Source organism: uncultured Aurantimicrobium sp. (assembly GCF_936931525.1).
Classification (GTDB): Bacteria; Actinomycetota; Actinomycetes; order Actinomycetales; family Microbacteriaceae; genus Aurantimicrobium.
On the sequence record NZ_CAKZII010000160.1, the window covers coordinates 1 to 48,398 of the forward strand.

Sequence of the window (48,398 nt, forward strand, 5' to 3'; positions counted from 1 at the left end):
TATGGTGAATGTCGTTGCCAGCTATGGAAGGCGATAAGGCGCAGAAAACAAATAAGGCCCCCACATCAGTGGAGGCCTTATTTATAAAGTGTGCTTAGAGAGCAGCAACCTTTTTGGCAATTGCCGACTTGCGGTTTGCAGCATTGTTCTTGTGAAGAACACCCTTGCTTACTGCCTTGTCTAGCTTCTTACCAGCGGTCTTCAAGGCTGTTTCAGCAGCTGCCTTGTCGCCAGTTGCTACTGCGGTGCGAGCTGCGCGGACAGCGGTCTTAACCTCTGACTTCACAGCCTTGTTGCGCTCAGTTGCCTTTGCGTTGGTGCCAATTCGCTTGATCTGCGACTTAATGTTTGCCACGTTAACCGTGTCTTTCACTCGATGTTTGTACGTTTGGATTGTGTCGCACCAGAGGTAGAGGGCTCTTCGCGACGAATCGTGTAGGTGGGACTACACGTAAGCCAAGAACCAACACTACCAGTAAGAATGCCAGTTGCTAAAACTGTGTCGCAGTTCGTGGGAGACTAGAGGTTCTATGTCTCCTCGCGCCACGAACCCACTGCAGCCTGCGTCAACAGAACCAGCGAAGATCCGTAACTTCTGCATCATCGCTCACATTGACCACGGTAAGTCGACCCTTGCCGACCGTATGCTCCAGATCACGGGAATTGTGGACGATCGCTCTATGCGCGCGCAGTATCTCGACCGTATGGATATTGAGCGCGAGCGCGGTATTACCATCAAGAGCCAGGCAGTACGTATGCCGTGGGAGCTCAATGGTGAAACATTCGCTTTGAACATGATTGACACTCCTGGACACGTTGACTTCACCTATGAGGTCAGCCGTTCGTTGGCTGCATGTGAAGGAGCAATCCTCCTCGTAGACGCAGCTCAGGGTATTGAAGCGCAGACTTTAGCGAATCTTTATCTTGCTATGGAGAATGACCTCACCATCATTCCTGTGCTGAATAAGATTGACCTTCCAGCTGCAGATCCCGACAAATATGCCAAAGAATTGGCTGATCTCATCGGTGGTAAACCTGAAGATGTTCTTCGAGTTTCGGGCAAGACAGGCATGGGTGTTGCAGAACTTCTTGACCTGGTTGTCGACAAGATTCCTGCCCCTGTTGGAAATGCAGATGCTCCCGCTCGCGCCATGATTTTCGACTCTGTCTATGACGCATACCGCGGTGTCATCACCTATGTCAGGGTCATTGATGGTTCCCTCAAGCCACGTCAGCGTATTCAAATGATGAGCACGAAGGCTGCTCACGAACTCATTGAAATTGGTGTGAGCTCACCTGAACCCATTCCTTCGCAAGGTTTGGGTGTTGGTGAGGTGGGTTACCTCATCACTGGTGTGAAAGATGTTCGCCAGTCCAAGGTCGGTGACACGGTTACTGACTTTGCCAAGCCGGCAACAGAAGCCCTTCCTGGCTATACAGATCCCAAAGCAATGGTCTTCTCTGGTCTTTATCCGATTGATGGTTCTGACTATCCAGTCCTTCGTGAAGCACTCGACAAGTTAAAGCTTTCTGATGCTTCGTTGAACTATGAGCCAGAGACCTCAGTTGCTCTTGGATTTGGCTTCCGCTGTGGCTTCCTGGGGCTTCTGCATCTTGAAATCATCACAGAGCGTTTAGAGCGTGAGTTCGGACTAGATCTCATAGCGACTGCTCCCTCCGTGCCCTATGAAGTCACCACTGAGGACAAGAAGACGGTTACCGTCACAAACCCAAGCGAATACCCTTCAGGCAAGATCACACGAGTATCAGAGCCTTTAGTTCGTGCAGGAATTTTGACACCCAAAGATTATGTCGGCACCATCATGGAGCTGTGTCAGAGTCGGCGTGGAAATCTACTCGGCATGGAGTACTTCGGTGAAGACCGTGTTGAGATGAAGTACGAGATTCCTTTGGGCGAGATTGTCTTTGACTTCTTTGACCACCTCAAGAGCCGCACCCAGGGTTACGCCTCTCTTGACTATGAAGAAGCTGGTGAACAAGATTCTGACCTCGTGAAGGTCGACATTCTTCTTCAAGGTGAGCAGGTAGATGCATTCAGCGCCATTGTTCACAAGGACAAGGCATACGCCTACGGTCTGATGATGACGGAACGTCTCAAGAAACTGATTCCTCGCCAACAGTTTGAGGTTCCCATTCAGGCAGCTATTGGTGCTCGCATTATTGCCCGTGAAACTATTTCGGCGATTCGTAAGGATGTTCTGGCCAAGTGCTACGGCGGTGACATCACTCGTAAGCGCAAACTTCTGGAAAAGCAGAAGGAAGGTAAAAAGCGCATGAAGATGGTCGGCCGCGTTGAAGTTCCTCAAGAGGCATTCATCGCCGCGCTTCAGGGTGATGAAGAAGTGAAGAAGAAATAAATGTCTGATTCTCAACGTCGCTCTAACTTCAGTGGCGATCGTGCTGTGAGTTATGGTTCTGTCGGTGCTACCCAAGCAGCAGATGTCTTGGTTTTCCCACCAGCTGGTTTCCGTTCATACCAGGATGAGTTCCGCATTGGCAGCGGGCAAGAGCGTTTTGATACCGCCACCGCAGCGCTGATGACCTGGGGAGTACCTCGTGGTTCACATCTCGAAGTAGTTTCAGTCAACGAAGCGCATTCGGAGGGATATAACGGTCTGATATTTAATGAATTCGGCGCTCCCATTCCACCAACTGCGGATGCCCTTGATCAACTGTTTGCGCCAGATGGCACTCCATATCTTTCAGCAGGTACAACCATCGAATTGGCCAAGTTGTGGACCCCTCAGGAGATCACCACGAGCCATCGTGTGATTTATGTCGTGCGTGAAGAGCGACGCATGGGGTACGCGTTAGGCACACTCGACCTTGCTCCTGTAATCGGAGAAGAGTTCTTTAGTGTCGAATGGCGCGAGGACGATTCGGTGTGGTGCGTTGTTCGAAGCGTTACGTCGATTGCAGAAGGTCGCAAGTACACATATCTGGCTCCTTTCATTCGCCTTCGTCAATGGCTGCAACGTCGCCAGTACGTCCGTTCACTTCTTCCTGCGCGAACCGTCTAGCTCATGGCAGGACCGCTTCCTGAAGGCAATGAGATGCCAGTTGACGGTTCACTTCCTGCTGGCGTGAACCTTGGAGCCGAAAATCGCACAATGAGTGCGTATATCCACATTCCTTTCTGTCGAGTTCGCTGTGGTTACTGTGATTTCAACACCTATACGGCCACCGAGCTACGCGGGTCTTCTCAAGCTACCTACATCGATGATTTAGCTCGAGAGATTGAGCTTTCGGGACACGTATTAGAGCGCGCAGGTGTTCCAAAGCGTCCTCTGTCCTCTGTTTTCTTCGGGGGAGGAACGCCTACTCTCTTACCAGCCCACGATCTCATTCGTGCCCTAGAGCTCGTACAAAGGCAGCACGGAATTGTTCCCGGAGCAGAAATCACTACCGAAGCTAACCCAGACACGATTACACCTGAATATGTCAATGCACTAGCTCAAGCAGGTTTCACCCGGATAAGCCTTGGTATGCAATCTGCTGTTCCTTCAGTTTTGGCCACTCTTGATCGCACCCATAACCCTGCTTCTGTAGCAACATCAGTACAGGCAGCCCATGATGCAGGACTGGAAGTCAGCATTGACTTGATTTATGGCACGCCTGGAGAGTCTGTGGAACAGTGGCGCGAATCTCTAGAAACAGCTATTTCTTTGAATACTGGCCATATCTCCGCTTACGCCCTCATCGTTGAGGAAGGCACTGCCCTTGAGCGACGTATTCGACGAGGCGAGCTCCCTGAGCCAGATGACGATCTCGAAGCCGATATGTATGAACTTGCAGAAGACTTGCTCTCAAAAGCCGGATTCAACTGGTACGAGGTGAGTAACTGGTCAAAATCAGAAGCACAAAGATCCGAACACAACCTCACCTATTGGCAGGGAAATGACTGGTGGGGGTATGGGCCAGGAGCTCATTCGCACATCGGTGGAACAAGGTTCTGGAACGTGAAACATCCAGCTGCGTACGCCCAGCGTCTTGCGGAGGGACATTCGCCTGCAGCTGGTTGGGAAACACCCGACAGCCAGTCACGAGAGCTTGAAAGCATTCTCTTGGGTAGCCGTATCCGCGAAGGAATAAGCACTGAAGGGCTTGCACCTGAAGCAGTCGCCGGACTCATTGCTGATGGTCTCATTGACGGTCCACAAGCCATACACTCAAGGCTTGTTTTGACGGTCAAAGGCCGTCTGAGAGCTGATGAAGTAGTGCGACGCCTAACCTTCTTCTAACTGGGCAATGTTGCACTGGTGGCGGTAGTATTAGCACTCAGAATGGTCGAGTGCCAGCGATGAAAGAAGGAGGATTGCATGGTTTCTCAACGCGGTCTAGAAGTCCTTCGAGCTATCGTTCAGGATTATGTTTCTTCGCGAGAACCGGTCGGTTCTAAAGCGATTGTCGATCGCCACCAATTTGGTGTTTCTGCCGCAACTATTCGCAATGACATGGCACTTCTGGAAGAAGAAGAGCTTATTGTTGCTCCACACACCTCGAGTGGTCGTGTTCCAACAGATAAGGGATACCGTCTTTTCGTTGACCATCTCGCAGAGGTCAAGCACATCAGTTCTTCGCAAAAGCAAGCAATTGATCATTTTCTTGATGAATCTGTCGACTTTGATGAACTGCTGGGGCGCACGGTTCGTTTACTTTCACAGCTGACCAATCAGGTCGCCATTGTTCAATACCCCACACTCGGTGCCACGCGCGTTCGCCACATTGAACTTGTTTCGTTAGGCAACCGACGTGCTTTGTGCATTGTGATCACTGACAATGGCCGCGTAGAACAACGACTCCTTGATTTGGACTCAGATCTGTCCGAAGAGGAATTAGCCGAACTCCGAGCCAGCATTAATGCTCAAGTCGCAGGGAAACTTCTTTCTGAACTCGCAGATTCCGTTGGCTCTTTGAGCAAAACGGTTTCTCCTCAGCTTTCTTCGGCTACAAGTCATATTGCCACTGCGCTCAGTGAGAGTATTCAAGCAAACCGTCAACAAAAGCTCGTCATGGCGGGCACAGCAAACCTTGTTCGCACTGAAGACGATTTCCACGGAAGTATCTACCCTGTTCTCGATGCAATTGAAGAACAAGTCATCCTGCTCAAGCTTCTTTCAGAAATGAAGGCAGATGCTCATGAAGTTGCCGTGAGTATTGGCCGTGAACACGGTAACTCGAGTCTCGAGCAAACAAGTTTGCTTGCAACGGGATATACCTCTGCTGGAGAGTCCGCAACCCTGGGTCTTCTTGGACCTACTCGGATGGATTATTCCAACAACATAGCTTCTATCCGGGCAGTTGCCCGGTACCTCACCCGCGTCCTGGACGCACAGTAATTTTTCGACCCAAAGGAGATGGCCTTCGTGGCTGATCATTACGACGTACTCGGTGTCTCACGTGAAGCGAGCCCTGAAGAAATCAAGAAGGCTTATCGACGCCTCGCACGAGAACTTCACCCCGATGTTAATCCTGATGCAACTGCTCAGGAAAAGTTCAAGCTAGTCACACATGCCTATGAAGTGCTGAGTGACCCAGTTCAGCGTCAGCAATACGACCTAGGCCCACAAGCTGGCTTCGGTGGTGGCGGTTTTAGCGACTTCGGAGATATTTTCTCCACCTTCTTTGGTGGTGGACAACAACGTGGTCCCCGTTCCCGTATGGAGCGCGGTCAGGACGCGTTGCTGCGTGTTGAAGTTGACCTTGCTGATGTCATCTTTGGCGTCCACAAAGACATCGATATCGATACTGCAGTCGTCTGTGAAACCTGCTCAGGATCTTGCTGTCAGCCAGGCACTTCACTTGCTACCTGCGATATCTGTGGCGGTTCCGGAACAATCCAGCGTGCTGTTCGTTCTCTTCTCGGTAACGTCATGACGTCAAACCCATGTGGGAGCTGCCGTGGATATGGAACAACTATTCCTGCGCCGTGCAGTTCATGCCAGGGACAGGGGCGTGTTCGCGCAACCCGCTCCATCCCTCTTGATATTCCTGCTGGTGTGGACACGGGTGTCCGTCTTCACATGACTCAAGCTGGTGAAGCAGGACAAGCCGGTGGCGTCAATGGTGACCTCTACTTCGAAATTAAGGTCAACAACAACGAAATCTTTAGCCGCGATAACGATGATTTGTTGTGCACTCTAGAAATTCAGATGACGGATGCCATTCTTGGGACCAAGGTCATTGTTCCTGCGCTCGATGGTGATGTATCTGTAGAGATCAAGCCAGGTACTCAAGGCTCAGAAGTTCTCACTGTCAAGGACAGAGGAATTACTCGACTGCGCGGAAATGGCCGTGGAGACCTCAAGGTGGGTATCCATATCGTTACGCCAACAAAACTCAGTGGCAAAGAAAAAGAACTGATTGAAAACTTCGCCAAGGGACGTAAACAGCCTTCTCCACAGTTGGCACACTTCCAGCAGGGTATGTTCTCCAAACTTCGAGACCGTTTCTTCAACGTATAAACATGGCTCACTTTTATCTTCTTGAATCTTTGGAATCCACTTCTGTGGGTTCTGTTGTCGTGCTCGACGGTTCAGAAGGAAGGCACGCCGCCACCGTTTCACGGGTGAGAGTGGGGGAGAGCTTTGCTTTAGGCAATGGGCGAGGATTGATGGTCACTGCTGAAGTAACTGCGACAACCAAAGACACTGTTGAGCTCCGAGTTGTATCAGTTGAGCAACATCAAGAATCATCCCCAAAGATCTATCTTGTTCAAGCTTTGGCGAAAACAGACCGTGATGAACGAGCTGTTGAGGCGGCAACGGAACTTGGTATTGATGTCGTCATCCCGTGGGCAGCAGACCGCAGCATTTCTAAATGGGAAGGTCCCAAAATTGAAAAGGGACTCTCGCGCTGGAGTGCCATAGTTCGTGAAGCGTCAAAACAATCCATCCGTGCCTTTGTTCCTCAGGTCGACCAGCACCTCAAAACTACACAGCTCATTTCTGAACTCTCGGGGGTTCACCTTCTTGTTCTTGATCCCACGGGTTCAGTACCCCTGAGCGCGGTTGTCTTAGATTCTCGTGACATTGCTCTTGTTGTGGGACCTGAAGGCGGACTTTCTGAATCTGAGCTTCTACGCTTTTCTGAATCAGGAGCGACAATCGTGTCGTTGGGGCATAACATTCTTCGCACGTCTACCGCAGGACCAGCAGCACTGGCCATTCTCAACTCCAAGCTAGGCCGTTGTTAAGCTAGTCATATGACAAACGCAGCAGAATCTATCTTCACCAAGATCATCAACAGGGATATTCCTGCAGAGATCTTGTTTGAAAACGACCGCGTTATTGCCATTAGGGATATTGCACCCCAAGCACCAGTTCATTTGCTTGTCATCCCCAAGGTCTCTGACTACTCAAACGTGACTGAGCTTGCTGCGGGAGATCCCGAATTGCTTGCAGAAATTGTGGCTACTGCGCACAACCTGGCAACCCTGCATGCGAACGGTGAATACCGTCTTGTGTTCAACACCGGTGAAACTGTAGGGCAAACCGTCTTCCACGTTCACGCCCACGTTCTATCTGGTGGTCTACTGGAGAGCTCACTTGCCTAATTCTGCGGCGAATAATGACGTCATCATTATCGACGGAATTGAAATGGTGCGTTTGCTTGGTGCCCAGGATCGTCTCTTAACCAATCTGGAACATCAGTATCCACTCGTGGACGTTCATGTTCGCGGAAATGAAATTCGTTTGCTTCCCAAAGTCGCTTCAGAAGAAGCGCAAGCGCAAGTTATCGGTGCAAAAGCATTGATGGAAGAACTACTTGCGATGGTGCGTAACGGACAGGATTTGGCTCCAGCAGATGTAGCAGAGTCCAAGCACATTCAAGATGCTCATCCTCACACCTCACCTTCTGCCGTTCTTGGAGAGGACATTCTTTCTACGCGCGGAAAGACACTCCGCCCCAAAACAGTTGGCCAACAGGAATACGTTCGTGCCATTGACGACCACACCATTACTTTCGGTATTGGACCAGCTGGTACTGGTAAAACCTATTTAGCAATGGCAAAGGCCGTTCAGGCATTGCAACGCAAAGAAGTTGAACGCATCATCCTCACGAGGCCTGCTGTCGAGGCGGGCGAACGTCTTGGCTTCTTACCTGGAACACTCACAGACAAGATTGATCCCTACTTACGGCCCCTTTTCGACGCGCTGAACGAAATGTTAGACCCAGAAGTCGTACCCAAATTGATGGCAGTAGGAACGATAGAAGTAGCTCCTTTGGCCTATATGCGTGGTCGTACCCTGAACAATTCCTTCATCATCTTGGACGAAGCTCAGAACACAACTCCAGAGCAAATGAAAATGTTCCTGACTAGATTGGGTTTTGATTCCAAGATGGTCATTACCGGTGACATAACTCAGGTCGATTTGCCCTCTACCGCAAGTGGTTTACGCCTTGTCACTGGGATCTTGGACGACATTGAAGACATCCATTTTGCTCGACTAACAAGTGCAGACGTAGTGCGTCATTCCCTAGTTGGACGCATCGTTGATGCTTACAGTGAATACGATGAAAAAACTCTGGCAGCACGTCACCGCCGTGAGAACGCCAAGGAGAATTCCCGATGAGTATTGAAGTAAATAACGAATCCACCTATGACATCGACGAAGCTGCGCTTCAGCGTCTAGCTACGTATTGCTTAGATGCCATGCGGGTTCATCCTGATGCTGAGATCGCACTGGTTCTGGTGGATGAGGCAGCCATGGAGCAACTTCACGTTCAGTGGATGGGGGAGCCTGGCCCTACTGATGTGTTGAGTTTCCCCATGGACGAACTTCGTCCTGGAAACGACGACATCATCACTCCTCCAGGAGTCTTAGGTGATGTTGTTCTGTGTCCTCAAGTGGCAGAAGTTCAAGCTGAAGGTGCTGGCCACTCCACCATGGATGAATTGCTCTATTTGACTGCTCACGGCATTCTTCACTTGTTGGGCTTTGATCATGCAGAACCTGAAGAAGAAAAAGAAATGTTCAGTCTTCAAAGAGACCTCATCGTTGGTTACACCATGAGCGAAAAGCAGCGCGATACACAGTGACCATTTTCCTCACCGTCGTCGGACTTCTCCTACTGATTAGTTTCGGTGGTCTGATGGCTGCCAGCGAGTCAGCCATGGGTGTGCTTTCCACTGACGACATACGCGACCAAGCTCAAGGCAAACGGTCACAGCGATCACTTATTGCCCTCGCTAATGATTTGGGACCGCACCGAACAGTTACCACCTTTGTCCGAATTCTTGCGGAAACAGCAGCTGCAGTTCTTGTGACTTTGCAACTTGTTACTGCGGGACTGCCTTACTGGGCCGCCCTTCTGCTCGCAATATTCATCATGTCCGTGGCGAGCTTTGTTCTTGCTGGCTCAAGTCCTCGCTCTGTGGGTCGCGCGCACCCGGAAGCAGTCTTGAACATCTCTGCACCGCTCATCCACTTATTCCGTGTCATCCTTGGCCCTTTGGCAAACTTTCTTGTCACCATGGGCGACAAAGTCACCCCAGGTCGTCCGGGTAACACCTCGTTTGCTTCAGAAGATCAACTGCTGAGTATGGTGGACGAAGCTGTGAAGCATGACGTCATTGAGAGCGAAGAGCGAGAACTGATTCACTCCATTTTTGAATGGGGAGAGACGATCGCACGTGAAGTTATGGTTCCCCGAACAGACATGGTGACCGTTGATGCGGATGCGTCACTTGATGTTGCTACCAAAATCTTCCTGGATTCTGGCTATTCCCGTATACCCGTCATCGCTGATGACGTCGATGAAATCGTGGGCGTGCTCAATCTCCGTGATGTGTCGAGAAAGTCTTTTGAAAACCCTGCTGAGTTTTCAACTCTGTCTGCTCAAGATCTTGCTCGACCAGCCATGTTCGTTCCGGAGTCGAAGAAAGCTGATGACACTCTGAAACAAATGCAGGCACAACATACGCATCTAGCCCTTGTTGTTGACGAACACGGTGGTATTGCGGGGCTCGTCACTCTGGAAGATCTCATTGAAGAACTTGTTGGAGATATTGCTGACGAACATGATCGTGGTGCGCCAGAAGTAGAAATGCTGAGTGACCAGCGATATCGCGTCGCCACTCGTTTGCCTCTGGATGAACTCGGCGAACTATTTGGCCTTGAACTCGATGATGAAGATGTTGATTCGGTTGGCGGATTATTAGCTAAAGAACTTGGTCGATTGCCCGAAGTGGGGGACAAAGTGACAGTCAGTGGCTTGATTATCGAAGCTGACCGAAGCGGGTCCCATCGGAAACGTGTCACTCGTGCAATTGTGGAAGCAGATCAAGACTTGATTGATGCTCGTCAGGCTTTTACGGAAGAGGAAAACTAATGGCCCGTCCGTCTAAAGCTGAAAAGCGTGGAGATTCGCCTGAGAATCAGCCGCGTTCAGGATTTGTTTCTCTCGTTGGTCGCCCTAACGTTGGCAAGTCCACACTCACCAATGCCTTGGTAGGTGAGAAGGTTGCCATTACCTCCTCGAAGCCACAAACCACTCGTCATGCGATTCGAGGAATCACTAATCGTCCAACTGGTCAATTGATATTGGTGGACACCCCGGGAATTCACCGACCTCGAACGCTGTTGGGCGAACGCTTAAACGCTCTCGTGTCAGCCACATTGGGCGATGTCGATGTAATTGGGATGTGCTTTCCCGCTGATGAACCGGTCGGTCCGGGTGATCGATTTATCAACGAGCAATTAGATAAATATCCTCGTGCTGTGAAGGTAGCTGTCATCACCAAGACAGATGTTTCCTCGAAGAAAGCGATTGCCACTAGGCTCCTGGAAGTCCAAGAACTTCGTGACTGGGCAACAATCATCCCAGTTTCGGCTGTGGGAGATGATCAAATTGATCTTTTGGCTGACGAACTGATCAAGCTCCTTCCCGAAGGTGTAGCTCTTTATCCTCTTGAGCAAAATACAGATGAAGACCTTGAGAAACGTATCTCTGAACTCATTCGTGAAACCATCCTTGAAGGCGTCCACGAGGAACTTCCTCACTCTCTCGCTGTCACACTCGATGACATGATTCAGCGCGAAGACAAAGAACTTCTTGAAATTTATGCCAACGTCTTTGTCGAGCGTGATAGCCAAAAGGGAATCATTATCGGAAATGGCGGCGAGCGTCTCAAGGACATTGGTCAACGCTCTCGTGCAGCAATCGAACCGCTTGTTGGACAAAAGGTGTTCTTGAGCCTTCGTGTGAAGGTTGCAAAAGACTGGCAACGAGACCCCAAACTGCTTCAGCGATTGGGCTTCTAGTAGCTCAGTGCTAGCCTAGAAATATGTCCTTTGGTCTGCTTCTTCTTAGCTGCCGCGACGAGTCCACTAAATAGGCCTCACTCGTCGCGGAGACGCCCGTTGGCTGACCACCACCCGCGAGGAGAAAAAGCATGAAGAACAATCAAGCCCCCAGCACAATGCCAGTGCACAAGTATCGTCCGTATCACGAGAGCCTCGGCATTGACCTGACAGACCGCACATGGCCAGGCAAGCGCATTGAGAAAGCTCCCGTTTGGTGCGCCGTAGACCTACGTGATGGAAACCAGGCTCTCATTGATCCCATGAGCCCAGAGCGTAAGCGCATTATGTTCGACCTTCTGGTCAAGATGGGCTACAAGGAAATTGAAGTAGGTTTCCCTTCTGCTAGCCAGACTGACTTCGATTTTGTTCGCTCTCTTATCGAAGAAAAAGCGATTCCTGACGATGTCACCATCCAGGTACTGACTCAAGCGCGCGATCACCTCATTGAGCGCACATATGAAGCTATTGCTGGTGCCAAGCAAGCAATTGTTCACTTCTATAACTCCACCAGCATCTTGCAGCGTGAAGTTGTCTTCCGCGAAGACCGTCAGGGCATCATGGATATTGCACTCCATGGAGCTCGTTACTGTCGCGAAATGGAAAAGACCATTCCGCAAACTCAGGTCTACTACGAGTACTCTCCTGAGAGTTTCACAGGAACCGAACTCGAATACGCCGTTGAAGTGTGTAATGCCGTTCTTGAGATTCTTGAACCTACGCCCGAACGTAAGGTCATCATCAACCTGCCTGCAACGGTAGAGATGGCTTCACCCAACGTGTATGCAGACTCCATCGAATGGATGGGGCGTCATCTTGCACATCGTGAAAACGTCCTCATTTCATTGCACCCTCACAACGACCGAGGAACTGCAGTAGCTGCTGCTGAACTTGGCTATATGGCAGGTGCAGACCGTATTGAAGGCTGCCTCTTCGGCAACGGAGAACGCACGGGAAACGTTGACCTTGTTGCGCTGGGTATCAACATGTTTACCCAGGGAATCGACCCTCAAATTGATTTCAGTAATCTCGATGAGGTCAAGCGCACTGCGGAATACTGCAACCAGCTCAAAGTACATGAGCGAAGCCCGTGGGCAGGTGACCTGGTTTACACCGCGTTCTCCGGTTCACACCAAGATGCGATTAAAAAGGGTTTTGAGCGCATGGCAGCTGATGCTCAAGCTCAAGGCACACACGTTGACAATCTGGTTTGGGCTGTTCCCTATCTTCCCGTTGACCCCAAAGACCTTGGGCGCAGCTATGAAGCCGTTATTCGTGTTAATTCACAGTCCGGTAAGGGCGGCGTCGCTTACCTGCTGAAGAAGGACCACAACCTCGAGCTTCCTCGTCGTCTCCAAATTGAATTCTCCGGCGTTGTTCAGCACAAGACCGACGCTGAAGGCGGCGAGGTTTCCAGTGATGATCTCTGGGAGATCTTCCAGGATGAATATCTGCCTGCAAAGGATGTTGCCAACAAGTGGGGTCGATTCGAACTCACAGGTAGCCGCACGGAAAGTGACTTTAACGGCACTCTCAAGCTTTCTGTCGATCTCCGTGATGGTGAAACCGTCTCTCGTCAAGACACTGTGGGTAACGGCCCAATTGACGCTTTCTTAAAGTTGATGGCGGCTCAAGGTATTGAGGTGGAGCTCTTTGACTACGTCGAACACACTCTTGCTGCTGGTGGAGATGCCATGGCTGCCGCATATGTTGAGCTCAACGTCAACGGAACGCGACTCTGGGGTGTAGGAATTGACTCGGACATTTCTACTGCTTCCTTGAAAGCGGTCGTGTCCGCAATTAATCGCGCAGTTCGCTAACTACTTTCCGTCGAGAATGGCATCTTCGATGTCTTCCTCTGTGGGCCTTGCCTTGCGTTTCGATGCAGCGGCGGCAAGCTTGGCTTGGCCTGCCTCGGTTTCAGAGTTTCGAATTCGAAGTTCATTTCGAACAGCCCATGCCAGGCCAATGAAGGCCAAAATTCCGAACATGATCCATTGGAATGCATAGCTGAGATGCGCGCCTTCGTCGACTGACGGCTTGAGAGCCGTCAGGGGAGCTTTGTCGATAGGTGCTGGAGTTTCTGTCGCGAGTAAACCATAAGCACCCGTGTAGGTAGGGGAGCCTAAGACTTCTTCAATGAGAGGAAGCTCAATCGTCGCTACTTGTCCTTCAGACATTCCACGGCCAGGAATGCTGGGCTCGCTCGCCTTGAGACGTGCAATAACGGTTACTTCCCCAGTAGGTGGTGCAGGCAATACGTAAGAATCTTCAGGATTTACATTGGCTGGAAGCCAGCCGCGGTCGATGATAAAGATGTTGCCGTCATCGGTGAGTAATGGAGTGAGCACTTCCACTCCGGCTACTTGTTCACGAGGGCGACTGCGGACGATGAGTTGTTCGTCAGCTAAGTACGTACCCGTCACTTCTACTGGAATCCACTTATCGTTCTCATCAAATGAGCCGAGTTGAGGGAGTGCTTGTTCTAAGGGAACGGCAGACGAGTTGTAGTTGGCAAGTACGCGATCAATTTCCTGGCGTGCTTCATCTCTCCGGGCAAACTGCCATGTGGACAGAGCAACACAGGCCCCAGCAAAGATAGCGGTGAGCAGCAAATAGCTCAACCAACGCTTTGTGAACGCAATGCGATACCAGGGAACGTGTTCAGCGTTGTTGTGAGGTTCAGGGGTCAACGCGGAGTCTCTTGATACAAAACGATGGTGGCAGGACGCTCGACTGTTCCCTGCTTAGGAGCCATTTTTACGTTGGCGACAATCATGGCGAAGTAGGGCAAGACAATGGCGCCAGTCGCACAAATAACGAGCCACCAACCAGAGACAAACAGCATGGCAATGATGCACGCCATGCGAATACCCATAGCAATGGAGTATTTGATCATGCGGATACGCCGCTCATCAATTGGTGCGAGCGGAAGCGATGTTGCTGACTGAAGTTGTTTCTTCATTGTCGGCGTTGTCCCAACGGTTGATGTCGTGTTACTAGCCTACGGCTAAGCTAGCTTTCATTGCATCCGACTGGAGGAATTGTGACCGTTCGTACCGTGCTTATCACTGGTGGAAACCGTGGCATTGGTTATGCCCTTGCAGAAGAGTTCATTGCACAGGGCCACCGTGTGGCCGTGACAGCTCGTTCTGGAGAAGGCCCAGCAGGATCTCTCACTGTTCGAGCTGACGTAACAGACGGTGCTTCCCTAGATGCTGCGTATGCAGAAGTTGAGTCACAACTCGGCCCCGTTGAAGTTCTCGTTGCCAATGCAGGCATTACCAAGGACACTCTCGTGATGCGGATGACAGATGAAGAGTTTGATTCTGTTGTTGACACGAATCTTGGCGGAACATTCAAAGTAGTCAAGCGTGCAGTCAAGGGAATGCTGAAAGCTCGCTTCGGACGTATTGTGTTGATTTCTTCAGTTGTCGGCCTTTATGGTTCTGCAGGCCAAGTGAATTACTCTTCTTCAAAGAGTGCCCTTGTGGGAATGGCTCGTTCTCTCACACGTGAACTAGGTGCCCGTGGAATCACAGCGAACGTTGTCGCACCAGGTTTCATCGAAACCGATATGACAGCTGCTCTTCCAGAAGATCAGCAGGAGCAATACCGCAAAAACATTCCTGCAGGTCGATTCGCCCAGCCTTCCGAGGTTGCGAAAGTTTGTGCGTGGCTTGCTTCAGATGATGCTGGATATATTTCCGGTGCTGTTATCCCAGTTGATGGCGGATTGGGCATGGGGCATTAGAGCCCAAACAGCTCCAACGCTTTACTCAGATCCCTCTCATTGAGGGCGATATCTGCTTGTTCTTGAACAATCGGTTTTGCGCAGAATGCGATACCTAAACCAGCAACGCCCATCATGGTGAGATCATTTGCTCCATCTCCAATTGCCACTGTGTGTGACAGGGGAGTGTTAGTGAGGTTTGCCCATTCGATCAAAGTATCTGCTTTGGTTTGGGCATCAACGATGGCACCAAGCACTTTTCCTGTCAGTTGACCGTCTCGAATTTCAAGTCGGTTTGCCTTCCAGAAATCCAAACCCAAAGACTCAGCAAGCGGGTCGAGGAGTTCATGAAAACCACCGCTTACAACTCCCACATGGCCGCCATGTGCTTTGACGGTTGAAATCAACTCTGCTGCCCCAGCAGTAACGGTGATTTGTGAGCGAACTGTATCGAACACGCTCTCAGGCAGACCTGCAAGAGTCGCTACCCGTTCCTTGAGACTTTCGGCGAAGTCAAGTTCACCGCGCATGGCTCGTTCGGTAACTGCGGCAACTAACTCGAGAGAGCCTGCTTGTGCCGCAATAAGTTCTATTGCTTCGTTTTCAATCAGGGTTGAGTCAACGTCGAGTACTACGAGAAAGCGCTTCGAATCCGTATTGGCACTGTCATTACGGATTTCGGTCATGGCGCTACTCGTACTCCCTTACCCACAACAGTGATACCTGATTCAGTCACGGTAAATCCACGTGCGCGGTCTCGATCATGATCAACACCAATTTTGGCGCCATCTTCGACTACTACTTCTTTATCCAGAATAGCCCGGCGAATTTCGACATCAGCGCCAACCGTGACGTGATCAAAAACGATGGAATCGTGAACACTTGCTCCAGAATTCACTTCACACCAGGGGCCAAGAACACTTCGTTCAATATGGGCTCCGGATAGTAGGGAACCTAGAGAAACAACGGAATCAATAGTGGCTCCCACGCGGCCGCGGGCATCCCGAACGAACTTTGCCGGTGGTGAGTTGACCTGCATGGAATAGATAGGCCAGTCGGTGTTGTAGAGGTTGAAGACAGGCAGAGTGGAAATCAGATCCATGTGAGCATCAAAGAAGCTGTCAATACTTCCGACGTCTCTCCAGTAATACTTATCGCGGTCTGTCGAGCCAGGAACATCATTGCGATTGAAGTCATAAACTCCTGCTTCGTCTTTGGCAACGAAGTAAGGAATGATGTCACCGCCCATATCGTGGCTTGAATCAGCTAATTCGCCATCAGCCTCAACGGCAGCAATGAGGGCGTCAGCGTCAAAGACATAGTTACCCATTGAAACCAAGACTTCATCTGGAGTATCAGGCAATCCAACAGCATCCGTTGGCTTTTCGCGGAAGCGGCCAATCTTTGTGACATCTTTGCTGTCGACTTCGATAACGCCGAATTGATCTGCCAGGCGAATGGGTTGGCGGATTGCTGCAACCGTCGCTTTTTTGCCGGATTCAATGTGAGCCTGAATCATCTGGTCAAAGTCCATACGGTAAACGTGATCGGCACCCACCACAACGACGATGTCGGGCTTCTCGTCACGAATGAGGTTCAAGCTTTGAAGGATGGCATCGGCACTGCCGGAGAACCAACGCTTGCCAAGTCTTTGTTGAGCAGGAACAGATGCGACATAGGAGCCTAAAAGGCCAGACATACGCCATGTTTGCGATACGTGACGGTCGAGTGAGTGAGATTTGTACTGAGTGAGGACAACAATCTGACGGAGGCCAGAGTTGATCAAGTTCGATATAGCGAAGTCAACCAAACGGTACTGGCCACCAAAGGGCACAGCAGGTTTTGCGCGGTCTTCTGTCAGGGGCATGAGGCGTTTGCCCTCGCCACCAGCGAGAACAATTCCGAAAACCTTCTTTGGCATGTCTCAACAGTAGGACACTCATGTAACAGATATGCAACGTAATGCAAAAGATTACGTGTGGGCATATGAACTCTGAGTGTTATAGCGTTCTTCACATGCGCGTTGATTTATTGACCAAGGAATATCCGCCTGAGATTTATGGCGGTGCAGGCGTACATGTCGCTGAGCTCGTGAAAGCACTTCGTACTTCTCTCGATGTCCAGGTTCGCTGTTTTGGTGCTCAACGCGAAGAAGCCGATGTCACCAGTTACTCCGTGCCTTCAGATTTGGTTGCCGCAAACCCTGCACTCCAAACCATTGGAGTAAATCTCCTCATGGCCAATGACACAGCTGGGGCTGACCTTGTTCACTCGCACACCTGGTACGCCAATGAAGCTGGGCGAGTTTCGCAACTACTTCACGGTATTCCTCATGTCATCACTGCTCACAGTCTTGAGCCTCTTCGTCCATGGAAAGCGGAACAACTTGGTGGTGGGTATCGACTTTCAAGTCAGATAGAGAAATCCGCTTATGAGGCAGCTGATGCTGTTATTGCTGTGAGTGCCGGCATGCGCCAAGACATTTTGCGCAGCTATCCCGATATCGACCCTGACAAGGTCCATGTCGTTCACAACGGCATTGATGTTGATGCATGGGCTCCTACCTCGAATCCTCAATTGCTGGAGAAATGGGGAATTGACTCTTCCCGCCCCTCTGTTGTCTTTGTCGGACGAATCACACGCCAAAAAGGTTTGCCTTATCTCTTGGAGGCTGCAGGAAGGCTCCCTGACGAGGTTCAGCTGATTCTGTGCGCTGGAGCTCCAGATACTCCTGAAATCAAGGCTGAGGTTGAATCAAAGGTCGCTGAACTTCAGCAACAACGTGACGGTGTTGTGTGGATCTCCGACCACCTCCCTCGCCACGAACTCGCAGCAATTTTGAGCTCAGCCACCACGTTTGTGTGCCCCTCAATTTATGAACCACTTGGAATCGTAAATCTTGAAGCAATGGCATGTGGCATACCTGTTGTGGGTACAGCGACGGGTGGTATTCCTGAAGTTGTAGATGACGGCGTAACGGGTTGGCTCGTTCCCATTGAACAGCTTCAAGATGGCACTGGAACTCCCTTGCACCCTGAACAATATGTCTCAGATCTCGCTGACGCCATGCGAAACGCGGTTTCGGACCCTGAACGAGCGAAACAAATGGGAGTAGCCGCGCGCGAACGTGCACGCATTCACTTCGACTGGATGGCAATTGCAGAGCAAACACGGGCGATTTACAACCTTGTGAAGCGCTAACTCTCGTTAGCATTGAGGAATGGTTCAGGTTCTTCGATTTTCAAACACTTCTCTCGTTCGTGGTGGCAACACTGTCGTGAACAACCTGAACTGGGAGGTAACCAGCGATCAGCGTTGGATTATTCTCGGTGCGAACGGTGCGGGAAAAACTTCTCTGCTTGATATGGCAGCTGGATGGGATATCCCTTCAGCTGGCCAGGTTTCAGTTCTTGACGAAGATCTTGCAACTGCAGATCCAGAGTGGCTTCGTCCTCGAGTTGGTTATGCCTCTTCGAGTATGTCCAAGCGCATTCCTCCCACAGACACAGTTTCAGATGCCGTGATCACTGCAGCTTATGCAGCTGCAGAGCGACGCGGAGAACAATTCGAAGAACTCGATATTCGCCGCGCACGACGTGTTCTTGCCGAATGGCGTCTTGAAGAACTGTCAGATCGCACTGTTGATTCTCTTTCAGAAGGTGAAGCAAAGCGTCTACAAATTGCGCGCTCGATCATGACTGACCCTGAGCTGCTTCTCCTTGATGAGCCCACAGCAGGACTCGATTTAGGTTCCCGTGAAGAAATTATGCAGATGTTGGGATTCTTTGCAGGAAACCCTTCTGCGCCCGCCATTGTGATGGTTACGCACCATGTTGAAGAGATTCCTCGTGGATTCACCCACGTTCTTCTTGTCAAAGACGGGGGAGCGGCGTATGCCGGACCAATCGCGTCAACTTTGACTAGTGAGAACCTGACTGACGTCTTTGGGGTGACGGTCACGGTGTACAACAACGATGGTCGCTACTCTGCACAAGCAACTCTCTAAGTTTCTGATAACATTGTGAGTCGGCCTGGTTCGTAAGGCGAATGGCCGCAAGCTTTTGTTCCTCACACCATGTGTTGAGCAACCTCCCTATTGAAGGAAAACCTGATGAAGTCTGACATTCACCCCGAGTACGCACCCGTCGTCTTTCACGACCTTGCTTCGGGCGAGTCGTTCCTGACCCGTTCCACTCTCACCAGCTCAAAGACCACTACGTGGACTGACGGCAACGAGTACCCCATCATTGACGTTGAAATCTCAAACGCTTCTCACCCGTTCTACACCGGTAAGCAGCGCATCATGGACTCCGCTGGTCGTGTTGAGAAGTTCAACAAGCGCTTTGCTGGTTTCGGTCAGTAAGTTCTCTAGACATCAAGAAAGCCCGGTCATTGACCGGGCTTTCTTCGTTAAGTTGTAGGTTCTAGCGCACAGGCCAAAGACCGTCTCCTGGGTAGACCGGTAGATTCTGACTTCTGCGCCAGGTGGCGTAGCTTTCTGCTTGTTCCTTCGCCCACACCACTTGTAGATCGTGAAGTTCAGAAGCTGGGTATGCAAGGTCAGCAGCATACTTCTTGCCGATAGCTTGAGCTACACGGCCAGCTGCAATCGCATCTGCTGCAGCATCGTGTGCGTCCGTAAGCTCTACACCGTAGTGAGCAGCTGCTGCTTCGAGAGTTCTCTTGCCCTTGCGATACTTATCTACTTGCTTATCAATGATGAGTGGGTCGATCACGGGTGAGGGTAACTCAAGGGGGTCAAAGCCGTAACGCTTTGCTTCTCGATCCAAAATCGTGAAGTCATAAGCTGCGTTGTAAGCAACCACGCCAATTCCTTCACCCAAGAAGCCTTGAAGCTTGGTCAATATTTCGAAGATGCTGTCTGCCGCAGGAGCACCCTCCGCTCTCATCCGCTCAGTCGTGATGCCATGAACAGCTGTTGCTTGCTCGGGAATATCTATCCCACAGTTGATGAGCCAGTTAGTTGTGTCTTCAACTTCGCCATAGGGATTCAACACACTGATGTTCGCAGAGACGATACGAGTAGTCTCGGGAGCAATGCCGGTTGTTTCGGTATCAAAAACAGCAATAACGTTGGCCCATTCGGGCAGTCCTGTGTTGGTCACGTAACTTACTCTAGGTTCTAGCCCCGAGATGAGCCGGGTAGGGACTCGGTGCGCCTACACTTGAGGCAATGCCTGCTCACTCTCCTTATGCTCAGAAACTCTCTGTAATCCCAACAGAAGAGTCATCTGTGGTTGTTGATGGAAAGCGCACACATTATTGGGAATATGGAAACAAGAATTCGCCCCTCCAGCTGGTCATGATTCATGGCTTTAGAGGCGATCATCACGGGTTAGAACCCATCGTGGCTGAATTGGGGTCTGACGTTCACGTGATCATTCCTGACCTGCCAGGCTTTGGTATTTCTCAAGCGCTCCCGTCACCGGCAGACATCAGTTCATATTCCACGTGGCTCAGCCACTTTCTCAGTGCTTTGCACGCTAACGATGCTGTGATTCTTGGACACTCATTTGGCTCCATTGTTGTTGGAGCTGCGCTTTCTGATGGTTTACCCAATAAGAAAGCGATCTTGATTAATCCGATTGCAGCGAATGCACTCAAAGGTCCACGCGGAATAATGACGCGTTTAGCAGTTCTCTACTACAAAGCTGCAGCAGCACTTCCATCAGGTGCGGGCTATGCCTTGCTCAAAAACAAAACTATTGTTCGGGTGATGAGTGAAACTATGGCGAAGACGAAGGACCCCAACCTTCGCCAGTGGATACATGAGCAGCATGATCAGTATTTCTCGCTCTTTGAGTCACGTGATTCTGTTCTTGAAGCCTTTGAGACATCTGTATCTAATGATGTTTCACAGTTCGCTCCCGGAATCCATCAAGAACTCATGATGCTCGTTGCAGACAAAGATGACATCACTGCGTTACCCGAACAAAAACTATTAGCTTCTCGCATTCCTGGAACCCGTTTAGAAATTGTGGAAGGCGTGGGACATCTCGTCCACTACGAAGCTCCTGATTTTGCAGCTCAACACATTAGAGATTTCCTGGGTCTCACGGCAGCAGCATGAAAATAGCTTTCGATTGCCGCTACGTTCGCACTGATCATCACGATGGTATTTCCCGGTTCAGCGCACGTTTGGTTGAACAAATGGCCCCTCTCGTTACAGAACGAGGAGATGAGCTTCTCATGCTGATCAGCGATGAGAAACAACTAGCGTTTCTGCCTGAGCTGCCTTTCACTGTCGTGAGTTCGCCTACGAGCCCGCGCGAACCTTTTGTTGCTAGTCAGATCAATAAATTAGAACCTGACATTGTGTTCAGTCCTATGCAGACCATTGGTGCTCGTGGGAGAAAATACAAGCTTGTCCTCACCGTTCATGACTTGATTTACTACAGCCATCCAACTCCTCCAAGGCAGTTCTCGTGGCCGATCCGTTTGCTCTGGCGGCTCTATCACACCGCGTGGTGGCCTCAGAAGATGCTGTTAGCTCATAGCGATGCAGTAGTCGCGGTTTCAGAAACAACCAAGAAACTCATTGTGGAGAACAAGCTCACGACAAAGCCAGTCTTTGTTGTTCACAACGCTGCAGATCAACCTTCTGCTGAAATCGTGATCAGCTCACCTTCAAAGAGATCTCGTTCCATTGTGTATATGGGTTCCTTTATGCCGTACAAAAATGTTGAAACTTTAGTTAAGGCTGTTGCTCTTCTTCCCGATTTCACTCTTCATCTCACAAGCCGAATCTCAGAACAGGACCGTCAGCGTCTTTCAGCTCTCGCACCTGAAGCTCAGATTCACTTCCATAACGGCACAACGGACGAGGATTATTTCGACCTCTTGTCACATGCAACAGCTTTGGTGAGCGCTTCACGAGATGAAGGTTTTGGAATCCCGCTTGTTGAAGCAATGAGCATTGGAACGCCGATTGTGGTGTCAGATATTTCGATCTTTCACGAAATTGGGGGAGAGGCTGCACTCTTTGCTCCAGCAGATTCCCCTGAAGCTTTTGCGGAAAGAATCACTTCGCTCACTGAGCCACACACGTGGCAAGACATCTCTGAGAAGAGCGTAAAACAGGCAGCCCATTTCAGCTGGAAGAAATCCGCCGGCGAGCTACTCGATGTCCTCGTAAAGGTTTCCCGCACCTAAGCTCAGCGCAAGGGAACTCAACACATCACTTGTGCCGGCTTCCAGCTTGATGGAAGCCTTTTTGTCACCCTTGGTTTCTCCACGATTCACGATGATGATGGGCATACGCTGCCGTTTTGCCTGGTCAAGAAGCCGAATTCCTGAATTTACCGCTAGAGAAGAACCGGCAATGAGCAGAACATTCGCTCTTTTGATCAAACTCGAGGCGGCGGTAAAAACCTTAGGTGGAACAAACTCACCAAAAAAGACCACATCGGGCTTGAGCATTCCACCGCATACGGTGCACTCAGGTACTTGAACTGAACTGTAATCGGTCACATCCACATCACCGTCTGGCGCCAAAACAATATTGCTTAATTCATCAAGCCAAGGATTGAGTTCGCTGAGTTTGGACTCAACGCCGGATCGGTCGAATTGTTGGCCACATTCCAAACAGACCACGCGGTCCAAGCTCCCGTGTAGATCAACTACGTGAGAACTTCCTGCTCGACGGTGGAGCCCATCAACATTCTGGCTGATTACACCTTCGATGATTCCAGCTTGTTCCATCGCAGCGAGGGCAAGGTGGCCTTGATTGGGTTGTGCATCAGAGAATGATTTCCAACCCACGTGGGCACCTGCCCAATAGCGTTGGCGAAAAGAGTGTCCTGAAAGGAAATCTCCAATATTCATTGGAGTACGTTTAGACGCTCCCTTGCCGCGATAGTCAGGGATGCCTGAGTCAGTCGAGACTCCTGCTCCCGTCAATACAGCAACACGGCGACCAGCAATGAGCTCCACCAAGGACTCAATGCCCTCGACATGAGTGTTGTGCTCCAGAATTGCGGCCATGGCCGCAAGCCTAAAACACTTGCGTTTCATTCATGTTTCGAGTTACTGCCAAACTGAGTGCATGGCTTCTGTTGTGCACATCACTGATCTATCCCACAACGGACTCCAAGATTATGTCGGTTTGACTGATGTTGCGCTTCGAAAGGTTTCTGAACCAGAACGTGGCCTCTACATAGCCGAGTCAAGCAAAGTCATTCAACGTGCAATACATGCAGGACATGTGCCACGTTCAGTTTTACTGCAAGAGCAATGGTTAGAAGATATAGAGCCACTCGTTTCATCTTTCGATGACTGTGTCATTTATGTCGGCTCCAGTGAGCTCCTTCAGGCCCTCACCGGCTTTGAGATGCACCGAGGTGCCCTGGCATCCATGCATCGCCCAGAGTTACCTTCCGTCTCGGATCTGTTGGAAGATGCGAAAAGGATTGTTGTCCTCGAGGACATCGTTGATCACACAAATGTAGGTGCGATTTTCCGGGCTGTGGCAGGTCTTGGAGCAGATGCTGTGCTGATAACTCCTCGCTGTGCTGACCCTCTCTATCGCCGTTCAGTGAGAGTTTCCATGGGTACTGTTTTGCAGGTTCCGTGGACACGTTTACCGGAATGGCCAGAAGCCAGAAATCTTCTTCATGAAGCAGGATTCCATATTGCTGCCATGGCTCTGGCGGATGATGCTGTTTCCCTTCGCGACTTTGCACTTCATCAACCAGAGAAGATTGCTCTTGTATTCGGGTCCGAGGGAGATGGGTTAAGTCATCAAGCACTTGAGGCGTGCGACACAGTCGTAACCATTCCCATGCTTCATGGGGTCGACTCTCTCAACGTCGCTTCAGCTAGCGCAGTGGCTTTATATGCACTTACCGACTAGTCGGCACTGCAAGTTCGTAATTCTTTCTTAGTATTGGTTCATCATGACCGGTGAACAGACGCATATTGGCTCGTTCGCCGCAGAACATCTTTCTCCCGCATACCCTGCCCGTGCCCCTTGGGGCACAGCTGAAAACCTCCGAGCCTGGCAAACAGAGGCCCTTGATGCCTATTTCCAGAACGAGCCCAAAGATTTTCTTGCCGCTGCAACTCCAGGTGCTGGCAAGACGACCTTTGCACTTCGTTTAGCTACAGAGCTTTTGCGCCGAAGAACTATTGATCGCATTACCGTAGTCACACCCACTGAGCATCTCAAAACGCAATGGGCAGATGCTGCACACAAAGTTGGTATTCGCCTGAATCCACATTTCAGCAATGCTCACAAACGTCACAGCAAGCAATTCCACGGTGTTGCCGTGACGTATGCGCAAATAGCGATGAAGGCCCACATCCACCAGGAGCTCACGGATTCAGCGCGAACACTGGTGATCATGGATGAAGTACACCATGGAGGCGATGCACTGAGCTGGGGTGACGCATTACGTGTAGCTTTCAGTCGCGCAGAACGACGTCTTTCGCTTACAGGCACACCGTTCCGCAGTGATACTGCTCCCATCCCTTTCGTCAGCTACCTCCCTGACCGTGATGGTGTCTTAGTTTCACAAACAGATTATGACTATGGCTACGGACGAGCTCTTCAAGATGGTGTTGTTCGCCCGGTCATGTTTATGGTTTATGCCGGTTCGATGCGTTGGCGAACCAGGGCCGGCGATGAAATGGAAGCTCGGCTAGGTCAAGACAACACTAAGGACGTCACCTCTCAAGCGTGGCGTGCTGCTCTCGATCCAGGCGGGGACTGGATTCCTCAGGTTATGCAGGCAGCAAATAATCGCCTCACTGAAGTTCGCCAGTCGATTCCTGATGCTGCAGGTCTTGTCATTGCAACCGACCAAGATGACGCCAGAGCATATGCACAAGTGCTGTTAGAGCTCACCGGAGAAGAACCTACGGTTGTGTTGAGCGATGAAGCCGGCGGTGGTCAGAAGATTGACACGTTCTCAGCGGGAACTTCACGCTGGATGGTTGCCGTCCGCATGGTTTCTGAAGGTGTTGATGTTCCACGGCTTGCTGTTGGCGTTTATGCAACCAGTGCAGCAACACCCTTGTATTTCGCTCAAGCTATCGGTCGTTTTGTCCGCGCACGACGTCGCGGCGAGACGGCGACGGTGTTCTTGCCTAACGTTCCTCAACTGATGCAGTTGGCAGGTGAACTTGAACTTCAACGTGATCATGCCCTTGAGCGTCGCGTAAAGCCAGGCGAGAGCGAGTATCCAGAGATGGATGCGTTTGAAGAATCTCAGCGGGCAGAATCTGCTTCCGACACGTTAGAAGCGGATCTGGGGGAGTATGCCTTCCTCGGTTCTGATGCGAACTTCGACATGGTGATGTACCAAGGTGAAGAATTTGGTGGATACGCAGAACCTGGTTCACCAGAAGAACATGACTTCATCGGAATTCCTGGGATTTTGGAACCTGACCAAATTTCAGAACTTCTTCGACACCGGCAACGTCGGCAAACTCAACGTGGTGTTGGTAGATCCAGTGATGTCGCGGTCAACAAAAGCATCCCATTACACAGAAGCTTGAAAGAGCAGCGAGCACTTCTGAATTCCTTAGTTGCTTTATGGAGCAAGCAAACGTCTACACCTCACGGCATCATTCATACTGAACTGCGTCAAACATGTGGTGGTCCAGCCGTTGCTCAGGCCACAGTTGCCCAACTTCAGTCCCGAATTGATCTCATGCGTCGTCGGATTTCATCACCTGTCAAATAGCAATATCTTCTACTTTTTCTTGCGACACACCCAATATGTAGTGGTTCAATAACTACTTGAAGGTTGTGCAGCAGTACTATTTTCTACATGTCTTGCATCAGATTTAACACACCAGCACAACGTGCACAGCTCGATGCTCTCAAAGCAGATAAGAAGCTGAACGAGACTGCTGTGGCTAAATTCCTCGGTCCAGAGTTTGGTGAGAGCAAAATTAATCGTCTCCGCACCATGGCCGTGGACAAAAACCCAAAAATCCGTGAAAGCGTCGCCCTGAGCTATCACGTTCCTGAAGACGTGATGTGGGCTTTAGCCAAGGACAAAAACGAAGGTGTCAGGATCTGCGTTGCGCGAAACGAAACCACTCCGTGTGACATCTTGCGCCACCTTGCTACGGACAAGAGTGAACAAGTTCGAAGCTGGGTAGCAGTGAACTTTTTTGTCCCCCAAGACACAATGGAAATTCTTGCTTCCGACAAAAGCGAATCTGTGCGCAAGCTAGTTGCGTGGAAGGCAGATTTAGCTCAGCAAGAATTAGTCTCGGCCTAGCAAGTCAAACAAAGAAGCCCCGGTCTATTGACCGGGGCTTTTCTCTGTGCGCGAAGGGGGACTTGAACCCCCACGTCCTTACGGACACTAGCACCTCAAGCTAGCGCGTCTGCCATTCCGCCACCCGCGCAGGTGATGGTGTTTTACCACCGAGAGACAACATTAGCACGAAGAAATATGCTCCATGTTCACGTGGCGTTGAGTCGGCTCTCCATTTGCTCGTTAGTGTCATGTTTATGGGATTTTTCGAGGCACTTTTTCTTGGGTTTGTTCAGGGACTAACTGAATTTATTCCCGTTTCAAGCTCGGCACATCTCAGAATCATCGGAGAATTTCTTCCCAACGGGGGAGACCCAGGAGCCACGTTTACGGCTATTACTCAGCTGGGCACAGAAACCGCTGTTGTTGTGTATTTCTGGCGTGACCTTGTTCGAATCGTGAAACATTGGTTCTTAGCATTGGTCAGGAAGTTGCCCCGAAATGATCCGGATGCACGAATGGGCTGGCTCATCATTGTGGGATCGCTCCCCATCGTTGTTCTGGGATTAGTCTTCCAAGACGAAATCGAGACGACGCTTCGTTCGTTGTGGATCGTCGCAACGATGTTGATTGTCTTCGGCATTTTGTTAGGCATTGCAGATGTTGTCGGAAAGAAAACGAAAAACCTGCAACAGCTCACGGTAGGCCGCGGAATAGTCTTTGGTTTCGCACAGGCTTTAGCTTTGATTCCAGGTGTATCTCGCTCCGGTGGCACCATCACAGCCGGACTCTTTATGGGATTCAACAGAACGTCTGCAGCCCGTTATTCGTTCTTACTCGCACTGCCTGCAGTGTTCGGTAGTGGTCTTTACCAACTGGCCAAGAGTTTCAACGAACCACAAGTGTTTACAGGGATAGAGACTCTAGCTGCCACAGTGGTGGCGTTTATCGTTGGCATTGGAGTTATTGCATTCCTAATGAACTGGCTTGGAAAGCACAGTTTTTGGCCATTTGTTGTCTATCGCTTAGCTCTTGGTGGAACTCTGTTGGCTCTCCTGGCAACCGGAGTAATCCAAGGCTAAACGCCTTTAGGGGGTTCTGTACCTTCGCCGGGTTTGTCGGTGGAGCGCAGGAATCTTTCAAACTCTTGTGCCAGTGATTCTCCAGTTGCCTCTGGCGAATCAACCATGTCTCGGGCTTGCTCGAGCTGAGCAATGTAAGACGACATATCTTCGTCTTCAGCCGCGAGCTTATTGATGTTTTCTTCCCACTCCGCTGCTTCGGAGACAAGCTCACCACGTGGAATGACGACGTCCACAATCTCTTCGAGTTTGTCAATGAGCGCAAGAGTTGCTTTAGGGCTCGGTCCTTGGTGGACATAGTGAGGAACAGAAGCCCAGATGGCAACAGTTGGAATATCTGCTTCCTCGGCTGCTGCTGCAATGACACTCAAAATACCTACAGGGCCTTCATAAGTACTTCGCTCGACATCGAGTGCGTGACGAACATCAGCATTTTCGCTAGAAACAAAGGTAGAAATCGGCCTCGTGTGTGGGACGTCAGCCAGCATTGAACCCAACAAGACAATGGCAGAGATGTCTGCAGCCAGTGCGATATCCAGAATTTCGTTCGTAAAAGTCAACCAATTGCGGCTTGGTTCTACTCCCTGAAGGAGATAAATGTTGTTCGCATTGGCACCTGTTACATCGAGTATTAGATCTTCCGAGACACTCTCATCAAGATCGGCTGGAACCATCGGGGCATAGAGAATCGAAGTTGGCCAGGTAAGCGACCTGTTTCCGTCATCATCGAAACCGATCGTAGGTCGATTGAATTGGAAGTCGTAATACGTTTCTGGGTCAACGGTATGAAGCGCAATAACATCAAGCTGTTCCTGAAGAGTCGTTACAGCTGAGCTTGCTGCCTCTCCGGCATCATTCCAGCCTTCAAATGCGACAACAAGAAGTCGTCCTCGGAATGGATTACGTGCTGTGCTCACTGTGGGGAACCCCGTTCTACTTCGCTTTCAAGAATACTCAGGTCTGCCGACAAGTAGTCTTGTTCAGTGAGCAGTAACGAAACCTCTTTATCCATCAAGCCCGAAGCGATTCTCTGGGACATGGACGGCACCATTGTCGATACCGAAGATTATTGGATCGTTGCTGAACTAGAACTGGTCCAACTTTTTGGTGGTTCCTGGACTCACGAAGATGGCATCAAAGTCATTGGACAAGGTTTGCCCGAAACGGCAGCAATCATGCAACAACATGGAGTAAATCTCTCCATCGACGAGATCATTCAGGCTCTCACTAACCGTGTCCTTGAACAACTTGAGGTTGCTGTTCCTTGGCGGCCTGGCGCTGTTGAACTGATGCATCAGTTTCAAGCCATAGGTATTCCTCAAGCAATGGTCACTATGTCTATTGAGAGAATGGCTCGGGCAGTGATCGCGATGATTCCCGGGCAGCCACTGACAGAAGTTGTGGCCGGTGATAATGTCCTCAAATCCAAACCAGATCCAGAGGCATATCTTTTAGGCTCAAGCAAGTTGAATGTAGATATTTCGCGATGTGTAGCGTTCGAGGATTCACCGTCAGGATGCAGGGCAGCCTATAGTTCCGGCGCAGTCACCTTTGGTGTCACAAATCTTGTCTCTCTTGAAGGAATTTCCACAGACATCACACTCGACACACTTGCTGGTGTCTCGGCTGAACAAGTATTTGACATATTCGCAGCAAAACGAGGACTGAATTCATGACACACGCAAACACTCCTCGCTACATGCCTGGACCATTTCGAGCAGGGGATAGGTGCCAACTCACCGACCCCAAGGGCAAAATCAATACAGTTTCACTCAAGCACGGAGACGAATTCCATACACACCGAGGTGTAGTAAAGCACGAAGACATCATTGGTTTGCCTGATGCTTCTGTCGTGCTGAACAGCTCTGGCGTCGAGTATTTGGTCATGCGACCACTTCTGGTCGACTTTGTCATGTCCATGCCTCGTGGTGCTGCAATTATTTATCCCAAAGAAGCTCAGGCGATTTTGGGGCAAGCAGACATATTTCCCGGTGCACGAGTTGTAGAAGCAGGCGTAGGTTCAGGTGCACTTTCCTTGTGGCTGCTTCGCGCTATCGGTCCTCAAGGTTTCTTGTATTCCTTCGAGCGTCGAGAAGAATTTGCGGAGATTGCTCGAGCAAATGTTTCCACTTTCCACGGTTACACTCCTGAAAACTGGTCAGTTACGGTTGGAGACCTTCAAGACGCCTTACCCATGACCGTAAAGCCAGGTGAAGCCGACCGTGTCGTTCTCGACATGCTTGCGCCCTGGGAATGTGTCGACATGGCTGCAGATGCTCTCGTACCTGGTGGAGTAGTGCTGATGTATGTCGCCACAGTCACGCAACTTTCGAGAGTTGTCGAGGCCTTGCGAGAAACCGGTCAGTTCTCTCACCCACAGTCCAGTGAAACCATCGTTCGTGGTTGGCATGTCGAAGGACTAGCAGTTCGTCCTGAACATCGAATGATTGGCCACACCGCCTTTTTGGTGACAGCCCGAAAATTAGCTCCTGGAACAGTTCTTCCCGATCTGAAGAGACGAGCTTCCAAGAGCGATTTCAGCGCGGAAGATCTCGAAGCGTGGACCCCCGGCGTCTTGGGCGGCAGAGAAATAAGCCCAAAGAGCCTCCGTAAGCGTGTGCGATCAGCTACCGAAAGTGCAGAACTTTCACAGGCTTCAGACAGCTCGTCGCCAGCTGAATAACCCCGGGGACACATAGGCTAGAAACTGCGTGAGGAACATTCCTCACAATGATTTTTTGCGAGGAATTGTGCGTCGGAGTTCAGCCCTTATTGTCAGCATCGCTCTGATTGCAGGTTTATCTGCTTGTAGCACTGCGACTTCAGATCCATCATGCACGCCACTTGCTGAATCTGGCTCTGCTGTGGACAAGGTCAAAGTCAGTGGTGGTTTCGGTGAGCTGCCTACCGCTGAGTTCCCCACACCTCTCACTACCTCTAAGACAGAGCGAAAGATTCTCGTCAAAGGTGACGGTGCTCCAGCTTTACCGGGTGGAGCTGTCACTCTTGACTTCACGATTTACAACGGAGAAACCGGTGACATTCTTGGGCAGACCAAGTATGACGGAACAGATCTTCAGACGTCCTCGTTGGACGACAACAGCTTGATCCATGGTTTGGTCGCAACCATTCAATGTGCTCCGGCAGGCAGCCAAATAGTTTCAGTCATTGCGCCCACTGATCTTCTTGACCAAAATGGTGCACCTGTTGGGGACTTGGGCAAAGACACCAGCTTGGTTGTCGTTGCAGATCTTGTTTCTACAAGCCTTGCCCGCGCAAATGGTAAAGATCAACCCGCTCAAGATGGCTTCCCTGCGGTCGTTCTTGACGCTGATGGTGTCCCTGGAATCACAGTTCCTAGCTCTCAAGCTCCTACAGATCTTAAAGTAGAAGTACTCAAGAAGGGCGATGGTCCTGTCGTTCAAGCTGGCTCGTCTGTAACCGTGCATTACACCGGTGTTCTATGGAGTGACGGCACTGTATTCGACTCAAGCTGGTCTCGAAAGACCCCAGCAACGTTCAGCCTCAACGGTGTCGTTCCAGGTTTCGCTCAAGCACTTGAAGGACAAACCGTGGGGTCGCAGATTGTGGCCATAATTCCGCCTGATTTGGGTTACGGAAACCAAGACAATGGAACGATTCCTTCAGGTTCAACTCTTGTCTTTGTTATCGACATCCTTGGTACTACCCCTTAGGTCGAGTAATCATGTCGCGCAGTGAGATCAGAGTTAAGAAAGAAGACCGGTTATTCAGTCTTATTCTTGCTTTGGTGTCCTCTCGTGAAGGATTGACCAAGACAGAAATTTTGAAGACTGTTCGTGGTTACAGCGACATTTTTGACTACAGCGGCAATACGGCTTTGGACAAGATGTTCGAGCGCGATAAAGACGAGATACGTTCCATGGGCGTCATCATCGACACTTTGGAGCTACCTGAAGAAGAGGGTCAAACCCACAACATTCGGTATTCCATTTCACGTCAGAACTATGACTTTCCAGAAGGCCTTACTTTCACTTCTGATGAACTCACACTGCTCAACGTAGCTGCAACGGCATGGCGCGAGGCATCTCTCTCCAATGATTCTCGACACGCACTGACCAAGATCAAGTCGTTAGGTGTTTCTGCCAATGACCCCTTGATTGGTGTTGCTCCTCACATCAGAACAAATGATCGTGCCTTCGCAACAATTGAAGATGCTTTAGAGAATGAGCTCATTCTCACATTCAGCTACCTCAAACCAGGCCAGAGCAAACCTGAACAACGAACAGCATCCCCGCTAGCAGTTCTGAACTGGGGAGGTCTTTGGTACGTCCTAGCTTTCGATATGGACGTACAAGCAGAACGCACTTTCCTTCTCAAGCGCATTATTTCTGCCCCCACTCGAATACCGCAGAAAACACACCCTCGTTCTCCTGAAAACTATGCGCAGCGCCTTCGGAATGAACTTGAAGACATAACTCGAAAGAACCAAGCGTCTATCTCTGTTCGTTCCGGTTCGGATGCTCAACTACGTCTTTCCGCCAAATATGGGCAAGCTCGGCATGAAACAGTTCTGACTTTTGGATATTCAGATCTTGAACTTCTGGCAGACGAGCTCATACTTTTCGGTGACCAAATCACCGTGATTTCACCTCCTGCACTCGTAGATTCTTTACGCTCTCGGTTGGAACTCATCTCTTCTCACCACAGAGGAGATAACTGATGGCTTCTCAACCGCGACTTGAGGCAGCAGATCGCGTCACCCTGTTGATGTCTTTTGTTCCTTACCTCATAGAGCAAGGAGCTATTCCTGTGTCTCAACTGGCTCAACACTTCGACATCACAGCTGGCCAGGTAGAAGAACTTGTTCAACTTTTGGCCATGTCGGGAGTTCCTGGAGATGACGGTTATTACCAACATCAAGATCTTTTCGATATCAATTGGGATCTCTTTGAAGAGCACAAGGTAGTTGAACTCTGGCAGCACGTTGCAGTTGACGCTACTCCTCGATTTTCGGCCCGTGAAGCGGCCGCATTACTTGCTGGTCTTCAATATATTTCTGGAATTGTGCCTGAACGAGACAAGGGCATCATTGACAGACTTGTAGCCAAGATTTCCTCTGGGGCTTCTGCTTTGCCCGAAAATCTGTTGATTACACCAGCAGCTGTTCCTGTGGATCTCGATGTCATTCGTGATGCTGTGTCTTCAGGTTTGAGCGTCCATTTTGTGTATCAAAATGCTTCAGGTGAAAAGAACCCTCGGACGGTAGATCCTCTACGCCTCGATCTTGTGGGGGAGTCCTGGTACCTGCGTGGGTGGTGTCATGATCGTTCGGCTCTGAGAACATTTCGATTAGACCGAATTTCTGAGCTCTCAATTTCACACGATTCGATCGTCACCCAGCTGACTGCTTCAGATTTATCTGATGAACTTTTTGACATCAAAGAAACTGATATCCGTGTTCGGTTCGCTATAGAAGAATCTGCACTCTCTCTTCTTTCGGCCTACCACCCCGTTGTTATTGGTTCTCACGGAACTGAGACGCTGGAAGTTGAAGTAGCTTTTAGCGATCTTGCGAGTGTTCCAATATTCGTTGCACAGATTCCAGGTTCGATTTCTGTACTGTCCCCAGCTGAGGCAATTTCAGCTGTGAGCTTATGGGCTAAGCAGGCACTACAGAGCTATAACGCCTAAACTAAAGACAACACCTTCGCACCAATTCATAAGGAAGTACAGATGCTAGGAAATCTCTCCGGTTGGCACTTGCTCATCATCATTGCCATCATTCTGTTGTTGTTCGGTGCACCCAAACTTCCAGGTCTTGCTCGTTCACTCGGACAGTCCATGCGTATCTTCAAGAGCGAAGTTAAGCAGATGAAGGAAGATGGTCAGACTCCATCTGACTCCAGCTCCACCGACTCAAGCGACTCTTCAAAGTCCGCTTAGTAGCCCATGGCGGCACGGCAGACAAAAGCCTCCCGGCGTGAAGGAAAGATGTCCTTGGGTGGACATCTTGTAGAACTTCGCAAAAGGCTGTATTTCTCTGCCCTTTTCATCGTCATTGGTGCTGTTCTAGGTTGGTTTTCTGCTGATTTCCTTCTCGCTCAGCTACGTGAACCCATTTTTCTCGTTGCCTCTGAACAAGGTCGAGTAGCAACTCTGAACTATGACGGCATAACCAGTGCCTTTGATCTCAAGCTACAGATTGCTTTTACGGTCGGCATTGTTATCTCGAGTCCATTCTGGCTTTACCAAATTTGGGCATTCTTTATGCCTGGCCTGACCAAACGTGAAATCAAATACACATTGGGATTCATGTTCAGTGCAATTCCTTTATTCCTCGCAGGCTGCGCAGCAGGCTGGTATGTCTATCCTCATATCGTTGCCTTGATGACAAGCTTTGCGCCCAGTGATGATGCCACCATCATTACCGCCAAAACGTATTTCGATTTTGTGCTCAAATTAGTTCTCGTCGTGGGTGTGGCATTTGTGTTGCCAGTCTTTCTCGTCTTGTTCAATTTTGCAGGCCTCTTATCTGCACAGAGCATTATCAAGTCCTGGCGAATTGCCGTTCTGGTGATAACTCTCTTTACGGCAATTGCCACTCCCGCGGCAGATGTCCTCTCGATGTTCTTGCTCGCGATTCCTATGGTTCTGCTCTATTTCTTAGCTGCAGGTATTGCCTGGCTCCATGACCGACGTACTGTCAAGAAGTCCAACGTGTATTCAGATAACGAAGCCAGTGTTCTGCCGCCATCAGAAACGTTCTCGGCGTAGCCGATGACTGAGTTATCTGCTGCTGAACGCTTCGCCCTGGCTCAAGCCCGCACGAAGACACCCCTCGTTAACGCATTTCGCGAAAAGCGGTCTTTTGATTTAGATCCCTTCCAGATAGCAGCAGCTAATGTTCTGGAAGCTGGAAATAGCGTTCTCGTTGCAGCGCCAACAGGAGCTGGTAAGACCGTTGTTGCTGAATTCGCTGTCTTCTTGGCGATGAGCACTTCAGCAGACAAGTTGTTTTACACAACGCCCATGAAAGCGTTGTCTAATCAGAAATACAATGAATTTGTTGAAGAGTGGGGTGCCGAAAATGTAGGCATTCTCACGGGTGACACCAATATCAATTCAGGTGCACGCATCGTTGTGATGACCACTGAAGTCCTTCGCAACATGCTTTATGCAGACAGTGACCTACTCAAGGATCTGCGTTTCGTCGTGATGGACGAGATTCACTACCTCGCTGACCGCTTCCGAGGTGCAGTGTGGGAAGAAGTCATCATCCACTTACCTCAGCACGTACGACTGGTTGGCTTGAGCGCCACAGTCTCAAATGCTGAAGAATTTGGTGACTGGCTTCAAGCAGTCCGAGGTGACACTGACATCATTGTTTCTGAGGACAGGCCTGTACCGCTTGATCAGCATGTTTTGGTTGGTAACAAGTTCATAGACCTCTTCGACGGTTCGACAGCTGCAGCAGAACACCGTGTAAATCCAGAGCTCCTCAGACTCGCTCACTCCAATCAACGTGCTCCTCATATGCGTTCAGCCGGACGAAACGCACATCGTGGCGGTCGGAACAACCGTCCGCAATACGCACAAAACCAACCCATGCAAGGACGCATGGAACGAGCAGACATCATTGAACTGCTTTCTGAAAAGAACTTGCTTCCCGCAATTTCCTTCATCTTCAGCCGTGCTGGCTGTGACCAAGCCGTTTCGCAAGTGTTGAGATCTGGCATCAGGCTGACTGATCCTGAAGAGCGCGAAATCATCCGTGAAATCGCTGAAGACAGATGTAGTGCCATCGCCGATGAAGACCTGGGTGTGCTCGGGTATTGGGATTGGCTTGACGGCCTCGAACGTGGAGTGGCCGCTCACCATGCAGGCCTGTTGCCGGCGTTCAAAGAAGTAGTCGAAGAACTGTTCCAAAAGAAGTTAGTCAAGGTTGTTTTCGCAACAGAAACACTTGCGTTGGGCATCAATATGCCGGCACGTACTGTTGTGTTAGAGAAGTTAGAAAAATTCAATGGCGAGGCACGAGTGCCGCTCACACCAGGTGAATACACGCAACTCACGGGAAGAGCTGGGCGTCGCGGCATCGATGTCGAAGGTCATTCACTCATTCAATGGGCGAACAATCTAGACCCACAAACAGTTGCCTCTCTTGCGAGCAGACGAACTTACCCGCTGAATTCAAGTTTCAGGCCGACATACAACATGGCCATCAACTTGATTGAACAATTTGGCCGGAACCGAACCAGAGAAATCTTAGAAAGTAGTTTCGCTCAGTTCCAAGCCGACAGAGCTGTTGTTGATCTTGCTCGCAAAGTCAAACAACAAGAAGAGACTTTGGCAGGTTATGCAGAGCCGATGACCTGTCATCTGGGCGATTTTGCAGATTACGCTACTCTGCGACGCACACTCACAGATGTAGAAAAGCAAACCGAATCTGGCTCACGTGCAGCTAAAGAAAAACGAAGTGCCGAACTGAATTCTTTGCGTAAGCAAATGAAAAGTCATTCCTGTCACCACTGTCCTGACCGAGAGAATCATGCGCGTTGGGCTGAAAGATGGTGGCGTCTCAAGAGAGAAACAGACAAGCTCGTCCAGCAGATCAATACACGTACAGGGGCGGTCGCTCGAATCTTTGACAGGGTCTGTGACGTTCTCGTGGACATGGACTATCTCATGAAAGATCCCCAGGGCACAGAATTCTCTCTCACCCCCAAGGGGGAGTCGCTGGGCAAGATCTACGGTGAGCGTGACCTGTTGATCGCTGAAAGTATTCGTCTTCAATTATGGGACCAACTCGATGCACCAGGACTGGCGGCTATGGCATGTGCCATCGTCTTCGAACCACGTCGAGAAGAAGGTCTCGTGAATGAAAGATACCTTCCACGTGGAAAATTTATTGACGCCCTTCATGAAACTCAAAACCTCTGGTCAGACCTCGAAGAGTTAGAGAATTATCACAAGTTGCCGGGCACTAACCCCCTCGCTACTGGGCTTTCATTGGCTATGTACAAATGGGCAAAGGGGTCTCGTTTGGATGACGTTCTCTTTGATGCAGATATGCCTGCAGGTGATTTTGTTCGGTGGTCAAAGCAGACCATTGATTTACTCGACCAACTAGCTCAGGTCACAACTGGTGAGCTACAGAAGACCGCTCGATTAGCTCTTGATCAGGTACGCCGTGGCATTGTTGCCTATTCGACGGTGATCTAAATGAAGAAACTCACATTCTGGCTTTCACTCCCGCTGGCAGTCATTTCTGGTTTTGCCTTGCAGGGCGCTTTTCCTGCTACCAATTTCTGGCCCTTAGCTTTTGTTGGTGTTTTTCTCCTGTTGTGGGCTTTGCTTGGTCGTGGCTTCTGGACAGGTTTCATCATTGGGACTGTTGCGGGAGCGACGTTCTGGTTGTCGTTGATCAATTGGTTGACCTTGTATCTCGGGCCAGTACCGTGGCTAGCGTTGGGCATTTTGCAGGCCATATTCTTTGGTTTCGGTGCTGCACTCATTGGTTTGGCAATAAATAGAGGGCCCCTGCGATGGCCTTCACGTTGGGGTCGACTTGGCATCCTGAGCATCGTGATTGCGTCCATATGGACTTTGCGTGAAAGCATCACGAGTGTGTGGCCTTATGGGGGGTTCTCGTGGGGCAAATTGGCTCAGTCGCAGTCTGAAAGCCCGCTCTCTCATGACGTAGCGTGGGTCGGTACAGCGGGTTTAAGCTTCATCGTCGCTTTGTCGGCAACCTTGGTTTTCCAAGTTTTGCGTGAAAAGAAGCGGTCACTTCTGGTCGTTCCCATCTTGTTTTTTGTGGTTGCTATTGCTGTTCCCCCTGTTGAAATATCAATCTCAGGAACAACTAATGTCTTGGCCGTCCAAGGGAATTCCAAAGCAGGGTTGTTTGATCACGGGCAACCAGGAGACATTCTTCAAGATCACGTCACTGGCTCGCTACCTTATGCCGGGGAAGACATTGACATGGTTGTCTGGCCAGAAAATGCTAGTGATGTTGACCCACTTCAGTCCGAGCTTGCTGCGTTGATGCTGACGACCGTGTCAAAGAAATTAGACGCTCCGATTGTGGCGGGCACGATTACAAACACGAAGGCTGGGGAATATTTCAATTCCTCTTTAGTGTGGTCGAACGGGCTCGACGCTCAATACGACAAAATTCACCCCGTGCCATTTGCTGAATACATGCCAAATCGAGAGTTGTGGCGGACCTTCCAGCCCGATCTTGTTGATCTCGTTACCCGTGATTATTCCTTTGGCAAACGTCCCAATGTTGTGGATATCAACGGTGTTTTAGCAGGTGTGGCCATCTGTTTTGACATCACTGATGATCAACAGGCATACCAAATGATTGATGGGGGAGCACAGATTATCCTTGCTCAAACCAACAACGCAGATTTTGGCAAAACGTCAGAGAATTTGCAGCAATTGGCCATTGCACGATTGAGGGCAATCGAGACTGGGCGTTCTGTTGTCAACATCTCAACAGTAGGTACGTCAGCAATCATCTCTCCCTCAGGCGAAACCTTAGATTCCATTCCTGCCTACCAACCTGGCGCAATGCTGGATGCTGTTCCTTTGAGCTCCTCCGTCACACCGGCAATGCAGTTTGGACGCGTCATTGAATGGTCCATTGGTGCTATTGCACTTGTCGGTTTGTTGCTCATTCTGTTGCGCAGAAAGCCCTAGAATTGAAGCTCAAATGCTTACGAAACTGGAGTGAAGATGGGTAAGGAAAACGATTCTTTCGTCCACCTTCACGTTCACTCCGAGTATTCAATGCTTGATGGCGCGGCTCGAGTCAAACCACTGATTAATGCTGCAGTTGAGGCAGGAATGCCTGCCATTGCGATTACCGACCATGGCAACATGTTTGGCGCTTACGATTTTTGGAATACAGCTACGGACGCTGGTATCAAACCGATCATTGGTACCGAGGCATATCTCACGCCGGGAACTCATCGTTCTGACAAGACACGTATTCGCTGGAACAACGGTGGCGATGATGATGTCTCTGGTGGTGGTGCTTATACGCACATGACTTTGCTTTCTTCATCGACAGAAGGCATGCACAATCTCTTCAAAATGTCTTCTTTGGCGTCCCTTGAGGGTTATTACTTCAAGCCTCGTATGGACCGTGATCTTCTCAACACATACGGAAAAGGACTTATCGCCACCACTGGCTGTCCAGGTGGAGAAATTCAGACGCGTTTACGTATCGGGCAATACGCCGAAGCTCGAGCCGCAGCGGCAGAATTTCGTGACATCTTTGGCGCAGAGAACTTCTTTGTCGAGATTATGGACCACGGTCTAGATATCGAGCGTCGAGTCGTTACAGACCTGATCAAGCTTTCAAAAGATCTCGGTTTACCGCTCGTTGCTACCAACGATTTGCACTACACACATGCTCACGATGCAGACGCACATGCTGCGTTGTTGTGTGTCCAGTCGGGATCAACCCTCGACGATCCAAACCGCTTCAAGTTTGAATCGAATGAGTTTTACCTCAAGTCAGCTGCGGAGATGCGCCGCTTGTTCGCGGACTATCCAGAAGCCTGTGACAACACCCTCCTGATCGCAGAACGCTGTGAAACGAGTTTCGAAAAGCGCGATCTCATGCCCAGATTCCCGGTTCCAGAGGGTGAAACCGAAGCTTCATGGTTTGAGAAAGAAGTTGAAGCGGGGCTGAAGCGGAGGTTCCCTCAAGGTGTTTCTGATGCCCATAAGGCACAAGCCAAATATGAAGTAGACGTCATTATCCAGATGGGCTTCCCCGGATACTTCTTAGTGGTTTCAGACTTCATTGCATGGGCTCGCCAACAAGGAATCCGAGTAGGACCAGGGCGTGGATCAGCTGCTGGTTCGCTTGCTTCTTATGCAATGGGAATCACAGAGCTTGACCCCCTGCACCACGGACTAATTTTTGAGCGCTTCCTGAACCCTGAACGTGTGTCGATGCCCGATGTGGATGTTGACTTCGATGATCGTCGTCGTGGTGAGGTCATTCGATATGTGACCGAGAAGTACGGCAGTGACCGTGTTGCACAAATTGTGACCTACGGAACAATCAAAGCTAAGCAAGCATTGAAAGATTCTTCTCGAGTCCTTGGTATGCCCTACTCGGTGGGGGAGAAGCTCACTAAAGCCATGCCTCCCTCGATTATGGGCAAGGACATCACCTTGACCGAAATCATGGACCCACAGGCCCCTCGCTATAAAGAAGCTGCTGATTTCCGTTCTGTTCTTGCATCAGATGTTGATGCACAAACAGTGTTCAATACTGCTCAAGGTATTGAAAACTTGAAGCGTCAATGGGGTGTTCACGCCGCTGGCGTGATCATGTCAGCAGAACCGCTCATGGATGTCATCCCCATCATGAAGCGCGAAGATGACGGCGCCATCATTACACAGTTTGATCAGCCGCCTTGTGAGTCTTTAGGTCTTCTCAAAATGGACTTCCTGGGCCTGAGAAACCTGACTGTTATTCAAGATGCCCTCGTGAACATTCAAAACAACCGTGGCATCACGGTTGAACCTGAACTCTTGGATTTAGATTCCGATCCGGCTACGTACGAATTGCTCTCACGCGGAGACACCCTCGGTGTATTCCAGCTTGATGGCGGCCCCATGCGTGCACTTCTTCGGCAACTAAAACCCACAAACTTCGAAGACATCTCTGCAGTTATTGCTCTTTATCGTCCTGGCCCTATGGGTATGAACTCGCACACTAACTACGCACTGCGTAAAAATGGTCTGCAGGAGATTGAACCCATTCACCCAGAACTGGAAGAACCTTTATCTGAGATCTTGGGCACAACCTACGGTCTGATTGTGTATCAAGAACAAGTTATGGCTGTTGCGCAGAAGGTTGCAGGATTCACCCTGGGGCAAGCGGACGTTTTACGTCGCGCTATGGGTAAAAAGAAGAAATCAGAACTGGATAAGCAATTCGCAGATTTTGAAGCAGGAATGCTCTCAAACGGTTATTCAGCACCTGCGGTGAAAATCCTGTGGGATACCCTGATGCCCTTCGCAGACTACGCCTTCAATAAGGCACACTCTGCTGGTTATGGTGTCCTCAGCTACTGGACTGCGTACCTCAAAGCCAATTTCCCTGCTGAATACATGGCTGCATTGCTCACCTCTGTTGGCGATTCAAAAGACAAGCTAGGAATCTATCTTTCTGAGTGCCGTCGTATGGGACTCAATGTACTTGCCCCCGATGTCAATGAATCAGATGGCGTGTTCTCTGCCGTTGGCCAAGATATTCGCTTTGGTATGGGAGCTATTCGTAATGTCGGCTTTGGCGTTGTCGAGCACATCAAAGCATCCCGTGCCGATAAGGGACGTTTCGACTCCTTCCATGACTTCTTGAAGAAGGTTCCAGTTCAAGTTGCCAACAAGAAGACTTTGGAATCTCTCATCAAAGCTGGCGCTTTTGATGCGATGGGAAACACGCGTCGTGCTCTCGTAGAAATACACGAAGATGCTGTGGAATCTGCCGTCAGCCTCAAACGTAATGAAGCATTAGGTCAGGTAGATCTCTTCGGTGACATGTTTGAATTCGCTGAAGAGCATTCTCAGGTTCCTGACCGACCTGAATTCACAAAGCGAGACAAATTAGCTTTCGAGCGTGAAATGCTCGGTCTTTATGTCTCGGATCATCCTTTGGCGGGATTAGAACTGCAATTGGCTAAACATGCCACCGTGACGATCAACGACCTCACCACAAGCGATTCCACAATGGACGGTGACATTGTCGTACTCGCTGGGCTGGTGACAGAAGTTCAACGACGTATTGCCAAAAAGTCAGGAAACGCTTACGGCATTATCAAACTTGAAGACTTTGGCGGCGAGATGGACATCATGCTGCTGGGGCGTACTTATCAAGAGTTTGGTCCCATGCTCGAAACCGACCTAGTTCTTGCGGTGAAAGGTCGTGTCAACGTCCGTGATGACGGTTTGAATATTCAGGCCATGAGCATGTTTGTTCCCGATGTTGGAACAGTAGTGGGGCAGCAGGGACCACTCAATCTTGTTCTTCCAGAAGTTCGTGCTACTTCAGCAACAGTTGCAGAGCTCTCCGCTGTGCTTAAACGTCACCCAGGAGACAGCGAAGTACGACTGAGACTGACGCGAGGTGCCACTGCCCGAGTTTTTGAGTTGCCTACAAAGGTAAATATTTCTGCAGATCTCTATGGTGAGCTGAAATCCCTCCTCGGTCCAGGATGCCTGGGCTAGCGGAATTAGACTGGACATCAAGATGATTCGTACACTCGACCTTCGTGGTTCACGCCCGTCACGGGCACAACTGCTTGAGCTCATTCCACGCACAGAGATTGACGTGGATGTTGCTATTGAGGTTGCTGAGTCGTTGATTTCAGCTGTTCGCACAACAGGATCTTCTGCTCTTAAAGAGCAAGCTTTACGTCTAGATAACGTCTCGGATTACGAAATTCGGGTTCCGCAATCTCACATTGACGAGGCTGTTACTGCGCTTTCACCTGCATTGCGTGCATCCCTAGAAACCGCTATCGAGCGTGTGCGTCAGGGCTCAGCTGCGCAAGTTCCTCCTGCTGTTCACACCGAGGTAGCCCCGGGTGCTCGCATCACTCAGCGTTGGCAGCCAGTTGAACGAGTAGGTCTCTATGTTCCTGGTGGCAAAGCCGTATATCCCTCCAGCGTGATTATGAACGTTGTTCCTGCTCAGGTTGCAGGGGTTGGTTCGATAGCTCTTGCTTCGCCTCCCCAGGCTCAATTCGGTGGAAGAATTCACCCCACAATCCTCGCTGCTGCCGGTTTGTTGGGAGTTTCTGAGGTCTATGCCATGGGCGGGGCAGGTGCAATTGGTGCCTTTGCATATGGCGTGGAAGAACTGGATCTTGTTCCCGTCAATGTTGTAACAGGCCCAGGTAACGTTTATGTCGCCGCTGCAAAGCGTTTGGTTCGTGGTCGTGTCGGGATTGATTCAGAAGCAGGACCTACAGAAATCCTTGTTATCGCTGATTCCAGTGCCCGTGCCGAGTTTGTAGCAGCAGACCTGATATCTCAAGCTGAGCACGATGAAATGGCCTCAGCCGTCCTCGTGACAGATTCGCTTGAACTAGCAGAACAAGTTCGTGCAGAGGTTGAGCGCCAAGCCCTCTCAACTGCACACTCTGAGCGTGTTCGTACAGCTTTGACTGGGCCCCAATCTGCTCTTGTTTTGGTAGATGACTTATCTGTCGCTGTCGATTTCTCTAATGCTTATGGCCCCGAGCATCTCGAAATCCATGCACGCTCCAGTCACGAGCTCGTATCTCAGATCACTAATGCTGGGGCCATTTTCGTTGGCGATTACACCCCTGTCAGCCTGGGAGATTATTCAGCAGGTTCGAATCACGTGCTTCCTACCGCAGGACAAGCACTCTTTGCCTCTGGTTTAGGTGCATATACTTTCCTGCGACCTCAACAAATCATTGAGTATTCGAAGGATGCACTCGGTGTTGTGTCCTCCGGTATTCGTCTGCTCGCAGACGACGAAGATCTTCCCGCTCACGGTGATGCCGTAGATATCCGCTTCAAGTCAGAGGACAATTAGTCAAATGTATTGCCCCTTTTGCCGACACTCTGATTCTCGAGTGATTGATTCCCGTACAAGTGACGATGGCCTCTCAATTCGCCGCCGCCGTCAGTGCCCAGAATGCAATGGTCGTTTCTCCACTCTAGAAACAGCGTCACTCTCAGTAATCAAGCGTTCTGGTGTGGTTGAGTCCTTCAGTAGAGAAAAGGTCGTTGCGGGTGTTCGTAAGGCATGTCAAGGCCGTCCCGTCACAGATGCAGACTTAGCTGTCCTCGCACAAAAAGTAGAAGAGACCATTCGCGCTACGGGTGCTTCTCAAATTGAGGCTAATGAGATTGGCTTAGCCATTCTTCCTTCTCTCAGAGAGCTCGATGAGGTTGCTTACTTGCGTTTTGCCAGCGTTTACCAAGCTTTTGATTCTTTAGAGGATTTCGAAGTTGCCGTTCAAACTCTTCGTTCGGAACGCCAGAACGGTCAGGCTGAGTAGTAGTGGCAACACATAACGGGAATCACTCGTTCTACAACCTCATATTCAAAGGATTCTTCAAGTTCATTGATCCTGAAGAAGCTCACCATTTAGGCGCAACTGTCATCAAAATGGCGGGTTTGCCTGGTATTCGAAATATGAAGCACGCCTTTAGCAAGCCCGTGCCAGAACTTCACGTTCAAGCACTTGGACTTCACTTTGATTCACCGTTCGGTATGGCAGCTGGTTTTGATAAAGACGTCACTATGGTTTCAGGTCTATATGCCCTCGGTTTTGGCCATGTTGAAGTGGGAACACTCACCGCTCATGCTCAACCCGGTAACCCCAAACCACGCCTTTTCCGCCTAATTCCTGATCGCGCTCTCATCAATCGGATGGGATTTAATAACGGGGGAGCCCAGGCAGCAGTTCCTCGGTTACAGAAACTTCGCACCCTCAAGCACCGCCCCGTTATTGGTGTTAATATTGGAAAATCACGCATAACCGAGGTTGAAAATGCAACAGCGGATTACCTCATTAGCACGAAGCTGCTCGCTCCATTGGCTGACTACCTCGTAGTGAATGTCAGTTCTCCCAACACACCGGGGCTTCGTGGATTGCAAGAGATCACCCAGCTCAAACCTTTACTCAAAGCAGTCAAAGAAGAAGCAGGTAACACACCACTTCTCGTGAAAATTGCTCCTGATCTCTCTGGCGACGAGATTGCTGAGATAGCCAAGCTTGCTGTTTCGCTCAAACTCGACGGCATTATCGCCACAAACACCACAATCAGTCGAGATGGCCTTGTCTCAGATTCTGCAAAAGTTGAATCTATTGGCGCTGGCGGTCTCTCGGGAGCACCGTTATCTCAACGCTCTCTTGAAGTCTTGAAGCAGATTCGTTCCATTGTTCCCGCCGACATGTGCATCATCTCAGTTGGCGGAATTGAGACGGCTGAACAAGTCCAGGAACGATTGGACGCTGGCGCAACCCTCGTCCAGGGCTATTCAGCATTTGTTTACAACGGCCCGTTGTGGGCAATAAAACTCAACCGTGGTTTGAGGAAACTCGCTAACCAGCGTTAAGAACTAGCTGGGGTATTGGCGACGTGCTACCTGAGGCTTAGGTAGACGTAGTGGGCGCATCTGAAGGCTGCGCATTCCCGCGTACCAACGAACACCCTTGTCGACCGAACCAAACTTCGCAGTGATGCGCTTACGCAGCTGAACGCCAAGAATCATGACGTCGGTCAGTGCGATGAAGAAGAAAGCCCACAAAACCAGGAAAGAGCTTTCCTGGACAGGAAGGCTGGGAATAAAGGTCATGATGATCACGAGGAACATGAAGGGAACCATCAGTTCGCCAACGTTGTAACGGGCATCGACAAAATCACGAGCAAACTTCTTCTGAGGACCACGGTCACGCATGGGGAGGTAACGCTCGTCTCCAGCAGCAAGTCCAATTCGCTGCTTATTGCGCTGCTCATTCATGCGGGCACGTTCCATACGAGCTGCTTCCTTGCGGTCGCTGGGAACGAGAGGTCGCTTATTTGCAGCTTCTCTTTCTTTGCGACTAGGGGTTGCGTGACCTTTGCCAGCACCGTTTTCATCAACGGTTGAGTCTGCAGTGATGTTTTCTTCAGAGTTCTTAGCCACGATGTTCCTTTGTTTGAAAGCTTCGACCATAAGATTACCGGCATGACTGCTTCAATTTCTGACGTTCGTGCAATGGTGTCACAAGCTTTTCCGCAATCAATGCACGATCTCACACAATTGGTCCGTATCCCATCGGTTTCCTGGTCTTCTTTTGATCCATCACAGGTGGTGAAGAGTGCTGAACAAGTTGCTGAGTTGGCTCGTGGAACAAATTTGTTTGACACAGTTCACATCCAGAGAGCGATGAAGTCAGATAGCGACGAATTGGGACAGCCCGCTGTTGTTGCGAGACGTCAAGCAGCACATGGAAAGCCAACGATTCTGCTTTACGCCCACCATGACGTTCAACCTCCTGGTGACCTTGCGGTGTGGGAGAGCGAACCATTTGAACCAATTGAGAAAGACGGACGTCTTTTTGGTCGTGGTGCAGCAGATGACAAGGCGGGCATCATGGCTCACATTTCAGCTCTTCGTCTTCTTCCGGAACTTGTTGAGAATGTTGATTTGGGGATTGTTCTCTTTGTTGAAGGAGAAGAAGAATTTGGTTCCCCGTCATTTGAGAACTTCTTGAAAGATCATCACGCCTTGCTCGAGGCAGACGTCATTGTTGTTGCCGACTCAGGGAACTGGGATCTTGAAACGCCAGCACTCACTACTACGTTGCGGGGGAATGCCACGTTCAAACTCACGGTGCGAACTTTGGATCATGCATTGCATTCCGGCATGTTTGGTGGTGCTGTGCCAGATGCCTTTATGGCTTTTGCCAAGCTGACCTCTTCGTTCTATTCCGAAACTGGCTCAGTTCAGGTTGAGGGACTTACTCACTCAGTTGCCCAGATACCTGAGTATGAAGATGACCAGATGAGACTCGAAAGTGGTGTCCTAGACGCAGTCTCTCTTATCGGTGATGGACATGTGCTTGAACGACTGTGGTCGCAGCCTTCGATCACGGTTACAGGCATGGACATCCCAGATGTCGCCAATGCTTCAAACACATTGCTCCCCAGTGTTTCTTCGCGCATTAGCGTCAGGGTTGCACCAGGTCAATCAGCTTCAGATGCTTTTGAAGCTGTTCGTCAGCACATTCTCAAGCACGTTCCATATGGAGCTCAGGTTGATTTTGAAGACATCAATTTAGGTGAATCGTTCTCTACAGACACAAGTGGTTGGGCGGCACAATCGATTTCCCACTCTCTTACTTCTGCCTGGGGGAAAGATGTCGTTGAGATGGGTGTGGGCGGATCCATTCCCTTTATTTCCAGCTTTGTGTCTGCTTTTCCAACTGCACAAGTTTTAGTCACGGGAGTTGAAGATCCCGATTCTCGAGCACACAGCCCGAATGAGTCTCTGCATATTGAGTCTTTTGAACGAGCTATCGTTGCGGAACTTCTATTCCTCGCGGAATGCAATTCTCGTGAACTTTGAGTTCTCAGGAATAATGCAGGCAACATTCACCTTGTCCTTTTAGAATAGAAACACCCCAGACAAACCCTTCCAAGGAGTGGAAATGACTGAAACGACAACCGCTGAGACCAAAGCACACGGCGTTGGTCTCACCGATGCTGCTGCTCAGAAAGTTCGCGCACTCCTGGAACAGGAAGGTCGCGATGATCTTCGACTACGAATTGCCGTGCAACCAGGCGGATGTTCGGGTCTGATTTACCAGCTGTACTTCGATGAGCGCACTATGGACGCCGATGCGGTTGTTGATTTTGGGGGAGTAGGTGTTGTTGTTGACAAGATGAGCGTTCCTTATCTCGATGGCGCAACTATCGACTTTGAAGACACCATCCAGAAGCAGGGTTTCACCATTGATAACCCCAATGCTGAAGGAAGCTGTGCCTGTGGAGACTCTTTCCACTAACGAACTTCCTTTTCGCTTCTGAGGAGCGAAAATCCAGCACGTTGCTACACATTCACAGCCCTTTCTGAGGGTAGAGTTGAAATGTTCGGGACAGATATGTTTCGAATTTGAACAAGTGTTTGTGAAAGGCCAATAGTGCGTTCTACACGTCGAATCCGATGGGCTGCGATTCCAATTGCAGCAACGCTCGTACTTGCCCTGTCGGCATGTACCGATCAGGAGCTCGCGGGTTACATGCCCGGCTTCGTATCAGGGGCTGCTCCGGTTACAAACCACACTCAGCTCATTACTGACTTCTGGGTGAACAGCTGGATTGTTCTTCTGGCAATCGGATTCATTGCTTGGGGCCTCATGCTCTGGTCGATGGTTGTCTACCGCCGCCGCAAGACCGACACCGGACTTCCTGTTCAATTGCGCTACAACATGCCAATCGAAATTCTTTTCACTGTCATCCCTTTGATCCTCATCATTGGTCTTTTTGCTCTCACTGCACGCGATGAAGCAGTCATTGAGCAGCGTTTTGATAATCCTGATGTCACAATTCAAGCTTTTGGAAAGCAGTGGGCTTGGGACTTCAACTACACCGATGAAGATGTCTACTATTCAGGCATCCAGGTTCAGCCTGATCTTTCAGAAGGAGCTGAACAAGGTTCGGTTCTTGAATCTTCAATCCCGACTCTTTACTTGCCTGTTGGCAAAAAGGTTGAAATTCAGCTCAACGCTCGCGACGTTATCCACTCTTTCTGGGTCATCGACTTTCTCTACAAGAAGGACATGATTCCAGGTAAGACAAATGTGATGTCGATCATTCCTGAGCGCGAAGGTACCTACGCAGGAAAGTGTGCTGAGCTCTGTGGTGAATTCCACTCTCAAATGCTTTTCCAAGTGAAGGTTGTTTCCCAAGAGGAATATGACGCTTACATCGAGAGCTTGCGTGAGCAGGGCTTTGAAGGTCAGCTCGGAACCGAGTATGACCGTAACAAGAACCAAGCGAATGTTGTTGCATCCGCTACCGAGTCGAAGTAGTAGGGAAAAGCGATGAGTGCAACTCTTACTCCCACCCCTGTTGTAACCACAACAAGCAAGCCTCAGACTGTTGGCGTCACACGCCCAGTGTCTAAGGGAAACATTGTTGTCAAGTGGTTGACCTCGACTGACCACAAGGTCATCGGTCACATGTACAACATCACAGCCATTTTGTACTTTCTTCTTGGTGGAGTGATGGCTCTGATCATCCGTGCTCAGCTCTTTGCTCCAGGTCTCAACGTTTTGCAGACAAAAGAGCAGTACAACCAGATGTTCACCATGCACGGAACCATCATGCTCTTGCTGGTGGCAACACCTCTGTTTGCGGGTTTTGCTAATGCAATTCTCCCAATTCAACTTGGTGCTCCAGACGTAGCATTCCCGCGTTTGAACATGCTTTCTTTCTGGTTCTACTTCTTCGGTGCATTGATTACTGTTGGTGGATTCCTCAC

47 protein-coding genes, 1 tRNA gene and 1 pseudogene are annotated in these 48,398 nt (G+C 50.1%); 39 read left to right on the forward strand and 10 right to left on the reverse strand.

Annotated elements, in window-relative coordinates; all coding sequences use genetic code 11:
• Window positions 1–94 precede the first annotated feature (94 nt).
• Entirely contained in the window at window positions 95–355 is a 261-nt protein-coding gene (gene rpsT / locus Q0362_RS08025; protein WP_298122365.1) for a 30S ribosomal protein S20, read from the reverse strand.
• 175 nt (window positions 356–530) lie between these two features.
• Between rpsT and lepA the strand changes: the two genes are divergently transcribed.
• The 12 genes and pseudogenes from lepA (at window position 531) to leuA (ending at window position 13,147) form a co-directional block, all read left to right on the forward strand.
• Entirely contained in the window at window positions 531–2,378 is a 1,848-nt protein-coding gene (lepA, locus tag Q0362_RS08030) for a translation elongation factor 4 (protein WP_298122367.1), read from the forward strand.
• Window positions 2,379–3,041 (forward strand): DUF1990 family protein, encoded by a 663-nt coding sequence (locus tag Q0362_RS08035; protein WP_298122368.1) that lies wholly within the window; start codon window positions 2,379–2,381, stop codon window positions 3,039–3,041.
• A gap of 3 nt (window positions 3,042–3,044) precedes the next feature.
• Complete coding sequence (gene hemW / locus Q0362_RS08040; RefSeq protein ID WP_298122369.1) at window positions 3,045–4,262, forward strand: radical SAM family heme chaperone HemW; 1,218 nt, start codon at window positions 3,045–3,047, stop codon at window positions 4,260–4,262.
• Window positions 4,263–4,340: 78 nt separating this feature from the next.
• Complete coding sequence (hrcA, locus tag Q0362_RS08045) at window positions 4,341–5,360, forward strand: heat-inducible transcriptional repressor HrcA (RefSeq protein WP_298122370.1); 1,020 nt, start codon at window positions 4,341–4,343, stop codon at window positions 5,358–5,360.
• Between the two features lie 18 nt (window positions 5,361–5,378).
• A pseudogene (gene dnaJ / locus Q0362_RS08050) lies at window positions 5,379–6,458 on the forward strand (molecular chaperone DnaJ); the annotation flags it as partial.
• Window positions 6,459–6,487: 29 nt separating this feature from the next.
• Window positions 6,488–7,216 (forward strand): 16S rRNA (uracil(1498)-N(3))-methyltransferase, encoded by a 729-nt coding sequence (locus Q0362_RS08055; RefSeq protein ID WP_298122373.1) that lies wholly within the window; start codon window positions 6,488–6,490, stop codon window positions 7,214–7,216.
• 9 nt (window positions 7,217–7,225) lie between these two features.
• Complete coding sequence (locus Q0362_RS08060; protein WP_298122375.1) at window positions 7,226–7,576, forward strand: histidine triad nucleotide-binding protein; 351 nt, start codon at window positions 7,226–7,228, stop codon at window positions 7,574–7,576.
• A gap of 43 nt (window positions 7,577–7,619) precedes the next feature.
• On the forward strand, window positions 7,620–8,597 hold the full coding sequence (locus Q0362_RS08065) for a PhoH family protein (RefSeq protein WP_298122447.1): 978 nt from the start codon (window positions 7,620–7,622) through the stop codon (window positions 8,595–8,597).
• Complete coding sequence (gene ybeY / locus Q0362_RS08070) at window positions 8,594–9,064, forward strand: rRNA maturation RNase YbeY (protein ID WP_298122377.1); 471 nt, start codon at window positions 8,594–8,596, stop codon at window positions 9,062–9,064. Before Q0362_RS08065 ends, ybeY begins: the two co-directional genes overlap by 4 nt.
• A complete protein-coding gene (locus tag Q0362_RS08075; protein ID WP_298122380.1) occupies window positions 9,061–10,356 on the forward strand; it encodes a hemolysin family protein in 1,296 nt (431 codons plus the stop codon). Before ybeY ends, Q0362_RS08075 begins: the two co-directional genes overlap by 4 nt.
• Window positions 10,356–11,288 (forward strand): GTPase Era, encoded by a 933-nt coding sequence (gene era / locus Q0362_RS08080; protein WP_298122381.1) that lies wholly within the window; start codon window positions 10,356–10,358, stop codon window positions 11,286–11,288. The genes Q0362_RS08075 and era overlap by 1 nt, the downstream gene beginning before the upstream one ends.
• A 131-nt stretch (window positions 11,289–11,419) precedes the next feature.
• Entirely contained in the window at window positions 11,420–13,147 is a 1,728-nt protein-coding gene (leuA, locus tag Q0362_RS08085; RefSeq protein WP_298122382.1) for a 2-isopropylmalate synthase, read from the forward strand.
• Here the strand turns inward: leuA and Q0362_RS08090 are convergent, their stop codons facing one another.
• Together Q0362_RS08090 and Q0362_RS08095 are read right to left on the reverse strand one after the other, a co-directional pair.
• Window positions 13,148–14,020 (reverse strand): SURF1 family protein, encoded by an 873-nt coding sequence (locus tag Q0362_RS08090; RefSeq protein ID WP_298122383.1) that lies wholly within the window; start codon window positions 14,018–14,020, stop codon window positions 13,148–13,150.
• Window positions 14,017–14,292, reverse strand: coding sequence for a DUF3099 domain-containing protein (locus Q0362_RS08095; protein ID WP_298122385.1), 276 nt, complete (start codon window positions 14,290–14,292; stop codon window positions 14,017–14,019). The genes Q0362_RS08090 and Q0362_RS08095 overlap by 4 nt, the downstream gene beginning before the upstream one ends.
• Before the next feature lie 78 nt (window positions 14,293–14,370).
• Here Q0362_RS08095 and fabG point away from each other — a divergent pair, with 78 nt between their 5' ends.
• Window positions 14,371–15,081, forward strand: coding sequence for a 3-oxoacyl-ACP reductase FabG (gene fabG, locus Q0362_RS08100; RefSeq protein WP_298122449.1), 711 nt, complete (start codon window positions 14,371–14,373; stop codon window positions 15,079–15,081).
• Here the strand turns inward: fabG and serB are convergent.
• Window positions 15,078–15,746 (reverse strand): phosphoserine phosphatase SerB, encoded by a 669-nt coding sequence (serB, locus tag Q0362_RS08105; RefSeq protein WP_298122386.1) that lies wholly within the window; start codon window positions 15,744–15,746, stop codon window positions 15,078–15,080. The two genes, fabG and serB, sit on opposite strands and share 4 nt — an antisense overlap.
• A complete protein-coding gene (glgC, locus tag Q0362_RS08110; RefSeq protein ID WP_298122389.1) occupies window positions 15,743–16,981 on the reverse strand; it encodes a glucose-1-phosphate adenylyltransferase in 1,239 nt (412 codons plus the stop codon). The genes serB and glgC overlap by 4 nt, the downstream gene beginning before the upstream one ends.
• Before the next feature lie 95 nt (window positions 16,982–17,076).
• Between glgC and glgA the strand changes: the two genes are divergently transcribed.
• From glgA to Q0362_RS08125, 3 genes are all read left to right on the forward strand, one after another.
• A complete protein-coding gene (glgA, locus tag Q0362_RS08115) occupies window positions 17,077–18,261 on the forward strand; it encodes a glycogen synthase (RefSeq protein ID WP_298122391.1) in 1,185 nt (394 codons plus the stop codon).
• Window positions 18,262–18,280: 19 nt separating this feature from the next.
• Window positions 18,281–19,066 carry an ABC transporter ATP-binding protein gene (locus Q0362_RS08120; protein WP_298122393.1) on the forward strand — a complete coding sequence of 262 codons (786 nt, stop codon included), beginning with the start codon at window positions 18,281–18,283 and terminating at the stop codon, window positions 19,064–19,066.
• Window positions 19,067–19,171: 105 nt separating this feature from the next.
• Window positions 19,172–19,423: a type B 50S ribosomal protein L31 gene (locus Q0362_RS08125; RefSeq protein WP_110233403.1), complete on the forward strand. Its 252-nt coding sequence runs from the start codon at window positions 19,172–19,174 to the stop codon at window positions 19,421–19,423.
• 61 nt (window positions 19,424–19,484) lie between these two features.
• On the opposite strand, the gene Q0362_RS08130 is transcribed toward Q0362_RS08125, so the two are convergent.
• Entirely contained in the window at window positions 19,485–20,186 is a 702-nt protein-coding gene (locus tag Q0362_RS08130; RefSeq protein WP_298122396.1) for an exonuclease domain-containing protein, read from the reverse strand.
• A 68-nt stretch (window positions 20,187–20,254) separates the two neighbouring features.
• Between Q0362_RS08130 and Q0362_RS08135 the strand changes: the two genes are divergently transcribed.
• Together Q0362_RS08135 and Q0362_RS08140 are read left to right on the forward strand one after the other, a co-directional pair.
• A complete protein-coding gene (locus Q0362_RS08135) occupies window positions 20,255–21,151 on the forward strand; it encodes an alpha/beta fold hydrolase (protein ID WP_298122398.1) in 897 nt (298 codons plus the stop codon).
• 80 nt (window positions 21,152–21,231) lie between these two features.
• Complete coding sequence (locus Q0362_RS08140; RefSeq protein WP_366099794.1) at window positions 21,232–22,233, forward strand: glycosyltransferase family 1 protein; 1,002 nt, start codon at window positions 21,232–21,234, stop codon at window positions 22,231–22,233.
• Here the strand turns inward: Q0362_RS08140 and Q0362_RS08145 are convergent.
• Window positions 22,198–23,064, reverse strand: coding sequence for a Sir2 family NAD-dependent protein deacetylase (locus tag Q0362_RS08145; protein ID WP_298122404.1), 867 nt, complete (start codon window positions 23,062–23,064; stop codon window positions 22,198–22,200). The two genes, Q0362_RS08140 and Q0362_RS08145, sit on opposite strands and share 36 nt — an antisense overlap.
• Window positions 23,065–23,125: 61 nt before the next feature.
• On the opposite strand from Q0362_RS08145, the gene Q0362_RS08150 reads away from it, so the two are divergent.
• The 3 genes from Q0362_RS08150 to Q0362_RS08160 all read left to right on the forward strand — a co-directional run bounded on the left by Q0362_RS08150 (window position 23,126) and on the right by Q0362_RS08160 (window position 26,312).
• On the forward strand, window positions 23,126–23,932 hold the full coding sequence (locus tag Q0362_RS08150; RefSeq protein WP_298122406.1) for an RNA methyltransferase: 807 nt from the start codon (window positions 23,126–23,128) through the stop codon (window positions 23,930–23,932).
• A gap of 43 nt (window positions 23,933–23,975) precedes the next feature.
• Window positions 23,976–25,766: a DEAD/DEAH box helicase gene (locus Q0362_RS08155; RefSeq protein WP_298122408.1), complete on the forward strand. Its 1,791-nt coding sequence runs from the start codon at window positions 23,976–23,978 to the stop codon at window positions 25,764–25,766.
• Window positions 25,767–25,853: 87 nt separating this feature from the next.
• A complete protein-coding gene (locus Q0362_RS08160) occupies window positions 25,854–26,312 on the forward strand; it encodes a hypothetical protein (protein WP_298122410.1) in 459 nt (152 codons plus the stop codon).
• A 47-nt stretch (window positions 26,313–26,359) separates the two neighbouring features.
• Here the strand turns inward: Q0362_RS08160 and Q0362_RS08165 are convergent.
• Window positions 26,360–26,442 (reverse strand) — tRNA-Leu (locus Q0362_RS08165).
• 106 nt (window positions 26,443–26,548) lie between these two features.
• Between Q0362_RS08165 and Q0362_RS08170 the strand changes: the two genes are divergently transcribed.
• Window positions 26,549–27,373: an undecaprenyl-diphosphate phosphatase gene (locus Q0362_RS08170; RefSeq protein ID WP_298122412.1), complete on the forward strand. Its 825-nt coding sequence runs from the start codon at window positions 26,549–26,551 to the stop codon at window positions 27,371–27,373.
• Here Q0362_RS08170 and Q0362_RS08175 read toward each other — a convergent pair.
• Window positions 27,370–28,290 (reverse strand): PAC2 family protein, encoded by a 921-nt coding sequence (locus Q0362_RS08175; protein WP_298122414.1) that lies wholly within the window; start codon window positions 28,288–28,290, stop codon window positions 27,370–27,372. The two genes, Q0362_RS08170 and Q0362_RS08175, sit on opposite strands and share 4 nt — an antisense overlap.
• A gap of 66 nt (window positions 28,291–28,356) precedes the next feature.
• On the opposite strand from Q0362_RS08175, the gene Q0362_RS08180 reads away from it, so the two are divergent.
• From Q0362_RS08180 to Q0362_RS08240, 13 genes are all read left to right on the forward strand, one after another.
• Window positions 28,357–29,049 carry an HAD family phosphatase gene (locus tag Q0362_RS08180; protein ID WP_298122416.1) on the forward strand — a complete coding sequence of 231 codons (693 nt, stop codon included), beginning with the start codon at window positions 28,357–28,359 and terminating at the stop codon, window positions 29,047–29,049.
• Window positions 29,046–30,056: a tRNA (adenine-N1)-methyltransferase gene (locus Q0362_RS08185; RefSeq protein ID WP_298122418.1), complete on the forward strand. Its 1,011-nt coding sequence runs from the start codon at window positions 29,046–29,048 to the stop codon at window positions 30,054–30,056. Before Q0362_RS08180 ends, Q0362_RS08185 begins: the two co-directional genes overlap by 4 nt.
• 67 nt (window positions 30,057–30,123) lie before the next feature.
• The gene (locus Q0362_RS08190; protein WP_298122420.1) at window positions 30,124–31,068 is read left to right on the forward strand and encodes an FKBP-type peptidyl-prolyl cis-trans isomerase; all 945 of its coding nucleotides are present in this window, start codon (window positions 30,124–30,126) and stop codon (window positions 31,066–31,068) included.
• An 11-nt stretch (window positions 31,069–31,079) separates the two neighbouring features.
• Window positions 31,080–32,075 carry a YafY family protein gene (locus tag Q0362_RS08195; protein ID WP_298122422.1) on the forward strand — a complete coding sequence of 332 codons (996 nt, stop codon included), beginning with the start codon at window positions 31,080–31,082 and terminating at the stop codon, window positions 32,073–32,075.
• Window positions 32,075–33,046 carry a YafY family protein gene (locus tag Q0362_RS08200; RefSeq protein WP_298122425.1) on the forward strand — a complete coding sequence of 324 codons (972 nt, stop codon included), beginning with the start codon at window positions 32,075–32,077 and terminating at the stop codon, window positions 33,044–33,046. Before Q0362_RS08195 ends, Q0362_RS08200 begins: the two co-directional genes overlap by 1 nt.
• 42 nt (window positions 33,047–33,088) lie before the next feature.
• On the forward strand, window positions 33,089–33,298 hold the full coding sequence (gene tatA, locus Q0362_RS08205) for a Sec-independent protein translocase subunit TatA (RefSeq protein WP_280795166.1): 210 nt from the start codon (window positions 33,089–33,091) through the stop codon (window positions 33,296–33,298).
• Window positions 33,299–33,304: 6 nt separating this feature from the next.
• On the forward strand, window positions 33,305–34,129 hold the full coding sequence (gene tatC / locus Q0362_RS08210) for a twin-arginine translocase subunit TatC (RefSeq protein ID WP_366099795.1): 825 nt from the start codon (window positions 33,305–33,307) through the stop codon (window positions 34,127–34,129).
• A 3-nt stretch (window positions 34,130–34,132) separates the two neighbouring features.
• Entirely contained in the window at window positions 34,133–36,577 is a 2,445-nt protein-coding gene (locus Q0362_RS08215) for an RNA helicase (RefSeq protein WP_298122426.1), read from the forward strand.
• On the forward strand, window positions 36,578–38,062 hold the full coding sequence (gene lnt, locus Q0362_RS08220; RefSeq protein ID WP_298122428.1) for an apolipoprotein N-acyltransferase: 1,485 nt from the start codon (window positions 36,578–36,580) through the stop codon (window positions 38,060–38,062).
• 36 nt (window positions 38,063–38,098) lie between these two features.
• Window positions 38,099–41,614, forward strand: a complete 3,516-nt coding sequence (gene dnaE, locus Q0362_RS08225) for a DNA polymerase III subunit alpha (RefSeq protein WP_298122430.1) — start codon at window positions 38,099–38,101, stop codon at window positions 41,612–41,614.
• A 22-nt stretch (window positions 41,615–41,636) separates the two neighbouring features.
• Window positions 41,637–42,953, forward strand: coding sequence for a histidinol dehydrogenase (hisD, locus tag Q0362_RS08230; protein ID WP_298122432.1), 1,317 nt, complete (start codon window positions 41,637–41,639; stop codon window positions 42,951–42,953).
• Window positions 42,954–42,957: 4 nt separating this feature from the next.
• Window positions 42,958–43,422, forward strand: coding sequence for a transcriptional regulator NrdR (nrdR, locus tag Q0362_RS08235; RefSeq protein WP_280795161.1), 465 nt, complete (start codon window positions 42,958–42,960; stop codon window positions 43,420–43,422).
• 2 nt (window positions 43,423–43,424) lie between these two features.
• On the forward strand, window positions 43,425–44,486 hold the full coding sequence (locus Q0362_RS08240) for a quinone-dependent dihydroorotate dehydrogenase (protein WP_298122435.1): 1,062 nt from the start codon (window positions 43,425–43,427) through the stop codon (window positions 44,484–44,486).
• Between the two features lie 3 nt (window positions 44,487–44,489).
• Here the strand turns inward: Q0362_RS08240 and Q0362_RS08245 are convergent, their stop codons facing one another.
• On the reverse strand, window positions 44,490–45,056 hold the full coding sequence (locus Q0362_RS08245) for a DUF3043 domain-containing protein (RefSeq protein ID WP_298122437.1): 567 nt from the start codon (window positions 45,054–45,056) through the stop codon (window positions 44,490–44,492).
• Window positions 45,057–45,098: 42 nt separating this feature from the next.
• On the opposite strand from Q0362_RS08245, the gene Q0362_RS08250 reads away from it, so the two are divergent.
• The 4 genes from Q0362_RS08250 to Q0362_RS08265 all read left to right on the forward strand — a co-directional run.
• The gene (locus tag Q0362_RS08250; protein WP_298122439.1) at window positions 45,099–46,481 is read left to right on the forward strand and encodes a dipeptidase; all 1,383 of its coding nucleotides are present in this window, start codon (window positions 45,099–45,101) and stop codon (window positions 46,479–46,481) included.
• Between the two features lie 82 nt (window positions 46,482–46,563).
• The gene (erpA, locus tag Q0362_RS08255) at window positions 46,564–46,920 is read left to right on the forward strand and encodes an iron-sulfur cluster insertion protein ErpA (RefSeq protein WP_298122441.1); all 357 of its coding nucleotides are present in this window, start codon (window positions 46,564–46,566) and stop codon (window positions 46,918–46,920) included.
• Window positions 46,921–47,055: 135 nt separating this feature from the next.
• The gene (gene coxB, locus Q0362_RS08260; RefSeq protein ID WP_298122443.1) at window positions 47,056–47,946 is read left to right on the forward strand and encodes a cytochrome c oxidase subunit II; all 891 of its coding nucleotides are present in this window, start codon (window positions 47,056–47,058) and stop codon (window positions 47,944–47,946) included.
• 12 nt (window positions 47,947–47,958) lie between these two features.
• Window positions 47,959–48,398, forward strand: a 440-nt coding sequence (locus Q0362_RS08265; protein ID WP_298122445.1) for a cbb3-type cytochrome c oxidase subunit I, incomplete at its 3' end; no start/stop codon positions are given.

Excerpts from the sequence above, each read along its gene's own strand:
- hisD (WP_298122432.1), top strand. The coding sequence starts at position 41,637 with ATGATTCGTACACTCGACCTTCGTGGTTCACGCCCGTCACGGGCACAA.
- Q0362_RS08055 (WP_298122373.1), top strand. The coding sequence starts at position 6,488 with ATGGCTCACTTTTATCTTCTTGAATCTTTGGAATCCACTTCTGTGGGT.
- Q0362_RS08060 (WP_298122375.1), top strand. The coding sequence starts at position 7,226 with ATGACAAACGCAGCAGAATCTATCTTCACCAAGATCATCAACAGGGAT.
- Q0362_RS08155 (WP_298122408.1), top strand. The coding sequence starts at position 23,976 with ATGACCGGTGAACAGACGCATATTGGCTCGTTCGCCGCAGAACATCTT.
- lnt (WP_298122428.1), top strand. The coding sequence starts at position 36,578 with ATGAAGAAACTCACATTCTGGCTTTCACTCCCGCTGGCAGTCATTTCT.
- Q0362_RS08035 (WP_298122368.1), top strand. The coding sequence starts at position 2,379 with ATGTCTGATTCTCAACGTCGCTCTAACTTCAGTGGCGATCGTGCTGTG.
- Q0362_RS08150 (WP_298122406.1), top strand. The coding sequence starts at position 23,126 with ATGGCTTCTGTTGTGCACATCACTGATCTATCCCACAACGGACTCCAA.
- dnaE (WP_298122430.1), top strand. The coding sequence starts at position 38,099 with ATGGGTAAGGAAAACGATTCTTTCGTCCACCTTCACGTTCACTCCGAG.
- Q0362_RS08065 (WP_298122447.1), top strand. The coding sequence starts at position 7,620 with ATGGTGCGTTTGCTTGGTGCCCAGGATCGTCTCTTAACCAATCTGGAA.
- Q0362_RS08185 (WP_298122418.1), top strand. The coding sequence starts at position 29,046 with ATGACACACGCAAACACTCCTCGCTACATGCCTGGACCATTTCGAGCA.
- glgC (WP_298122389.1), bottom strand. The coding sequence starts at position 16,981 with ATGCCAAAGAAGGTTTTCGGAATTGTTCTCGCTGGTGGCGAGGGCAAA.
- Q0362_RS08215 (WP_298122426.1), top strand. The coding sequence starts at position 34,133 with ATGACTGAGTTATCTGCTGCTGAACGCTTCGCCCTGGCTCAAGCCCGC.
- Q0362_RS08250 (WP_298122439.1), top strand. The coding sequence starts at position 45,099 with ATGACTGCTTCAATTTCTGACGTTCGTGCAATGGTGTCACAAGCTTTT.
- era (WP_298122381.1), top strand. The coding sequence starts at position 10,356 with ATGGCCCGTCCGTCTAAAGCTGAAAAGCGTGGAGATTCGCCTGAGAAT.
- lepA (WP_298122367.1), top strand. The coding sequence starts at position 531 with ATGTCTCCTCGCGCCACGAACCCACTGCAGCCTGCGTCAACAGAACCA.
- erpA (WP_298122441.1), top strand. The coding sequence starts at position 46,564 with ATGACTGAAACGACAACCGCTGAGACCAAAGCACACGGCGTTGGTCTC.
- nrdR (WP_280795161.1), top strand. The coding sequence starts at position 42,958 with ATGTATTGCCCCTTTTGCCGACACTCTGATTCTCGAGTGATTGATTCC.
- leuA (WP_298122382.1), top strand. The coding sequence starts at position 11,420 with ATGAAGAACAATCAAGCCCCCAGCACAATGCCAGTGCACAAGTATCGT.
- ybeY (WP_298122377.1), top strand. The coding sequence starts at position 8,594 with ATGAGTATTGAAGTAAATAACGAATCCACCTATGACATCGACGAAGCT.
- Q0362_RS08145 (WP_298122404.1), bottom strand. The coding sequence starts at position 23,064 with ATGGCCGCAATTCTGGAGCACAACACTCATGTCGAGGGCATTGAGTCC.
- Q0362_RS08200 (WP_298122425.1), top strand. The coding sequence starts at position 32,075 with ATGGCTTCTCAACCGCGACTTGAGGCAGCAGATCGCGTCACCCTGTTG.
- hemW (WP_298122369.1), top strand. The coding sequence starts at position 3,045 with ATGGCAGGACCGCTTCCTGAAGGCAATGAGATGCCAGTTGACGGTTCA.
- serB (WP_298122386.1), bottom strand. The coding sequence starts at position 15,746 with ATGACCGAAATCCGTAATGACAGTGCCAATACGGATTCGAAGCGCTTT.
- Q0362_RS08125 (WP_110233403.1), top strand. The coding sequence starts at position 19,172 with ATGAAGTCTGACATTCACCCCGAGTACGCACCCGTCGTCTTTCACGAC.
- Q0362_RS08170 (WP_298122412.1), top strand. The coding sequence starts at position 26,549 with ATGGGATTTTTCGAGGCACTTTTTCTTGGGTTTGTTCAGGGACTAACT.
- Q0362_RS08095 (WP_298122385.1), bottom strand. The coding sequence starts at position 14,292 with ATGAAGAAACAACTTCAGTCAGCAACATCGCTTCCGCTCGCACCAATT.
- tatA (WP_280795166.1), top strand. The coding sequence starts at position 33,089 with ATGCTAGGAAATCTCTCCGGTTGGCACTTGCTCATCATCATTGCCATC.
- Q0362_RS08120 (WP_298122393.1), top strand. The coding sequence starts at position 18,281 with ATGGTTCAGGTTCTTCGATTTTCAAACACTTCTCTCGTTCGTGGTGGC.
- hrcA (WP_298122370.1), top strand. The coding sequence starts at position 4,341 with ATGGTTTCTCAACGCGGTCTAGAAGTCCTTCGAGCTATCGTTCAGGAT.
- Q0362_RS08195 (WP_298122422.1), top strand. The coding sequence starts at position 31,080 with ATGTCGCGCAGTGAGATCAGAGTTAAGAAAGAAGACCGGTTATTCAGT.
- tatC (WP_366099795.1), top strand. The coding sequence starts at position 33,305 with ATGGCGGCACGGCAGACAAAAGCCTCCCGGCGTGAAGGAAAGATGTCC.
- Q0362_RS08135 (WP_298122398.1), top strand. The coding sequence starts at position 20,255 with ATGCCTGCTCACTCTCCTTATGCTCAGAAACTCTCTGTAATCCCAACA.
- Q0362_RS08160 (WP_298122410.1), top strand. The coding sequence starts at position 25,854 with ATGTCTTGCATCAGATTTAACACACCAGCACAACGTGCACAGCTCGAT.
- glgA (WP_298122391.1), top strand. The coding sequence starts at position 17,077 with ATGCGCGTTGATTTATTGACCAAGGAATATCCGCCTGAGATTTATGGC.
- Q0362_RS08140 (WP_366099794.1), top strand. The coding sequence starts at position 21,232 with ATGGCCCCTCTCGTTACAGAACGAGGAGATGAGCTTCTCATGCTGATC.